Source organism: Pseudomonas sp. (genome assembly GCF_030147005.1).
GTDB lineage: Bacteria > Pseudomonadota > Gammaproteobacteria > Pseudomonadales > Pseudomonadaceae > Aquipseudomonas.
Window position 1 is genome coordinate 1 of the sequence record NZ_JASLAW010000028.1, and the last position, 50,268, is coordinate 50,268.

General features: G+C 59.5%; 47 protein-coding genes and 1 pseudogene. 33 read left to right on the forward strand and 15 right to left on the reverse strand.

Features of this window, described 5'->3' with window-relative positions; genetic code table 11:
- The 3 genes and pseudogenes from Q1V60_RS02060 to Q1V60_RS02070 all read left to right on the forward strand — a co-directional run.
- A pseudogene (locus Q1V60_RS02060) lies at positions 1-319 on the forward strand (hypothetical protein); the annotation flags it as partial.
- A 78-nt stretch (positions 320-397) separates the two neighbouring features.
- Positions 398-613 (forward strand): hypothetical protein, encoded by a 216-nt coding sequence (locus tag Q1V60_RS02065; protein ID WP_300627014.1) that lies wholly within the window; start codon positions 398-400, stop codon positions 611-613.
- A 62-nt stretch (positions 614-675) separates the two neighbouring features.
- Complete coding sequence (locus Q1V60_RS02070; RefSeq protein ID WP_300627016.1) at positions 676-1,251, forward strand: hypothetical protein; 576 nt, start codon at positions 676-678, stop codon at positions 1,249-1,251.
- A gap of 47 nt (positions 1,252-1,298) precedes the next feature.
- Here the strand turns inward: Q1V60_RS02070 and Q1V60_RS02075 are convergent, their stop codons facing one another.
- Positions 1,299-1,610 carry a DUF1654 domain-containing protein gene (locus tag Q1V60_RS02075; RefSeq protein ID WP_300627018.1) on the reverse strand — a complete coding sequence of 104 codons (312 nt, stop codon included), beginning with the start codon at positions 1,608-1,610 and terminating at the stop codon, positions 1,299-1,301.
- Positions 1,611-2,329: 719 nt separating this feature from the next.
- Here Q1V60_RS02075 and Q1V60_RS02080 point away from each other — a divergent pair.
- The 10 genes from Q1V60_RS02080 (at position 2,330) to Q1V60_RS02125 (ending at position 7,877) form a co-directional block, all read left to right on the forward strand.
- Positions 2,330-2,473 (forward strand): hypothetical protein, encoded by a 144-nt coding sequence (locus tag Q1V60_RS02080; protein ID WP_300627020.1) that lies wholly within the window; start codon positions 2,330-2,332, stop codon positions 2,471-2,473.
- A 63-nt stretch (positions 2,474-2,536) separates the two neighbouring features.
- Positions 2,537-2,839, forward strand: a complete 303-nt coding sequence (locus Q1V60_RS02085) for a hypothetical protein (RefSeq protein WP_128191778.1) — start codon at positions 2,537-2,539, stop codon at positions 2,837-2,839.
- Positions 2,840-3,353: 514 nt separating this feature from the next.
- On the forward strand, positions 3,354-3,791 hold the full coding sequence (locus tag Q1V60_RS02090) for a hypothetical protein (protein ID WP_300627023.1): 438 nt from the start codon (positions 3,354-3,356) through the stop codon (positions 3,789-3,791).
- Positions 3,788-3,979, forward strand: a complete 192-nt coding sequence (locus tag Q1V60_RS02095) for a hypothetical protein (protein WP_300627025.1) — start codon at positions 3,788-3,790, stop codon at positions 3,977-3,979. The genes Q1V60_RS02090 and Q1V60_RS02095 overlap by 4 nt, the downstream gene beginning before the upstream one ends.
- Complete coding sequence (locus tag Q1V60_RS02100; RefSeq protein WP_300627026.1) at positions 3,976-4,170, forward strand: hypothetical protein; 195 nt, start codon at positions 3,976-3,978, stop codon at positions 4,168-4,170. Before Q1V60_RS02095 ends, Q1V60_RS02100 begins: the two co-directional genes overlap by 4 nt.
- Positions 4,171-4,337: 167 nt before the next feature.
- Positions 4,338-5,144, forward strand: a complete 807-nt coding sequence (gene bet, locus Q1V60_RS02105; protein WP_300627086.1) for a phage recombination protein Bet — start codon at positions 4,338-4,340, stop codon at positions 5,142-5,144.
- Positions 5,141-6,769 carry a YqaJ viral recombinase family protein gene (locus tag Q1V60_RS02110; RefSeq protein WP_300627027.1) on the forward strand — a complete coding sequence of 543 codons (1,629 nt, stop codon included), beginning with the start codon at positions 5,141-5,143 and terminating at the stop codon, positions 6,767-6,769. Before bet ends, Q1V60_RS02110 begins: the two co-directional genes overlap by 4 nt.
- Positions 6,766-7,008, forward strand: coding sequence for a hypothetical protein (locus Q1V60_RS02115; RefSeq protein ID WP_300627028.1), 243 nt, complete (start codon positions 6,766-6,768; stop codon positions 7,006-7,008). The genes Q1V60_RS02110 and Q1V60_RS02115 overlap by 4 nt, the downstream gene beginning before the upstream one ends.
- The gene (locus Q1V60_RS02120; protein ID WP_300627029.1) at positions 7,005-7,475 is read left to right on the forward strand and encodes a hypothetical protein; all 471 of its coding nucleotides are present in this window, start codon (positions 7,005-7,007) and stop codon (positions 7,473-7,475) included. The genes Q1V60_RS02115 and Q1V60_RS02120 overlap by 4 nt, the downstream gene beginning before the upstream one ends.
- A 69-nt stretch (positions 7,476-7,544) precedes the next feature.
- Complete coding sequence (locus Q1V60_RS02125; RefSeq protein WP_300627031.1) at positions 7,545-7,877, forward strand: hypothetical protein; 333 nt, start codon at positions 7,545-7,547, stop codon at positions 7,875-7,877.
- On the opposite strand, the gene Q1V60_RS02130 is transcribed toward Q1V60_RS02125, so the two are convergent.
- Positions 7,870-8,304: a hypothetical protein gene (locus tag Q1V60_RS02130; protein ID WP_300627032.1), complete on the reverse strand. Its 435-nt coding sequence runs from the start codon at positions 8,302-8,304 to the stop codon at positions 7,870-7,872. The two genes, Q1V60_RS02125 and Q1V60_RS02130, sit on opposite strands and share 8 nt — an antisense overlap.
- 466 nt (positions 8,305-8,770) lie before the next feature.
- Between Q1V60_RS02130 and Q1V60_RS02135 the strand changes: the two genes are divergently transcribed.
- Positions 8,771-9,478, forward strand: coding sequence for a hypothetical protein (locus Q1V60_RS02135; protein WP_300627034.1), 708 nt, complete (start codon positions 8,771-8,773; stop codon positions 9,476-9,478).
- Positions 9,479-9,559: 81 nt separating this feature from the next.
- Here Q1V60_RS02135 and Q1V60_RS02140 read toward each other — a convergent pair whose 3' ends face one another.
- The gene (locus tag Q1V60_RS02140) at positions 9,560-10,078 is read right to left on the reverse strand and encodes a hypothetical protein (protein WP_300627036.1); all 519 of its coding nucleotides are present in this window, start codon (positions 10,076-10,078) and stop codon (positions 9,560-9,562) included.
- Positions 10,079-10,125: 47 nt separating this feature from the next.
- On the opposite strand from Q1V60_RS02140, the gene Q1V60_RS02145 reads away from it, so the two are divergent.
- Positions 10,126-12,195, forward strand: coding sequence for a DNA cytosine methyltransferase (locus Q1V60_RS02145; protein ID WP_300627037.1), 2,070 nt, complete (start codon positions 10,126-10,128; stop codon positions 12,193-12,195).
- Between the two features lie 62 nt (positions 12,196-12,257).
- Here Q1V60_RS02145 and Q1V60_RS02150 read toward each other — a convergent pair whose 3' ends face one another.
- On the reverse strand, positions 12,258-12,650 hold the full coding sequence (locus Q1V60_RS02150) for a hypothetical protein (RefSeq protein ID WP_300627038.1): 393 nt from the start codon (positions 12,648-12,650) through the stop codon (positions 12,258-12,260).
- A 159-nt stretch (positions 12,651-12,809) separates the two neighbouring features.
- On the opposite strand from Q1V60_RS02150, the gene Q1V60_RS02155 reads away from it, so the two are divergent.
- From Q1V60_RS02155 to Q1V60_RS02175, 5 genes are all read left to right on the forward strand, one after another.
- Positions 12,810-13,010: a hypothetical protein gene (locus Q1V60_RS02155; protein ID WP_300627040.1), complete on the forward strand. Its 201-nt coding sequence runs from the start codon at positions 12,810-12,812 to the stop codon at positions 13,008-13,010.
- Between the two features lie 70 nt (positions 13,011-13,080).
- The gene (locus tag Q1V60_RS02160; RefSeq protein ID WP_300627042.1) at positions 13,081-13,482 is read left to right on the forward strand and encodes an HNH endonuclease; all 402 of its coding nucleotides are present in this window, start codon (positions 13,081-13,083) and stop codon (positions 13,480-13,482) included.
- A gap of 49 nt (positions 13,483-13,531) precedes the next feature.
- Complete coding sequence (locus tag Q1V60_RS02165) at positions 13,532-14,671, forward strand: site-specific DNA-methyltransferase (RefSeq protein WP_300627044.1); 1,140 nt, start codon at positions 13,532-13,534, stop codon at positions 14,669-14,671.
- A gap of 43 nt (positions 14,672-14,714) precedes the next feature.
- Positions 14,715-14,966, forward strand: coding sequence for a hypothetical protein (locus Q1V60_RS02170; RefSeq protein ID WP_300627046.1), 252 nt, complete (start codon positions 14,715-14,717; stop codon positions 14,964-14,966).
- Entirely contained in the window at positions 14,963-15,688 is a 726-nt protein-coding gene (locus Q1V60_RS02175) for a hypothetical protein (RefSeq protein WP_300627048.1), read from the forward strand. Before Q1V60_RS02170 ends, Q1V60_RS02175 begins: the two co-directional genes overlap by 4 nt.
- A 35-nt stretch (positions 15,689-15,723) precedes the next feature.
- On the opposite strand, the gene Q1V60_RS02180 is transcribed toward Q1V60_RS02175, so the two are convergent.
- Complete coding sequence (locus Q1V60_RS02180; RefSeq protein WP_300627050.1) at positions 15,724-15,915, reverse strand: hypothetical protein; 192 nt, start codon at positions 15,913-15,915, stop codon at positions 15,724-15,726.
- Between the two features lie 166 nt (positions 15,916-16,081).
- Here Q1V60_RS02180 and Q1V60_RS02185 point away from each other — a divergent pair, with 166 nt between their 5' ends.
- From Q1V60_RS02185 to Q1V60_RS02210, 6 genes are all read left to right on the forward strand, one after another.
- Positions 16,082-16,300 carry a hypothetical protein gene (locus Q1V60_RS02185; protein WP_300627052.1) on the forward strand — a complete coding sequence of 73 codons (219 nt, stop codon included), beginning with the start codon at positions 16,082-16,084 and terminating at the stop codon, positions 16,298-16,300.
- Positions 16,301-16,302: 2 nt separating this feature from the next.
- Positions 16,303-16,512 (forward strand): DUF4224 domain-containing protein, encoded by a 210-nt coding sequence (locus Q1V60_RS02190; RefSeq protein ID WP_300627053.1) that lies wholly within the window; start codon positions 16,303-16,305, stop codon positions 16,510-16,512.
- Positions 16,513-17,547, forward strand: coding sequence for a tyrosine-type recombinase/integrase (locus Q1V60_RS02195; RefSeq protein ID WP_300627054.1), 1,035 nt, complete (start codon positions 16,513-16,515; stop codon positions 17,545-17,547).
- Between the two features lie 487 nt (positions 17,548-18,034).
- Complete coding sequence (locus Q1V60_RS02200; protein WP_300627055.1) at positions 18,035-18,550, forward strand: hypothetical protein; 516 nt, start codon at positions 18,035-18,037, stop codon at positions 18,548-18,550.
- Positions 18,551-18,784: 234 nt separating this feature from the next.
- Positions 18,785-20,413 (forward strand): methyl-accepting chemotaxis protein, encoded by a 1,629-nt coding sequence (locus Q1V60_RS02205; RefSeq protein ID WP_300627056.1) that lies wholly within the window; start codon positions 18,785-18,787, stop codon positions 20,411-20,413.
- Between the two features lie 250 nt (positions 20,414-20,663).
- Positions 20,664-25,787 (forward strand): DUF6543 domain-containing protein, encoded by a 5,124-nt coding sequence (locus Q1V60_RS02210; RefSeq protein WP_300627057.1) that lies wholly within the window; start codon positions 20,664-20,666, stop codon positions 25,785-25,787.
- 84 nt (positions 25,788-25,871) lie between these two features.
- Here Q1V60_RS02210 and Q1V60_RS02215 read toward each other — a convergent pair whose 3' ends face one another.
- From Q1V60_RS02215 to Q1V60_RS02225, 3 genes are all read right to left on the reverse strand, one after another.
- Positions 25,872-31,058: a DUF6543 domain-containing protein gene (locus tag Q1V60_RS02215; RefSeq protein WP_300627059.1), complete on the reverse strand. Its 5,187-nt coding sequence runs from the start codon at positions 31,056-31,058 to the stop codon at positions 25,872-25,874.
- 159 nt (positions 31,059-31,217) lie between these two features.
- Positions 31,218-33,242, reverse strand: coding sequence for a M3 family metallopeptidase (locus Q1V60_RS02220; RefSeq protein WP_300627061.1), 2,025 nt, complete (start codon positions 33,240-33,242; stop codon positions 31,218-31,220).
- A 451-nt stretch (positions 33,243-33,693) separates the two neighbouring features.
- Positions 33,694-34,152 (reverse strand): Hsp20 family protein, encoded by a 459-nt coding sequence (locus tag Q1V60_RS02225; RefSeq protein WP_124386804.1) that lies wholly within the window; start codon positions 34,150-34,152, stop codon positions 33,694-33,696.
- 226 nt (positions 34,153-34,378) lie between these two features.
- On the opposite strand from Q1V60_RS02225, the gene Q1V60_RS02230 reads away from it, so the two are divergent.
- Positions 34,379-34,804 carry a hypothetical protein gene (locus tag Q1V60_RS02230; RefSeq protein ID WP_300627065.1) on the forward strand — a complete coding sequence of 142 codons (426 nt, stop codon included), beginning with the start codon at positions 34,379-34,381 and terminating at the stop codon, positions 34,802-34,804.
- An 87-nt stretch (positions 34,805-34,891) separates the two neighbouring features.
- Here the strand turns inward: Q1V60_RS02230 and treS are convergent, their stop codons facing one another.
- Both treS and Q1V60_RS02240 read right to left on the reverse strand, forming a co-directional pair.
- The gene (gene treS, locus Q1V60_RS02235) at positions 34,892-36,955 is read right to left on the reverse strand and encodes a maltose alpha-D-glucosyltransferase (protein ID WP_300627067.1); all 2,064 of its coding nucleotides are present in this window, start codon (positions 36,953-36,955) and stop codon (positions 34,892-34,894) included.
- A 183-nt stretch (positions 36,956-37,138) separates the two neighbouring features.
- Entirely contained in the window at positions 37,139-37,909 is a 771-nt protein-coding gene (locus Q1V60_RS02240; protein WP_300627088.1) for an AraC family transcriptional regulator, read from the reverse strand.
- A gap of 187 nt (positions 37,910-38,096) precedes the next feature.
- Here Q1V60_RS02240 and Q1V60_RS02245 point away from each other — a divergent pair, with 187 nt between their 5' ends.
- From Q1V60_RS02245 to Q1V60_RS02265, 5 genes are all read left to right on the forward strand, one after another.
- A complete protein-coding gene (locus Q1V60_RS02245; protein ID WP_300627068.1) occupies positions 38,097-39,722 on the forward strand; it encodes an APC family permease in 1,626 nt (541 codons plus the stop codon).
- Between the two features lie 11 nt (positions 39,723-39,733).
- A complete protein-coding gene (locus tag Q1V60_RS02250; protein WP_300627069.1) occupies positions 39,734-40,660 on the forward strand; it encodes a 4-hydroxyproline epimerase in 927 nt (308 codons plus the stop codon).
- Positions 40,661-40,697: 37 nt separating this feature from the next.
- A complete protein-coding gene (locus tag Q1V60_RS02255) occupies positions 40,698-41,645 on the forward strand; it encodes a dihydrodipicolinate synthase family protein (protein ID WP_300627071.1) in 948 nt (315 codons plus the stop codon).
- Positions 41,646-41,792: 147 nt separating this feature from the next.
- Entirely contained in the window at positions 41,793-43,364 is a 1,572-nt protein-coding gene (locus Q1V60_RS02260; protein ID WP_300627073.1) for an aldehyde dehydrogenase (NADP(+)), read from the forward strand.
- A 3-nt stretch (positions 43,365-43,367) separates the two neighbouring features.
- Positions 43,368-44,615 carry an FAD-dependent oxidoreductase gene (locus Q1V60_RS02265; protein ID WP_300627075.1) on the forward strand — a complete coding sequence of 416 codons (1,248 nt, stop codon included), beginning with the start codon at positions 43,368-43,370 and terminating at the stop codon, positions 44,613-44,615.
- Positions 44,616-44,621: 6 nt separating this feature from the next.
- Here Q1V60_RS02265 and Q1V60_RS02270 read toward each other — a convergent pair whose 3' ends face one another.
- From Q1V60_RS02270 to Q1V60_RS02280, 3 genes are all read right to left on the reverse strand, one after another.
- A complete protein-coding gene (locus tag Q1V60_RS02270) occupies positions 44,622-45,539 on the reverse strand; it encodes an ADP-ribosylglycohydrolase family protein (protein ID WP_300627077.1) in 918 nt (305 codons plus the stop codon).
- A 31-nt stretch (positions 45,540-45,570) separates the two neighbouring features.
- Positions 45,571-46,554, reverse strand: coding sequence for a GlxA family transcriptional regulator (locus tag Q1V60_RS02275; protein WP_300627090.1), 984 nt, complete (start codon positions 46,552-46,554; stop codon positions 45,571-45,573).
- 363 nt (positions 46,555-46,917) lie between these two features.
- Positions 46,918-47,526 carry a LysE family translocator gene (locus Q1V60_RS02280; RefSeq protein WP_300627079.1) on the reverse strand — a complete coding sequence of 203 codons (609 nt, stop codon included), beginning with the start codon at positions 47,524-47,526 and terminating at the stop codon, positions 46,918-46,920.
- Between the two features lie 236 nt (positions 47,527-47,762).
- Here Q1V60_RS02280 and Q1V60_RS02285 point away from each other — a divergent pair, with 236 nt between their 5' ends.
- Positions 47,763-48,020 carry a hypothetical protein gene (locus tag Q1V60_RS02285; RefSeq protein ID WP_300627081.1) on the forward strand — a complete coding sequence of 86 codons (258 nt, stop codon included), beginning with the start codon at positions 47,763-47,765 and terminating at the stop codon, positions 48,018-48,020.
- 527 nt (positions 48,021-48,547) lie between these two features.
- Here the strand turns inward: Q1V60_RS02285 and Q1V60_RS02290 are convergent.
- Both Q1V60_RS02290 and Q1V60_RS02295 read right to left on the reverse strand, forming a co-directional pair.
- The gene (locus Q1V60_RS02290; RefSeq protein ID WP_300627082.1) at positions 48,548-48,745 is read right to left on the reverse strand and encodes a hypothetical protein; all 198 of its coding nucleotides are present in this window, start codon (positions 48,743-48,745) and stop codon (positions 48,548-48,550) included.
- Positions 48,746-49,017: 272 nt separating this feature from the next.
- Positions 49,018-50,268: IS256-like element ISPsy17 family transposase (locus Q1V60_RS02295; RefSeq protein ID WP_300627084.1), on the reverse strand; the 1,251-nt coding region annotated here is incomplete at its 5' end.

The following is a 50,268-nucleotide window of genomic DNA, read 5'->3' on the forward strand; positions in this document are numbered from 1 at the left end:
GCTTGATCTTCGCAGAGAATCATTTCTTGCTGAGCAAGCAATCAGGGATCAAGCATGGGAAGCAAAATTTTCCGGCTTTTTATCCACCCAGGCTGAGCGGGACAAGCGCTTGGATGAGTCGGTTTCCGGAATTCGAGCCGACCTTACGCGACTTGGTAGCCTCAAGCTAAATATTTGGGGCGCGATGCTCACGGCTGTAGGCGTAGGTCTGGCAGTTGCCGCGCTAAGCGTAAGCTTTTACCAGACCGGAAAAGCTGAAAAACCACCAACAGAAATTTTGAAGCCAGCGGCTCCGCCGACAGCTAAATCCGGATCTTAAGAGAGTCCGGCCCGGCGCCGGACTTCTTGTTTCTGGACTCCTTGCTACACTTTCGGCTTCACCTTCTGGAGCCGCTCAATGCCTGCGCCCTACTCCCTCCCCGATATGCTCGAACGCATCTACGAGAACCAGCTCGCCCTTGAGGCTGCACTGATGGAGCTGACACTGTTCGTAGAGAGTCAAGGCAACGCCGAGACCGGCGATAACGTACGCGGCGCCTTGGAGACCATCGGCGAGAACGCCGGGCACATCAAGCAGGGCTTGGCCAGGCTGAGAGCCAGGGAACAGGACTGACCACCAATGGTGGGTGTACGCCACGAATGGTAGAGTGCGGGCTCAATTACGGGAGGGATCCAATGAAAGGATTTGGGACGTTCGCGCTGATCGTAGGCGTCTGCTGGCTGATCTTCGCACTGAGCATGGACGTGTCCGTGTCGACCGGCGCTGGCGGCCGAGTCAACAACATGGGCCTGATGGCCGACCGACAGATCCACACCATTGTTGGCGGATTGATAGCGCTCGCCGGCCTTTTCATGGTTTTGCTGGGTGGTAAAGGCTCCGCTGCGGCCGCCCAGGTAGAGAAAGATACTCGTCCCTGCCCTATGTGTGCCGAGAGCATCAAAGCTGCTGCGATCAAGTGTAAGCACTGCGGCGCGGATGTTGAGTCGGTAGCCGCCCCGCGCCTAAAAAATGGATGGGTTGCATCAACTGCCTGTCGTGACGAAGAAGAACAGCAGAGAACCATTGAGGCAATTGCCAGCACCGGACTTCCAGTTGTTTCGATGATAGGCCTGGCTGTAGGCGCTGGCCCATTTGAAACCAAGGAAGAGGCCAAACGGGCTCTGATCACGATGCGCGACGGCCCCAGGCTATTCAGCGAGATCGTCTACAGAGACTCGGTGAGCGGCAAGTATCCACCGATTACAGACTGACCAATCATCCATAATGAGCCCGCCAAGCGCGGGCTTTTTCATGCCTGTTAGAAAGGCGCTGGCTCCTCTTGAGGCTCAAACTCAGCCTCTCCCTTCCCTGCCACCTCGGCTTCCTGCTGCTCCCATCTCACCGTCACGCTCCCGTCATCATTGAGCGTCAACTCAAGCTCGTCCGTCTCGGCGATCACGCTCAGCACCTCTTCCCACTCACGATCCCCATCTGTGTCAAGGCGATGAATCGTCACCCAGCGCTGCGCCTGCGCCACGGGGTGGTTGATCATCGATGAGACGCGCAGCCCGAGCCGCGCCATACCGCTTACTTCCTGTCGTGCTGCCGGTGCCGCCTGCTTCTTCGCCATGAAATTCCCTCCCGGTAATCACTGTATATCCGTACAGGCCAGACAGAATAATATCCCACGCTTCCCGAAAACGTAACCGAGAACTGCCGTGTTAATTCGCAAAAATAAATCACTTTACGTGTTGACGAAATAAACACGATGCGTGATAGTTGACCCATCGCAGCGACGCACAGCCACTGCGAACCGCTCTTTAACAGTCTGACGTGACCACCGCGACGTACCCAGGCCATTACCTGGGTCGGAAGAAGCTAAATCGCCGCCCATGCAGCCTCTGGATAGCTGCCGTACTCCCTCATGTGAGTACGCGAAACCACGCAAGCCAGCCAGGAAGAACACCGGACACGAAATGTGTGACCTGGCCAGAGATATGAATCGGGCGATGCGCGTGGTGGAGACAACAGATTTCCTCGATGACCTTGGCGACAGGGTCAACCGGAAAATCGGACGGAGTAGACGAAATGCCAACGAAGCGCGGAAGCGAAATTCAAATAGGTGACGTGATCTACCTAGGCCTGGGAGATCGCACTGGCAGGGTCGCCGACTTCAAGGCGCACCCAAGGCTTGCTGAGCTGCACCCAGGCTTGACGGCCAGGGTCGCGGTAACTGATCGAGGCTCAATCACGATCATCGACCAGCAGCCGATCAGGGTGCCGGAGTGAAGCTTTCACTGGCAGGCCTTCGCAAGAGGGCCTGACGGGAAATCAAAGGAGAGCATGGCAATGAGCAAAGATCAGCATAAAGAGCATCAATTCATGTGCCGTCAGGCGGCTATCGCGGCACGGCGAGGCGGCTTTAAAAGCTTGAGGCGAGACGCCGTGAAGGCTGCGCTTCTGCATCGACGAATGGCGCAAAAATCAGCATGACGGACCTTTTCACTGATGCCCATCCATGGCGGTGGGCATTGGGAAAACAACCGGAGCATGACCATGAACAAAGAAGAGATTTACGACAGCCAGATCAGCCCGCTCATGCAGCAGGTTATTGCGATCAGCAAGGAACACGGCATCGCGATGATGGCGAGCTTTTCCATTGGTCACGATGGCGAGGGGCCGAACGGCGAAGACTGCTCGAATTTGACGTGCAACACGTTGCTGCCTGATGGAGCTGGCGAGCCATACCCAGTTTTTGCACAGGCGAACGCATTGATCCGCCGCAACGGCCGGCCTGCTCCACTGATGTTCACCACAGATCATGGCGACGGCACCAAGACCATGACAGCGGTCATCTGAACAACCAGCGCCACGACAGCCTGTCGTTAACTGCCCGAGGCCCTGGTACTCCCCAGCACCAGGCCGCATCGGGGTGTGATCTGAAAGCCCGCAAGTGAGGGCGCCAGAGAACGGAACGGAGCTTGCGAGCAGGTAGCGCTCTGGCCAGATCACACCCCGATGCGGACGGAACTGCGGCCTATAACCGCCCACCTGCATCACCGCAACAAGCAGATGAATGCCCGGGCTGACGGGCGAGTGTAAGACCTGAGGGATCGCGGGAATCGTGGCCGGTAGAGTGAGTAAGCGCCCAGATGGCCACGGCGAGTCCAAGAATAAGCGGCTGAAACCTTCGCCCCGGTGAAACTCCGGTGTCACTAAGGCCGCTAATAGTCGTGCCGGGATCAGCTCCGGTCATCTGCCCCCTTCCCCACCTCTATTACGTCAGCACTCCTCCCCCGCGCCCATCGGCAACCAGCGGGAGGCATGAGTGTTGACGAATACAGGTAAACAACCCGCCACTTTGGAGGCGACCATGAACGCAGCATTGAAGATATGCCAGGAGCGTTTCGACGCTCAGTTGCCTCCAGAGGTCAGCGAGGGCGAAGAGGTGACCGAGTGGCTTGAACGTTCGGCGGAGCGCCTGGTGTGCGGCGTCGATATCAAATGGAAGCGCCGCCACGGTCAGCCGCAGGTGGTGACATTCGACCGGTTTTGCACTGTCCTGCAGGGCCACCTGAACCAGCGCCAGATTGACGGTCTGGACCAGCGTGATTCGTTTGCCCGCCTACTGCTGTCGGCAATGCTCGGCAGCCAGAGCGATGCCAGGGCCCACGCCGCAGACCTGCTGGGCCAGCAGCACCCGATTGAGGCGGTCGAGAAGATCGCTGTAGCGCTGCTGCGGCCGTATGCCGAAGACGCTGTAGCAGCGGAACGGGAAGAGCGCGAAGACGACGTGGATACGGACCTATGAGCCCGCACATCCTGATCGACGAAGCGCTGGAGGCGCTTGTGCATCCCAGCAGCGAGCCCGGCGCCCAGCGCATAGTCCTGACAATGATCACCAACATGCTCACCGGCAGCGTGATCACCATCGAAGAGTTCAACCACTACTGCAAGCGCCTGCTCAAAATCTGTCGGCAGCGCGAGGAGGCAGCATGACCACCGCACCGGTTAAATCCTTGGTCGACGAGCAGCTCGAAGACATCGAGCGTCGCATCGCCATCCGGGGCTTCGGCCTCCCCTTCAACGAGCTGATCGGTCGAAAGCGTGAGGATCTAGTACGGGACTTGCCCCAGCGCCTGGCACCAACCATGAAGGGTGGCAGGATCGCTGTGAGGGTTCGGCCGTGACTACCCACCAGCGGACCAGGCGCCTACTCATCTGGCGCGGCTCATTCTCTGCCCTCTCCCTCTGCACTTTCCTGATGTTGCTCAGCGCCCTCGCCGACCGGATCGCCCAATAACCAACACTTCAATCGCTGCGAGCATCGCGGCAAGGAATCCCCATGTCCGCAGTAATGAAGCAGGACGACAACACACCTGCGATGTCGGAGGCCGCGCTCGTTGAAGTGCTGACCAGCAGCCTCTACCCCGGCGCAGAAAAGAACTCGGTTGTGATGGTCCTGGCCTACTGCCAGGCTGCGCATCTGGACCCGATGTTGAAGCCGGTGCACATCGTTCCGATCTGGAACTCGAAGACGAAAAAGATGCAGGACACGGTGATGCCCGGCATCGGCCTGTACCGCATTCAGGCGGCGCGCACCGGCCAATACGCCGGAATCAGTGAGCCGGAATATGGCCCTCCAGTGACTGCGAAGTTGAGCGGTGTAGAAGTCACGTATCCCGAATGGTGCCGCGTTACGGTCAAACGGCAGATGAGCAACGGCCTGGTGGCCGAATACACAGCCAACGAGCGCTGGCTCGAAAACTACGCAACAGCCAGCAAGGACACTGCGGCACCCAACGCCATGTGGAAGCGTCGAGCATTTGCCCAACTCGCCAAATGCGCCGAGGCACAAGCTCTGCGCAAAGCATTCCCTGAAGTTGGATCGGCGCCAACGGCCGACGAGATGGAAGGCAAGGCATTCGAGGAGCCGACGCGCGATGTCAGCCCACGACAGCAAGCCCAGCCTGAGCCGGAAGCGCTGCCCACCTACCCCGACGACCTGCTGACCGAGAACATCGCGAAGTGGCAGCCACTAATCGACTCGAACCGCACCAGTCCTGAACACCTCATTGCGACCATCAGCAGCAAATACACGCTGAGCCCGGCGCAGATTGAAAAAATCACCAACCTCAAAGCCCTCGATGGAGACGCAGCATGAAAATTCACAACGTAGCTCAAGGCTCCGCCGAGTGGCTTGCCCTCCGCGCTCAGTACCGCACCGCTTCAGAAGCACCAGCAATGATGGGCGCCTCAAAGTACCAATCCCGCACCGACCTGCTGATCGCCAAAAAGACGGGCATCACGCCGGACGTCACACCTTCTCAGCAGTATGTCTTCGACAAGGGACACGCAACCGAAGCCCTGGCGCGCCCACTGACCGAGGCATTGATCGGCGAAGAGCTTTATCCGATCGTCGCTACCGAGGGCAATCTGCTCGCCTCCATGGACGGCGCCACAATGCTCGGCGAGACGCTGTTCGAGCACAAGCTTTGGAATGAGTCGGTCGTGGCTCAGGTAAAGGCCGGCGACCTAGCCCCGCACTACTACTGGCAACTTGAGCAGCAACTGCTGGTGAGCGGCGCCGAGCGAGTGATCTTTGTTTGCTCGGATGGCACGCCGGAAAACTTCGTGCACATGGAGTACCGGCCCGTCGCTGGGCGCGCGGCCCAGTTGATCGAGGGTTGGAAACAGTTCGAGGCAGACCTGGCCAACTTCGAAATGGCCGATGCTCCTTCAATCATAGTCGGCAAGGCGCCTGATGAGCTGCCAGCCCTGCGTATCGAGCTGACCGGCATGGTCACCGCCAGCAACCTGAAGGTGTTCGAAGACTCGGCGCTGGCTGTCATCGACTCGGTGAAAACCACGCTCTCCACGGACCAGGACTTCGCCGACGCAAAGAAGGCGGTCAAATGGTGTGGCGATGTCGAGGAAGCTGTCGCTGTCGCCAAGAAGCAAGCCCTGTCGCAGACCCAAAGCATCGACGAGCTGTTTTCGTCGCTGGATCGCATCAGTGCGCATGCCCGCGAGACCCGCCTGAAGGTAGACAAGCTGGTGAAGGCTCAAGAGCTGCTGGTGAAGACCAACATCAAGCAAAAGGCCGAGCTCGCCCTGGCGGATCACATCGCCGCAATCAACAAGACCCTTGGCAAAGTCACGCTTCCTCATGTCGTTTCGGACTTCGCCGGCGCCATGAAGAACAAGCGCACCATCGCCAGCCTTCAGGACGCAGTTGATACCGAACTGGCCCGGGCAAAGATCGACGCAAGTCAGGCAGCGGACAGCATTCGCCTCAATCTCACCAGCTTGGCTGAACTCGCCGTTGATCATGCCTTCCTGTTCAGCGACGTGCAGCAATTGGTGACCAAAGCCAATGACGACCTAGTGACGCTGATCAAATTCCGTATCTCGGAACACCAAAAGGCGGAGAAGGAAAAGGCCGACGCGAAACGCATCGCCGAAGAGCAAGAAGCCCAGCGCCTAGCCGCCATCAAGCCAGAGCCAGTTGTGGAGAAAGTGGCGACACCTGAGCCTGTCCGCACCGCTCCGGTACAGGCGGCGGCACCCGTCGGCCAGGCCACAAGGGCTGTGGCGAGCCACAACGTGGAACAGGTAGCGCTGCACGCCAGCGTGACGGACTTCGAGGCCTTGGTGAAAGCCGTGGCTTATGGCCAGGCGCCGATCACTGTTCTGTTGGTCAACTGGGACGCGCTCGACACAATGGTCGCAGCGCAGGGATCAACCTTCAGCATGGCCGGGGTGACGCTCGGCAAGGCGGCAGCATGATCAGCAACCTCAGATCAGACATCGAGTTCCGGCGCGAGAAAGCGCTGGAGCTTTCCAGTCAAGTCCGGCGGCACCTGGCCGCCGGCGGTAAGCTCACCATCGGCGATAGTCCGCCGATGAATCCAGACCCGGCGAGGCGTTCGGAATTAATCGACCCGACAACCATGCTCAAGCGCCGCAAGCCGCCCATCACCCGGGCCGAGCGTGAAGCGCTGGGCAAACTGGCGGAGGCATTATGAGCAAGCGCAAGCCGCATAACCTGCAGGCACGAATCGCCCGGTCGTGCCGCTCACTACTGGCATCCAACCACGTCGCAGTAGTGAACATCGATCCCAGCGGCCGCCAGGGCATGATCAACTACAAGTCGCTGAAGAGCATCGCGCCGGGGAAGATTGGGCAGGCCGTCTGCGGCATTCCCCACCGCTGGACGATCTACCTAAGCGCGCTTTGCATCGACGCCCGCGGCGACCGGTACAGCAAGTCGGTTGAGGTGGCGCCCGATGGCGTCTACCTCTCCGACCATCTGGAAGATGTGATCGAGCATTGCTACAAGAAGCTGCGCGATGAGGCAAATCAAAGGCAGATGGTGGCTTCAGGTTGGATTGCTATCCCGGAAGCGATGTCGCTCGACGAGGCGCACGCCGCACGGATCTTCGAAGCCGCCGGCGCCTGGCACCAAGTGCAGGTCGATTCATGCGCCGCATAGCCCGCACCCAGCAACGCAAACGTCAAACCTGGCTCGCACTGCCGGCCAGCGGGATAGAAGAGGTAGGCCATGGCAGCAGTACCGCAGGACCAGCGCTCGGCCAAAACTTCCAAGAAGCGCGTGGCGAATGCCGAAGAGGAATTGAGGCTCAGGGTTCGCCCAGGGGCGCGCAAGGCTCTGGCCGACCTTATGGAGTGGTCAGGCATTACTGAGCAGGGCGAGGCGATGACGCTGATGATCCACCATCTGCACGCAATGGGCGCTGCGAAATGCCAGCCTCTGCTGAATCCGCCGCGCCACGAAATCGAGATATCGCAAAACGTGGCGCGGGAATTCCGCAATAAAAGCCTGCTCGCCATCCAGAAAGACCCGGGCGACGAGATTATCGAGCCAACTATTTAACCGATGCAGGAGGTGTTGCATTGACAACAGGATCTGCGACATCTGCCGGCTGCCCAGTCTCAACGTCACGAATTTCATACCTCCACCATGTCAACGATGATATTCCGTAAAGTCCATAGGTACGGCCGCCCACCAGATCAACAGTCATTTCAATCGGAGCAGTTTGCTGTTGCGCGGTAATAAACTTACGAACTTGAATCTTATGCCTGCCTGCACCCAGGCGGTACTCGCTCTGGCGGCTCAACCAATAAAGGGTTTGATCGTCGTCGATCTTAAATATTGTTAATGATTTGTCGAACTGTTGGATCGTAGCGATTTGGGTGCTTGATTTTCCTTCTGCACTTTTGTGCTCGTAATGAATACATCCGGTCAGCGTGAAGCTGAACATAATCATCGCTATAAAACGCCAAAAAATATCGTGTCGCATCAGTGTCCCTCCTAGGCTCAAATCCAAGGTGCGGATTGATACCTTATCCTTTTCCAAAATTCCACCCTACTCGCTGCATCCGGTAACCGGAGGGCGGCGCCTACCTGAGGTAAACGCAACGCCCGTACTTCATAGTGCAATCCACAAGATCGACAAGAAGCCTGATGGTTGCCTTGGCCTCACCACTTATCAGAAAAATAAAGCATGGCGCATCCAATGGTTATTGCGACTACCGGCTTAATTAGTTCCCCTCCAGCGCCTTGGCATGCAGCGAACCGATATAGGTTCGAGATCAATGAAAGCACCCCAACGCACAGCAAGATGATTGAAATCCAACGCTGAACCCGAAATCTTGTTTTATTGCTCCCGATCCACAAACTGAAACCCTCCCCGAGCCCTCAAAACTTAACAATACAGTGTGCGGTCTGTCCGGTCACGGAGGGCGGCGCCTGACTGGAGATTTATCATGACCTTCATTGCCCGGGTAAACCCTAAGTACTTTGCCGCCATCCATCATTGCGCCGCCAAAGGCGACGTCCGTTACTACCTGAACGCTGTGCATATTGAGCGGCACCCCTCTGGTGGTGTGCTGATCGTCGCAACCAATGGGCACTTCATGGGGGCGATGCACGATCCTGACGGTTGGATTGACCCAGCCCGCGAATCGGTTTTGCTCGGCAGCGCTTCGAAGCGCTTGCTGTCAGCCTGCACAGCTCGACGAGGCGCAGATCATGAGCCCCCCGCACAGCTTTGGATTGCTGAAAAATTCTCGCTGGTATCGAGCCAGGTAGAAACCACCGAGGAGCCTGAGCTTTTCGGAGAAACATCGCACCTTACCGAGAAAACGGAACTGGTCGACGGCGTATTCCCAAGCTGGAGAAAGGTCATGCCGTCTAAGCGGCGGACACAGGTTGAACCGTTCCCGTGCCTAAACGGTGAGTACCTGGAGGTGTTCAATAAGATTGGGGTTCTGCTTTCAGGCCAGAAACAGTTCGGCGGTGGCGGCATCAGGCTTGAGGCAAGCGAAGGAAAGGGCTCAGTAGTGGTGCGATTCAACCACCATGAACTCGTTGATCGATTCCTGGGGATCGTCATGCCAATGCACGCGGACCCAGTTGAAAGCCTTCTACCTGAATGGGCTGCGCCGAAAGACGAAGATCAAAAGGCCGCCTGATCCGGCTCCATGCCGGTCACCCGTAATACCCCATATCACTGAACAGCGCCAGCCGGCGAGGATCCAGGGCGGACGACTGACTCACGCTGCCGGCTTTTCATTTTCCCTATAGAGTTGTTCGACCCGTTTGAGCGTCCTCATCACCTCTAGACGTTCTTTGACGACAGGGATTCGTTCGTAATCCTTATCAAAATCCCGACCTATGCAAATTGATTCCGCAACTTGCAGCCCAATGACGCTGCTCGTTCTAAGAGTCATCAGAACAAATAGGTCTTCGCCAACTGAGTCGTCGACAGGTATCCCCGAAACCATCATCGCCTCCTGTCGCCAGTCCTCAACACGTTTGGCGCTCTTAAATTGATGCGCATGGTGTACATCATCTGCGGCACGCTCGAGCTCTTCAAACATCGTTATGAGCCTGTCGATAAGTTGGCGAAGCCTTGACTGCTGCAATTTTATTCTTTGAGCCCTAGCCCGTTTTGTATGCCACAACGGAATGCCCGCAGCCGCAAAGATTGCAATAACCGAAAAAACTGCCTGAACCCAAGATGCCAATCCTGGGTGATGCTCGATCCAGTACGACACACACTCCCAGCTCATAACCCACTCCCCTGTAGATCCCGGAACTATACCGGTGAGGAACCCCTATGTCCGCACAACAGAAGAAACACCCCTTCGATTTCAAAACCCAATACGGACTCGGCTTCAACCCTCAGGACGATGAGATCGTTGTCGACTTCTTCTGTGGTGGCGGCGGCGCCGGCACCGGCTTGGAAATGGGCCTGGGCCGCACGGTGAACGTGGCGAAGAACCACAGCCCACAAGCGATCAGCATGCACACCGTGAACCACCCCGGCGCCCAGCACTTCACCACCGACGTGTTTGAGGGTGATCCGGACACCGAGTGCGGCGGCAAGGCCGTAGGTTGGTTCCACATGTCGCCGGACTGCACGCACCACTCCCAGGCAGCCGGCGGCCAACCGCGCAAGCGAGAGATCCGTAACCTATCGTGGATCGGCCTCAAGTGGGCAGGCATGAAGCGGCCGCGAGTGATCAGCCTGGAGAACGTTAAGCAGATCCTGCAGTGGGGTCGCCTGATCGCCAAGCGTGACAAGGCCACCGGCCGCGTGGTGAAACTCGGCGGCGAAGTTGCAGCACCTGGCGAGGTTGTGCCGGTGGGCCAGCAGTTCCTGATCCCTGACCCGAAACAGCGTGGCCGTACCTGGCGCCGATTCGTGGCGCTGCTTGAAGCCATGGGCTATGTCGTTGAATGGAAGGTGATCAGGGCGTGTGACTTCGGCGCGCCAACCAGTCGGGAGCGCCTGTTCATGATCGCCCGCTGCGACGGGCAGCCGATCGTTTGGCCGGAGCCAACCCACGCCAAGAACCCCACTAAGGGCCAGCAGAAGTGGAAGACCGCCGCCGACTGCATCGACTTCACCGACTTGGGCAAAAGCATTTTCGGTCGCAAGAAGGACCTGGCCCCGGCCACCCTGCGCCGCGTTGCCAAGGGCATGAAGAAGTTCGTCATCGACAGCGCGGCGCCATTCATTGTGCCGATCGCCAACTGGTCCGGGGAAACAGTGCAGTCTGCTGACGAGCCGCTGCGCACCGTCACCTCCTACCCGAAGGGCGGGGCCTTCTCGGTGGTCAGTCCGATCATCGCCCCGGCAACGCACCAGGGCAGCGATCGCATCAATGACCCGCTCGAGCCGCTGCCGACGGTGACCTGCGCGAATCGCGGTGAACTGACGCTGATCAGCCCCGTGATGGTTACCGCTGCTCACGGTGAAGGGAAGCCAGGAGGCGTTCAGCGTTGGGGAGACGGTTGCAAATCCTCTGCTGACCCGCTGGGAACCGTAACAGCAAGCGGCGGGCACTCTATCGCATCCGCGCATCTGGTGAAGTTTCGATTCAACGACGCGGGCAAGGCGCTGGACGAACCACTGCCGACCATTACCAGCGGCGGCAACTATCAGCGCCCGGCCGGTGCCGCACACGCCATGGGCATATCCACGGTGTTCATGGCGCAAATGAATGGCGGCTTCAACGCCACCGACGCCAAGAGCATCGAAGACCCGATGACTACGGTGACCAACACCGGCAGCCAGCAACAGCTGGTGGCGGCGAACCTGGTGCACCTGCGCGGCAACTGCGATGCGCGCGACCTCAACGACCCGTTGCCCACCGTCAGCGCCGGCGGCCAGCACCACGGGTTGGTCAGCGCATTCATGGAGCGGGCATTCGGCGCCAGCGTGGGCCAGGGCCTGGAAGACCCGGCGCCGACCATCACCGCCGGTGGCGGCGGCAAGAGTTCGCTGGTGTCGCTCACCCTCTCGCCAGAGCATGAAGCCGGTGCCCTGCGAGTCGCTGCCTTCCTGATCAGCTACTACGGTACCGAGAACATCAGCGCTTGCGATGCGCCAGCACCGACAATCACCACCAAGGACCGCCTGGCCATGGTGACCGTTATGGTCAAGGGCACGCCCTACGTGATCGTCGACATCTGCCTGCGGATGCTGAAACCGTCCGAGCTGTACAAGGCCCAGGGTTTCCCGGCCGACTACATCATCAGCCACGGTGCCGACGGCAAGCCGTTCACCAAGACCCAGCAGGTTCACATGTGCGGCAACAGCGTCAGTCCGCCGCCCATGGCAGCGCTGGCGCGGGCCAACGACCCATGGCGCGCCGAGCAACGCCAAGCACACGCCGCATAACTCCCCCACTCCACCGCCTGGGCATGGCCCGGCAAGGACTCTCCGTGCCTAACAAAGTAGTGCTATCTAGTTTTCTCAGAAGATCGTCCAATCTCTTCTCGAGTAGGCATGGTCCAGTCGGAGGGCCGCCTGTCGTAGACAGACTCCTTCTTCGGATAGCCATCGATTCCAAAGCCGATCAGATAAATTGCAAACGCAACACCGGCCAAAACTGCCCTCCATGTAGGCGAGGCGTCTTTGGAGAGCCCTCCAGGTCCGATCGCAACCCAACCACCACGAAGATAAGCGAACACAGCTTGACCAAACCAGGCTTGCAGCATCAGCACGGTCCAGAAATTTCTCCAGTCCCCCACGAATCTTGAAGTCGCGCTCACCAGCGAGGCGGCAACCATCAACAGTAGTATCAAGTACCGGTAGCGTTTCAATAATCCCAGAACGCCATTTTCGATTTCCATTCAGTTAATTCCATTACCTATCAGGAGGAGCCAGCGGGATGACGGTTGTGAATGCCCATGATCTGGTAACGAGGGAGAATGCCGCAGTACCAACATTTTTCAAGCTGATGTAAAAAGTACAGCTGCCATTTCAGAAATTCACTGGATTCCGACCAACACATGCAGATCATTCGTACTGGAACAGTTTTGACTGGCGAATACGCCGGTTGGACGATAGAAATTCAGGATGACCGCGCAGGTGAAACCGGAGGTTATTACCTGTTCCTGGTCCAAAACGAATCAAATGGTTTCGATTCTTGGTTTGAAATCATAGAGCAGCTGCAGCAACAAATTTCAGAACTCGACGTTCGCTGGAATTAGCGCCTCACTCTTTCGTTCCACCCCTCCCCCTCCCCCTTCAAAGTCAGCCGCTATAGCGGCAAGGAACCCTATGCGCCTGAAGAAAGCTGAGCGCGAGCAAGTGCGCTTGAAGTACGGCGGGCACTGCGCATACTGCGGGGTGCTGCTGGGTGACCGGTGGCACGCCGACCATCTGGCACCGGTGGTACGTGAGCTGCTGTCCAAGCAGACCGCCTCCGGCACCTGGAAGCTGGTCTCCGGCAAGCCGCTACGCCCTGAGCATGACGTGCTGGAGAACATGATGCCGGCGTGCGCGCCCTGCAACATCAGCAAGGGTGGCCAAACCCTGGAAGGCTGGCGGACCTGGATCGCCGGTCACATCAACTCCCTCAACAGCTACCACCCCATATACCGCTTGGCCAAGTCCTACGGACTGATCGCCGAGACCGGCGCGCCGGTGGTGTTCCACTTCGAAAAGGAGCAGCAGCCATGATCGCCATCCTCTGGTCCGCCTACGTCTTCATCTACAAGGGGTCGAGGCCATGAAACAGCATCGCGTTTTGATCGGCGACTGCATTGAGTCGATGCGGACGCTGCCGGATAAATCGGTTCACATGTGCGTGACCAGCCCACCCTACTACGGCCTGAGGGATTACGGTGTCGAAGGCCAGATTGGTCTTGAGGAAACACCAGCAGAGTTCATCGCTCGGCTGGTTGAGGTGTTCCGAGAAGTGCGCCGAGTACTTCGCGACGACGGCACGGCCTGGGTAAATATGGGTGACAGCTACGCCGGCAGTTGGGGTGCGCACGGCCGTGATGATATGGGCGTCGGAGTATCGACACTCAGCCAGCGGCAGGTGATGGCAAGCCAGCGTAAAGCCAAAGCGACAACCCACGCGGAGTACAAGCCGAAAGACCTGATGGGCATGCCTTGGCGACTGGCCTTCGCTCTGCAGGACGATGGCTGGTACCTGCGGCAGGACATCATTTGGCACAAGCCAAACCCCATGCCGGAATCAACACGCGACCGCTGCACAAAGGCCCACGAATACATTTTCTTGCTCAGCAAGTCTCGCCGGTACCACTGCGATATGACGGCGATCCGCGAGCCTGCGATATACGGCGCAGCACCCAGCGGGGTCGGTTTCGGCCATGGCTTCGATGCAGTTACCAAGCCGAGAGCAACGGTACCGACCGGCTGGGACACATCAATCGGCGACGGTGGGCACGGTGCTTTCCACAAAGACGGCGCAGAGCGAGCACGGAGGGACAGCTTCAAGCGTGAAGGTTCGAAGCGAGAGCAAGCCATACCGGGCCAAGCAGTCGGCACGCATCGACCCGACCGCGAGGAAAGTTCATGGGATGTAGCCACCCGAAATAAGCGCAGCGTCTGGACCGTTGCAACGCACGCATTCAAGGAAGCCCACTTCGCCACGTTCCCGCCTGATCTGATCCGCCCGTGCATCCTTGCCGGTGCGCCACTCGGCGGCACCGTGCTTGACCCTTTCGGCGGCGCCGGTACCACTGCGGTGGTCGCCATGCAGGAGGGCCGCAAATCCATCCTGTGCGAGCTGAACCCGGAATATGCCGCAATGGCTGAACGCCGGATCGCTTCAGCCTGGCTCGACGGCGCGGCGCAGATGGATGTCTTCCGCGACACAGTGCAACACCCAGCAGCCTAACCCCAATCCCCCTACATGCCTGCCGGTAAGCGGCGGGCGAGGTATGCGCGTGAATATCTATCGACACACCTTCGTAGCCGTCTGCCCGTCCGACGGCGAAACGATCATCTACCGCCTTGAGTTGCGGTCTCCCGCGATGATCCACGTTGAGCACATTCGGGCAGCCACGGCCTTGATCAAAAAGGGTTGGCACGAACAGATCGCCGACCGGCTGGCTGAAGCCCTGGGCGGCGATCAAACCATCATCGCCACGCACCAGGGCGTTGAGATTGAAACAGTGAGGCTTAGCGAATGATTGCGTACCATGGCACGCCAGTCGGAGGCACCCGTCAGGACGGCGCCCGGTTCCTTGCAGGCCGGCATGCCCTGGTGCCGTTCCCACGCCAGGACGACATGGGGATCGTGGCTGATGTGTGCCAGTCGTTCGTGTTCGACAACGGCGCGTTTTCGGTTTGGAAGAAAGGCGGCAAGCTGGATGTTGATGGCTACACCTCCTGGGTTGAGCAATGGCACCGGCACCCAGGCTTCGACTGGGCACTCATTCCGGATGTAATTGACGGAGACGAGGCGGCCAACGATGCGCTTATGGAAGCCTGGCCCACAGGGTTGCGCGGCGTGCCGGTATGGCACCTGCACGAATCGCTGGAAAGGCTGCAGCGCCTCGCCGCCGGTTGGTCGACAGTGGCCATCGGCAGTTCGGGCCAATGGGCACACCCTGGAACGGCGGCCTGGTGGAAGCGGATGGGTGCAGCGATGGATGCAGTCTGCGACGACAAAGGCCGACCAGCGTGCCGCCTCCACGGCCTCAGGATGCTCGATCCTGCGATATTCCAGCATCTGCCATTTGCATCAGCCGACAGCACGAACGCCGCGGTGAACGGTGGAAGCATCAGCCGATTCGGCATGTACGCACCACCAACTGCCGGCCAGCGCGCCAACGTCATCGCCGACCGCATTGAGTCGCACAACAGTTCCCCGATCTGGCAGCGAGAAACCCAGGCCGAAATGGCGCTGTAATCCTAATCCCCATACATGCCTGCCGCTGAACGACGTTAGCGCAACTGACTGTCGACCCAGCGCTCAGCAGCAGCCATGGCCTCGCCAAGCGCGGCTGGATAGTCCGTCCATGGCCCGGAAAGCTCAGCAGCAACCTCGCCGAGCCCATGAATTGACGCTGATTCAATGATCCATGCTGAAACCGGAGCGGCGTCGTTCGGGCGCCGCCAATCGAACTTGAGAAACATAGTGTGGCCCCGATAAGCGTGGGCAATTGGCATATCGAAATTATGTGCCACACGCCTCCCTGACGCCTGTACGAAGTTGAACGCTATTTGTAGTTCTTCTCCGCTTCGTTTGCCATAGAGGCACATAGCCATCCTTCACCGCCGCTCAGAGCGGCAAGGACACCCCATGTTCGCTATGAAACTCACCCTGATACTGCTGGGCGCTTTGCTGTACCTGGTAGGAACACCCGGCTGGTTCTTTTGGGCCGGGCCCGAGTTGCTGTCCACCGGCACCACCGAGACACTGATCTACGCCCTCTTCGGTACCTGCGCCTGGCTGCTGATCTCCTTTGGCCTGGCAATCCACATTATCAAGACAGCGCGGCCCACAGCGGGCGGGAGGTAGGTATGGAAATTCATTTTCTGTCGCATGAGGAAGTTTGCACACTCACAGGCGCAAAAACGAAAGCCGGCCAAGTGCTAGTGCTAAAGCGGAACGGGATCCGCCACACCATTAAGCGCAGCGGCTGGCCTTGTGTCATCGCTAACGCCCTAACCGGCGAGCCGGTCGCAGCATCAGCAGAAAAACCAAAATGGCAGCCACGCCTGGTGAGTTAAATGGGAAGGAAGCCAACAAACCCTGATAGCGTCACACGCCTCAGGAAGCGCAAGCAGCGCAGCGGGACAATCTATTACTACTACGACCTCGGGGGCACGCCCAGAAAAGAGATCGCCCTGGGCAGCGATTATGGAATGGCTATCGTTGAGTACGCGAAGCTCGAGAAGAGCCGCGCGTCCTCGGCCCTGGTACAGGACGTACTCACCTTTGCCTACGTCGCAAACATCTACATGCTCGAGGTGGTGCCCACCAAGGGATTAGCCACCCAAAAGGATAACGCCAGAGAGTTGAAGCAGTTGCTGAAGTTCTTCGACGATCCGCCGGCACCGCTGGAAGCGATCGAGCCACAGCACGTTGTCCAATACCTGCGGCAGCGCGGCAAAACAGCGCCGGTACGCGCCAATCGCGAGAAAGCTTTGCTCAGCGCTATCTGGAACTTCGCCCGGAGCAGTGGTTACACGTCGCTGGCCAACCCGTGCGCCGGCGTTAAGGGGCACAAAGAGTCAGGCCGCGATCAATATATTGAGGACGAGATGTTCGCCCTGGTGTACCAGCACGCCGAACAGCCCCTACGGGATGCGCTTGATCTGTTCTATCTGACCGGCCAACGGATCGCGGACACGCTAAAAATGGATGAGCGAGACATCCGTGACAATCGGCTGGCCGTGAAGCAAGGCAAGACGAATGCAAAAAGGAGGATTGAAATAACGGGCGAGCTGAAGGTTGTTATCGATCGAATCATGGCCAGGAAGGACGGGCACAAGATACGGACAAGTAGGCTCATCGTTATGGATAACGGACAGCCTATGACCAGCAGCATGTTGCGAGGGAGGTTTGACGCGGCCCGTGAGGCGGCCGGCGTAGAGAAAGGAGACTTTCAGATGCGCGATCTGCGCGCCAAAGCCGGTACCGACAAGGCAGAATCCAGCGGTGACATCCTGCAGGCTCGCGACCAACTCGGGCACACAACCGTCGTCATGACGGAGAACTACATCCGTAAGAGGATCGGCAAAAAGGTCACGCCCACCAAGTGAATTCTGCACCGCAAAAGTTTTAACCCCCTTGAAAACAAAGGGCTGCAAGCGAGGTAAAAACTACTCGTAGCGGTGCAGAATAGACGCTAACTTGTTGTATTTAAAAGAATACCTTGCGGACTTAAAATCCCCCGCTCGTAAGGGCGTCCCGGTTCGATTCCGGGTTCGGGCACCATCGATATCAAGGGCTTGCCAGGGAAACCTGAGCAGGCCCTTACTTTTTTTGCTGCGCAATTCTGTGGCCTGTTCCGCAATCCCCTCCCCCGCGTCCTGCCGAAACACACTTCCCAAATCCAGCGCCAACCAGGTTAGTTTGATGGCTGGAGAGCCTGACCAGGTGCAGAAGACTTTCAGGCATCTACGACTTCGTTGCGGCTATGAACATGCCCAACACAATGGCGAACTCCGTGGGTGAGCCTCAGCCCTTGGTTGCATGCAATGGCGAGGCCTATAATCAAGAATTCAGGGTAGAACTCAGGAAGCCAAATTGAAAAAGAATTCATATGGATATTTGCTGCCAGTGATTTTTGGAGGTTTGCTCATCGTTTCCTTGATCTTTACCTGGCATCATTACGTTTACTCCAAAACCTTCTTCAAACCAGACTTACAACGCAGCTACCTCATCGCCTCATCAGTGCTGGCGATCATAATCTCGCTGGGCATATTCATTTTCAAAACACACCTTACGCCCAATGACACCGCCAAAAATATAAAAGTTATTATCAGCATTCCGGCTGCATCTTTTATGGTATGCATGGCTATATTAAGCATTCCATTTTCACTTTCGGTTTACCTCGCCAATGGCGTCCAAAGCAGCTATACGGCGACCTATAATGAATCCTTTGGCGGCAGAAGAAGCTGTGCCGGGATTGAGTTCTTCGAACCAGAGTTGAACAAAGAAATTAAAGTCTGCCACCCAAACGTTGCCAACTACAGCGGACAGGTAAAAGTTTATAAAATCAGCACCGATAACGGCATCGTCATAACGCACACAATTATTTAATGGTTTTTTAGAATGACAGTTTATAACTATAGAGGGCTACACGACTAGAGCGAGGAAAGATTCACTTTTCAGAGATAATAATTAAATAAATCTGTCACCTTTTTACCGGAAAGCAGGCCAGTACCTGGGGGAGATACCTGGCAAGACGGTTACGGCGCATGTGTTGCATCCGATGGACGGGCTGTTGCCGCTCAATCTGCTGCCGATAAAGTGGGCTCACGATGAGGTATCACCATGATCCTGCGAAAACTCAATATCGCCCCACGCTCTGCACTTAGTTTTGGTTTTTTTTGCTTGATGATCATCGGGTTGGGGGTGGTAGCTCTCATCCAGGCATCAAGCTTGAACGACGCTGAGAAGTTTGTAGAGAACAACGTAGTGCCCAGCATTTCGATACTCGCCAAGATGGACCGCGAGTTTTTAAGCATTCGAAATAATAATTCGAGGTTGCGTAACCCTATTGAGCCTGCTGAGCGCAGAGCTCAAGCGCTCGTAGAGGTACAGAAATCGCGCGGAAGTTTTGAAGAACTTATTCAGAAACTCCAACCGCTCATCGTGACTGATAAGGGCAAACAGCTGATCGTGGAGTTGGCGAAAGATTACAGCACCTACGAGGGCGTCCAGGATCAATACCTGGTCCTTACAAGCGCCGGAAAATTCGAGGATGCCGTCAAGCTGTCCAGCGAGGTCATGAAATCTGGGGCGGATGGCGTAAACACCGTTCTCCAGAACCTGATCGAACTCAATAACAATAAAGCAATGAACGCCGGCAAAGAGGCGACGCGTATTTATGACCAAAGCAAACTGATCGTCGGCGGTTTCATTCTGACGAGTACGCTGGCTGCGATCATTTTGGCCTTTATGTATACCCGAAGCCTCACCACCCCGGTGAATCGGTCTTTGGCCATCGCTGAGCGGATCGCGAAAAACGACCTTAGCGAAGTGATCGATGTGCAAGGCACCGATGAGGTAGCGCGGCTGATGCAGGCTTTGAAAGCGATGCAGGCTAACTTGCGTACAACGCTCCTTTCCATATCCGACTCATCCAACCAACTGGCATCCACCTCCGAGCAAATGCATGCCGTAACTGAAAACGCGAATACCGGCATGCAGCAACAGAGCCACGAAGTGGAAATGGCCGCTACGGCTGTTACCGAGATGAGCGCAGCAGTTGAAGAAGTCGCTCGAAATGCCTCGGCCGCATCCGAGGCCGCTACACGGTCCAATTCGGCGGCTATAGCCGGCCGCGCACGGGTGGATGAAACCGTCGAAGCGATTAGCCTGATGGTCTCAAGCGTGGGAGACGCGTCCAATGAGGTGCAAGGGCTCGCAGTGATGGCTACCGACATCAGCAAGGTGCTGGACGTCATCAGGGCCATCGCCGAACAGACTAATTTGCTCGCCCTCAACGCTGCGATCGAAGCCGCCCGGGCAGGAGAAGCCGGCCGCGGGTTCGCGGTGGTCGCAGATGAAGTTCGAGCGCTCGCGCATAGAACCCAAACGTCTACCAGCGAGATCGAACAGATGATCACGTCCATTCAAAAAGGCACTGGAGCCGCTGTTTCTGCGATGAGCAATACCAACACCCAAGCGCAAAAAACACTCGATACCGCGCGTGGTGCTGGGTCGGCATTGGTGGAAATTACCGAAACCATCGACGACATCACAGAGCGCAACGTGCTGATTGCCACCGCCTCCGAGGAGCAAGCTCAAGTGGCCCGGGAAGTGGATCGAAGCCTGGTCAGTATCCGCGATTTGTCGAGCCAGGCGGCTGACGGATCCAACCAGACTGCGCTCGCCACTTCGGAACTTTCGAAGCTAGCGGTTGAACTGAACCGCATGGTCAATCAGTTTCGGCTATAGCTAAAAACCCTGAAGCCTATTTCTTCAGGTATCCGGCCTCGATCAATTCTCTACGGATCAGATACGAGTCACCGTGTATAACCCCACTCATGCCTCTCGCCCGAGGGGCAGTACTTAGTTGTTTTTCAGTTCTGATTACTGGGTTCAACCCGCGTACTTACGCGGGTTTTCCACCTATATTTCGCGCTTTTAATCCCCCGAGCCGCTTACATAATCAAAGGACCAAAGATCATTTAAAGGTCACCCGTTCATGGCAACTCCGACACGTGCTCCGGCCGAAAATCCCGGTACCCATCACCTGTTCATCAAAGAAAAAATCCCGCCGTGGTTGAGCAACACTTCCCTGCCACGCGTCGCGGCACTCACCTCGCTCAACCCCGAACGTGCGGGCCACCACAAGGAGCCCACCACGGCACAACGCAGCGCCCTGAAACAGGCACTCGGTGCGCACTGGACGGCGCAAAACGCCCTCGATAAAAAACTCGGCCACCTGAACGACATTCGCGCCTTTGCCGAACCTTTGCTGAAAAAGGCCCTGAAGGCCTATGGCGATATCGATGTGCGTCAGACCTTCCTGCGGCTGTACGCGCCCGCCGACCTGCCGTGGTGGGTAGTCGAAGGAAAATCCGGAGTCAAAAGCCGCACCGTTTCCCTGCTCGACGCCGCCCTGCATAACTTTTCGGCCTCGGAAACGATCAGCGACTACGCCTTTTTATCGGCTGCAGACAAGAGCGGACAACAAGACATACTCACGTTTATCCACGGCCAGACACACGAGAAACTCACCGCCGACACGTTCAAAAAGTTGTGTCGAACCCTGGATATCGGCGCCCGCTATCAACAACAGGTACGTGCCACGCTGGGTTTCGATGACGCTCACCTCGCCGCTTCACTGCGCCACAAGGTAATCACCCAGCAAAAGGCCGCCCTCAACAGCGCTGCTCACTTGGCGTTGATCAATCATCACATTGCCGCGGATGCCTACGCATTCATTCAACGGTTACTGCGCGACGCGCCAGGTTTGCGGCTGGGTGGTTTAACCCTGCAGTTGCATACCCTGGATATCCTGGAGACGAGGCTCATGGGCGTGCTGGTGATTGCGCCGCAAGACGCGTTGCCGTTCGGCGACGGCCGGGTGCTGGTGTATATCCCCGACGACCCCGAACACCCCCTCAAGGAATACCCCGCATTCGGCGCCTTTGCGACCGAGTTCGCGCAACGGCTGCGCGCTACCGCAGATCCGGACGACACGGTTCCGGGGAGCTACCCGCAGTTCATCAGCCAGTTCATCGCCCATGACCAGCGCGGTCGGTTTCTTGCCGTGCTCAAGCAACGTTTGTATGAATGGCGCCGGGAGCCCAGGCCTGCGGTGGAAGGCCCGACATGGACACAGAAGCCCGTCGACGCGCCCAACCTGCAATGGCGCCTGCAAGCCGTGGAAGACGATACGCAAAGCCGCTCCTGCACGCCGGTGTGCGACGACATCTGGCAATACCTGTACCGGGTGAAATTCAACAAGATCGTCAATGATTCCCGGGAAATTGCCATCAGCACCGCGTATGCCGACCGCATGGCGCGCTGGGCCTGGTGGGACAACCTGGAAAAAATGCTCTCCGATGTGTTCAATGCCGCGTTGCTGGTGGCTACCCCGTTTGTACCGGTGCTGGGCGAACTGATGCTGGCCTACACCGCTTATCAACTGGCCAACGACGTCTTTGAAGGCATCGTCGACTGGGCGCAAGGCAATCGTATCGAGGCTCAGGAACACTTGCTGTCGGCGGTGCAAAACGTGGTGCAGGGACTGCTGTTCGAGCGCGGCGGGAAAATTGTCGAGGTCGCCAAGGTGAAGTTGTCGGCCTTTGTCGACGGCTTGAAACCGGTGGTGCTGGCCAATGGCGAAACCCGCCTGTGGAACCCCGACCCCACGCCTTACCAACATCAGAACCTGGAGCTGCCTGCGGACGTGACGCCCGATGAAGCGGGCCGCCACCACCATCAAGGCAAACAGATCGTGCAGGTCGAAGACCAGCAGTACCAGATCGAGCAGGATCGGATCACGGACGAACATTATCTGGTCCATCCCGAACGCGCCGACGCTTACCGGCCACAGGCCAGGCTCAACGGCAGCGGCGCCTGTGTGCTGGAACACGAAACGCCACGTAGCTGGGACGACGCCCGCCTGATGCGACGCCTGGGCCCACAGACCCGGGGCCTGAGTGACAGCGAGCTGGAACAGATCCGCGTCATCAGCGCGGTTGACCACGGCGCCGTGCGCCACATGTATGTCAACAATGAACCCGCTCCCCCGCTGTTGACCGACACCTTGAACCGCTTCAAGAGCGCCAAACGTCTGAAGGCCGATATCGACAACATACGCAACGGCCGACCGCTGGACCCGGCATCCTATTGGTTCGAGCAGATGGTCACCGAGCTCAAAGGCTGGCCAAAGGACAAGGCCCTGCAGGTTTACCTGAACGCTGACCGCACCGGCGTGGTTCATCGCTACGGCAGCCGTTCGGCCCAAGGCGACGATGTGCTGAGCCTGAGCACCGGGGAGGTGATGTCGGGCCAGCTCCCGGAAAAAGTTCTGGCCTTTCTCGATCAACCACAAATCGACACCCTGCTCGGCGGCAGCGTCAGCAGTGAGCAACAGCCACAGGCGTTGCGCGACCGGCTGGCCAGCTACGTTGAACTGCATACCGAAGCGGTCATCCAGAACATGGACTGGAAGCAGCAACTGACCAACGACCCCGACGTGCTGTTGCTGCGCACCCAATACCCCGACCTGCCGCTGAGCATCGCCCGGCAATTGCTGCGCCACGCCCGGCAGCGTGAGTTGAAGGTGATGAGCGACGAGAAGCGGCTGCCGCTGGAAGTGAAAAATAACCTGCGCGAAGTGGATTTCGAAGTCACCACCACGCACCTGTTTGAACAGTTGCACCACGACCTGACGCTATCGCCAAAAGCCGAACGTCTGATCCTCAACACCCTGCTGCTTTACAGCGATGCCATGGCCGGCCTGCGCATAGAAGTGCGTGAAGGTACGCTGTTCAACGATGTTCGCAGCGCCACCGGCGTGTCGGACGCGCCCACTGTGCGCGTGCTGGTGCGCGATAAAAATGCGCAGTACCGCGTGTTCGATCTGGAAGGCAATAAGCTGCACGGCCCCTCGGACTTCTACACCGCAACCCTGCGCTGCCTGCCCTCAGCTGCATCGTTCAGCGACGCTGCAAGCCTGCGCCGTTGGGTGATCGACAAGGCCGTCGAGCCTGCCACCCGGCGTGAGGTCCTGGCTGACCCGCCCATTCCTCAACAGGCTGCGACCGAAACCGTGACCCTGCTGAGGGGTGGTTTCATGAGCCGCCTGGGCAGCGCCGGGCCCGCTGAAAGTACCTTCGAAAGCTTGCAGCGGCGGATCAAGACCGTGTTGCCCGACATGACTGGCGAGGGCGCGCGGCGTTTTGCCCGCGCGTCGCAAACCGCCGAAGGGCGGCAAGTGCTGGAGGCCATCGAAACCGAAGGCAAAGCGCTTTCCAAGGCCCTGGACACTTACGTAAGAGCACGCTCGCGCTGGCCCAAAGGCAGTCGCCTCGAAGCCGTCACCCGGCGCCAACGAACCGCGTATGCCGACAAACTGCTGGAAACCTGGCGCGCCGGCTATACCCGCCAGCACGACCCGTTCAGCGCCCGACGCGGCGCGGTGCACTTGAGGTTGTCCGAACTGCCAAGGCCGGATTCGCTGCCCGACCTGCCGGTCCCCCTGAAGCACGTCACCCGTCTGTACATGAACGACTGTGATTTCTCCTCTGACCGCACCTCTTTTCTGAAGCACTTCCCCAACCTGCTGCGATTGCACCTGGAAGGCAATCTACTGGAAACCCTGCCGCCCGCTATCACGCAGATGCGTTCACTGGAGGAGCTGAACCTGTCCAACAACCGCATCGTTCTCGACGCGGACGCGGTCAGCCGCTTGCGCACGATGTCGCGTCTGCGCCGGGTCACGCTGGCCGACAACCCATTGGGCTTGCCGCCGGATATCAGCCTGATGCCCGACCTGCACATCCTGCAACTGGGCAATACCAGGATCAGCGAATGGCCGGTCGGGCTGTTTGCCCAGGCACGCGATGAGAATTTCATTCTGGAACTGCACGGCAACCCCATCACCCATTTGCCGGATGTGCCCATGGGCTCGGAGCACGCCGAGGTGATCGCCCTCACCCGCCTCGACCGCACACGCCTGAGCGCCGATTACCGCGACCTCTTCGAGGTGTATCGAGAGTCTGTGGGGCTGGACCCCATGCGCACCTACGAGCCCATGGGCGACAGCGATTTCTGGGTTGAAGACCTGGGTGAAACCACTGGCAATGTCTACCGAACCCACTGGGATGACCTGGAAAATGAGCCCGGCTCCCAAGGCTTCTTTGAAGTGATCCACGCGCTGGAACCGCCTGACTTTTTTCAAGACCCCGCCGATCTGCTCGCCTATGAAAACAACCTCACTTACTTGCGCACGCAAGTCAGGACCATGCTGTCGACCATGGTTGAAGACGCCGAGCTGCGCCAAAAACTGTTCACGATTGCGAACTTTCCAGGCCTGTGCCCGGATGCGGGCAGGCAGATCTTCAACCAGATGGGCATTGAAGTGGAAGTCACTCGCGCGCGACGCTACAGCAGAAACCTTGCCGAGCGCGAAGCGCGACTGGTGAGACTGGCCAGGGGTGGCGCACGCCTGAAGCTGCTGAACAACGTTGCGCGCGCCGACATCGCCCATCGCATCAAACCCACCGAAGAAGGCGGACTGGGTTTGCGTTTCAACTCGCAGATGGAAGGCGGTGTGCCGGGCACCGTTGATGAAGTGGAGGTTTACCTGGCTTACCAGACGCGCCTGGCCCGTCAACTGGATTTGCCCTGGGTCAGTGAGTACATGCTGTACCGCGACACCGCCAACGTCGACGATGCCTCCATCAAGCAAGCGCACGACGCCGTCCTCGAACTCAGCGAAGGTGACGGGCTGGTGGACCAGATGCTGCTCGAACCCTACTGGGAAAGCTTTCTCAAGGAGCGCTATGCCGAGGAATACGCACAAAAAGGGCAGGACATCGACGAGCGCTTTCTGTTGCTTGACCAGTTGCAGAGCAAACAACTGGCCTTCTCACAGGCGCAACACCTTGGAGAGGCCGCGTTGGCGGATAAACACGCGTCACTGAAAACCCTCGCCGATCAGCTGGACCTGCCCCAGGAGCAAGTGCTGAACGGCCAGCCCATGAGCGATGAGCTGTACAACCGGGTGCTTAACCGGCTGGGTGATCAGCGCCAGCAGTGGCTGCGCGAGAAAACCCATGCCTCGCTGGGGGTGATCGACCACGCCGCATAGACAGCAATGGCGAAAAGGCCGGGGCGGATAAGCCAAGGCCTTTAGCTCAATGCGACATAAGCCCTGAGCAACAGCGCCCCTCGATCAACGCTCGTCACCGGGTTGCTCGACAGGTATCTCTTTTCGACGCCCCAACTGTGTAATCAGGTAGGCGACGGAGTCGGCGTTGTTGAGCACGGTGAGTACCCGTTTAAGGGGGTCAGTGCGAAATACCTGCCGGGCATCGTTGAGGGTTTGGGCACCTGTGACTGTGAGTAGCCTGGTGAGTAAAGGCTCCGTCGAGGTGCCCATGGCCGGGTCTGTCTTGAGGCCCGTAGCGATGTCGACAACCTGGAACAACTCGCGGACCGGAGTATTGAGCGACAGCTTCAGAAGGTGGCGGTTTTCCAGCGCAGTTCTAGTGTTATTGCCTTTCGGGGTACGGGGATCGATCAGGTCGGCAAAGGGATGGGTGGACAGGACATAGGCCAAATCCAGTGTCGCGCAGACATGATGAGTGAGTTCGTGAATGAGCGTGGTCGCCCGAGCGTGCACATTGACATAGAAGGGTTTTATCAACAGCTGAGTGTATTGCAGGCCTGGGCTGAAAAAGGCCTCAGTCAGATACAGCAGTTGATGGGGGTCGGGGATGATCGTAAAGGCCATCACCTTGTACGTGCCCGCGAGTGTCGGCACACGTGAGCGACCAATCACAAATCGCGTTGAGTTCGGGGAGCTCAGCGACGGGTCCATCAGCGCGCTGCACACCTTGTCCACGACCTCCTGCATCTTGTTCAGGTGCTCGATTTCAAGCTTATGCAAGCCAAAAAACACCTTGATTCGACTGACGACCTCAGGCGCGCCGAGAGGCGAGCGTGCGAGCAGGCGCAAATTTTCCTGGGCATTGCGGGTATAGAACGTCGCCAATGCCAGCGCTTCGGTGATCATCAACGACTCTTGAGCGTAAAGCGCTCGAATTTCGCGCATGCCGCTGGCCAATATATTCATGGAAGGCCGCGCAAAGGGCTCGGAGTAGAAGCGATTGGTCAGCCGTGCCAGAGCTCGTCGGCCCGTCAACAAGGGGTCGCTGCTGCTGATCATCCACTGCTGTCGGGTGTTGCGGTGTATCTGAGGGCCGACTTCACCAGCGCCGGTGATACGCCACCCTCCTCCCTGCTCGATGACCTGAAACACCTTGCCGGCCACGGCCGCGTAGGTGTCGTTCCGAGAGGTCCGGTAAAGGTGATGCGCGGTGTCCGGAGTCAGGCTGGCCAGGGTCGGTTCGAGGGTTTCAAAACGTTGAAGTTGGGTGCGCGACCTTGCGGTAATGTCGAGCGCGGGCCACGACACCACGGAAGTCGTTGCCGTGGGAGGCGCCGGGCTCGGCTCCGGTGCTGCCGCCAGGGAGCGACGCAGGCCAGCCAACCGGGCGACCCCGCCGATAAAGTGCCCCAATGCGTCGTGCCACTGGTGGCTTTGCAGCTCCTCGGCGGAAGCGCTGAACAGTTGATAGCTTTGCCAGACCACCAGGGGATACGCCAGTTTGCCGGCAAAAAACGTAATGGCTTCTTGCACGCCCTCCGAGAACACCGCTTTTACCGTCGCCCAGGTGGCTTGTGCGTCGGCTTTTTTCTGGCAACCCAGCAGGGTTACCAGCAGCTCGGCGTTGTCGTTGTACAACTGCTTGAACAGGGGCGCGTCAATCGGGACGTGGGCAAGCTGCACGCCCGTGCTGCCTGGCGGTTGTCCCAAAAGGCTAGTGATCGCCGCTTGGTCTTGTGTCCCGACCACCTGTAAAACCCAACGGTGCAAGGCTCCCGATGACGTCAGCTCAGTGAGCAGTTCGGCCTCGTCGGCATATTCCTTGAGCGTATGCTCCGGGCTATAGGGCGCGTAGAGAACGTGCAGCGTCTCGTCGCCCGAGCCGTAGCCGATCAGATAGGCGCCAGGCACTTTGAGTGTTTTCTTGCCGGCACCGACTACCAGTTCCAGAGGGCAGATCACCGCGTTGGTGCCTTCCACGCTCGTGCGAGCGGTGGCATCCGGCATATCCATGATCTGTTGAATCAACCCGAACGCCGCAGGTGAAAGCTGGCCTTGCAACGTCTGGGTGTGAGCGTATTGCATCAGTTGCCAGGGCAGTTGCTTGGCCCATCGCGTATAGCGCTGGGTGAAGGTCGGGCTGGCGGAGCCAAGTATCGATCTGACGTAAGCTTGATAAGCCGCGCTGATGTTCAGCGCCTGTATACGGGTTGTCAGCGTCTGTGCATCCATCGTGGCCGGCAATGGCGTGGCGCCGGTGCTGGCGAACAAAGGCACCTCATCCTGCCAGTACGACTGATGACTCAGGGCATAGTCCAGCAGCGTCTGGTTACGCGCCGGCAGGCTGCCTTGTGCCGGGAGCCCGACTTCGATTTCATCAGGGGTGACAGGATTTTGCTCATCCAGGTCCTTGAGCAAGCCGCCGAGCTTCTTGCGCGTAAACTCGACCAGCGAGTCGACCTCGTGCAGGTAATCCTGATTGTCGATGACGTTGTTTCGGTACTGCTCCAGCAGTTCGATATAGAGCTGCTGATCGACCGCGCCGGCCTGGCCAAACCATTGCAGGCCATGCTGCACAATCATGCTCTGAACCATGTCCCTGGCGCGTTGCAGATTGGTGGGCGCCAGGTTCTGCGTGATCTGAACCTGCCAGAGGTTACGCAACTGCTGGACCGACAACTGCATCGACAGCATGGCCTCCAGTTCACGCTCTTTTTGCTGCGCAACGCTCTGCTGCAGGTGCTCGACAAGGTTGGCTTCGATCAGCTCCAACGAGCTGAGCACATAGGTCGGGTGCGCATGCCAGTCCGGTTGCGGCAGATGTTCCAGGAACACCAATCGTTCGTCCGGGGCTGCGAGGCGTCGATTCACCTGCGCTTTCAAGGCGTTCAATGAGTGGAAGCTCTCCAAGCCCAACGCCGGGGTCCAGAGCAGGCTGCGACCCGAATATAAAGGGTCAAGCCCGCCGCGTTCGGTCACCACAAAACAGTGAGTGAGCACATGCGGGGTATCTTCTTCTGCCGGGGTGACACTCAGGCAAAAGGCGTCGGGACGGAACCCGTTGACACTGCGGCGCAGATCCCTGGCGTACATGCCCATTACCGCCAACAGCACCTCGTAATCGAGGGGCAACAACGCGTCGTTCCAAAGCCTGACTTGCACCTCCCCCGTCAAGCCCATCTCCATGGCCTTTCTCAACAAGGGCAGCATATTGGGGTACAGGTTGTGGGTTCTGCGCAGGTACGGCGTAAAGTCGGCGATGGCGTTCTCGATCAGGTCACTGAACGTGGTGACATCCAGGTCCGAGGTCTTGGTCGCAGGTTTGTCAGGCGCCGTTGCGTAGATGTGTGTGTCCGGCGAGTCCGTGAGTGCGGCCACTTCGCCACACACACGGGCCAGGAAATACTCGACCATGCTGATGGATGACAAAAGTCGAGGTTTCCCGCCGGCAGCCGAGGGGCTGCTGTAACGATGCACCGCCAGACATGAAGCATGCAGGTGTCGCTGCTTGGGCGTGCGCAGTCGGGTGTTGAGATAGGTGGTGGCTGAGCGCTCCAGCGAGGGGCGCGACGCTATACCTCGTTCGATTTCGGCAATCACGTTGTCGAGCGAATGCAGGGCAAGGCGCTTCGCCAAAAGCGTGGGCGGGATCTCGGGCTTTGTCGCGGACGCTGTCCAGGTGCTCGCCAACTGGGTGCTCCAGCGTCCCATCGGGTCGAGGGCCGACAATTGTGGATCAATCATGGCGCGCACATCCAGCACATGATCGACCAGCGCGTCGAGGTTCATCGTGCCGCCGCTCAGCCGGTACTGTTCAAGCGCGTATTCAAGGTTTTGGCCTTGCTTTTCGATGATGCCCTCCATGATGGTGCGGAAAACTCCCCCCGTGACGGGCATGTGGGTGACAGTGCGGGCCTGCAAATCGGCTTCGCTATAGCGTTGCGCCATGGACAAATGCTTCCTCCAGGCATCTGGATACTGGCGGGGGTTGAGGCTGTCGAGAAGGTGGTTTTTCAGGGCGTCCAGCTCGGTAAATACTTGCAGGCTGTGGTGGCCGCTGCTGTAGAGCAGACAGGCCGAGTCGTTTGCAGCTTGGTTGCCTCTGATGATCAACGCGCCGGCCAGCTCCGCAGAAGATTGGTCAGGCCCTTCCAGCATTGCTTTTTCAACCTGTATCAACCCAGGAGACGCTGTCGCGACGGGTTCGGTCTTGAGCGGCAAGGCCTGGAGTTGCAGACGTTGCTCGCCAGTGATTTTGGATTGCTGTTGTTGGTCCAGTAACACCGTGATAAAGGCCTGGCTCATGGCGTGGGTGAAAAGCTGCAGACGGGTAAGCCCCACAGACGTCGACACCGCCCAAAACGCCTCGGCCTGTTGCTTGACGTAGGTTTTCAACCCCTGGGCCAGCCCCTGGACGGACAGCTCCCAACGCAACTGCTCATCAGCCTGCTGACTGGATTGCGGCGGATCGGCGATGTGCTCGGGGTTGACATAGCGTCGGGTTTCACCCGCCGGCCAACCGTTGGTGATGAAATACCTGAGTAGGGTTTCGTTCAGAGAGCGCGTCGCAACGTGCCGGGGCGCGGGTGTGTCTGTGCCGCTTGAATGGCCGGACGTATCGACGACATAACTCTGTACCTGGATCGTTCGCGGGTCGACGCCGGCAAAAGATTCGGCCAGTTCAGTTGCCAGGTACTTATCCAGCAGCGCCGTGAAAACAGGCAGTTTGAGCAGTTGCTCACGCATCAGGCGGGCGTTTTCCAGCAGATTATTGGAGAGGGTATTTTGTTGTGCCTCAAACACCCCTCCGGCCACGGTGTGCAGGGTCAAGGACGGGACCGACGCAGGCGTCAGCAGGGCTCGCTGCGAGACGGACAGGTAATCCAGCAATGCAGGGCGCTGTCCCGGATCCTTCAGCCAGGTGCCCAGCCGCGCCTTGAGTGCTTGATCGTCTTGCAGCTTTTCCAGGCCGCCTGCGGGGGTGTAAAGAAAAACCCCACCTTCAGGCGCGGGGCTCATGACGAATGCGCCCGCCAGCTCAATCGCCTGCTGGCCGGGCACGCTCAACCGAACGGTCTGAACGTGCATCGGCGCTTTCTGCGCCCGCCGCAAATCGTCGGTCGGCAGATAGAGGGTGTCTAACCAGTCCAGGTCCTTGAGGGTAAAGTTGCGTGCGCGCTGGCGTTCGCTCAGTTGCGTGCGATCGGTCCGGGGTTCAGTGAAAAAATACGCTTGGCTGTCAGTGGCCATTGATTGCTCTCCTTGCTGGCGTGGCCGTCGGTAAACAGCCACGAACGAACGGGGAGCAACACTCTGTCATCGCCGACTTAAGGCCCGGCATTACATATGCATCAGCGTCTCATGCCCAACGGTCTGCCCTGGGCGATGAGCCCTTCAACCTGCGGCTCGTCATGCGCCGCTGGAATGCCCGGCACATGGATCGCCCTCACCCCGGAATAGCTCCAGCGCTTTCATCAGCGTACGGGTGTCTCCCGGCGTAAGAAACGTTTCACGAAATGCCCGTCCGGTATCCGCATTGAACAGACCATCACGCTCGAATCGTTCAAATGCCTGTTTGGCCAACACACGGGCCCAGACGTAAGAATAGGTTTTGGCCCCATAGCCGCCGACCCATTGTTCATGGCTATTGAGCGGGCGCACGCCCTGGGGCCACTGCAAATAGCCGATCTCGGCGTTGGCACTGATAAAAACCTCATGGGGTGTACGGCCGTCGCCATAGGTACGGTGAAGTTCAAAGTCAACGAGGCTGGTGAGCAGCACCCTGGCGGTTTCCTGGCTGGTCTGGGTGTGAATGAAGCGGTTTATTCTGTTGGCCATGTCCTCAGGCAGCGGTTGGCCGGTCTGGAAATGGCCCGATACCGAGACCAGGAACGACGCAGCAAAGCAGAACTGCTCCAGCACCTGGCTGACGAATTCCGCGGCGTCCGTGCTGAGCTGCTCAATTCCCGAGATCGACCGGTACGGAGCGGCCGTCAACACGTGCTGCAGGCAGTGACCGAACTCGTGCAACAGGACGCGCAATTGCAGATGATCGAGCAGGCACGGTTGAGTCTTTGCAGGGCGCGGCAACTGCAGTTTCAGCACGGCGATGGGCCGTCGTGGTCGCCCCTCGGCAGTAATCCGGTGATTGCGCAGGGTAGCCGTAGCGCCGTGCCCTGCCCCGCCTTCGCGGTGATAAGGGTCAATGAATAAATATCCGATCGGCTCGCCATACTCGCTTACTGCAAATACCCGCACGTCCGGGTGCCAGGCATCGACCGTGGTCTGTTCGATCAGGTCCACGCCGAACAGTGTCTGGATGAACGTGCACAGGCGTTGCAAAACCGTTTCCAGCGGAAAGTACTCGCGCACGACCTCCTGGGAGACGCCGGCCAGATCCTGGCGAATTTTTTCCGCGAAATAGTCGTGGTCCCAAGGCTCCAGAGCGTCAATACCGTGTTGCGCGGCGTAATGCTGACGTTGTTGCAGCTCACGGGAAAACGTCGTGCGCGCCAGGTCAAGCTGCCGGTGCAAAAAGGCGGTGACCTGCTCCGGCGTTTGAGCCATCTGCTCCACGAGCGCCAGCTGTGCAAAATCGGAATAGCCCAGCAGCTGCGCCTTTTGATGACGACTGTCGAGCAACAGCGTCAGGACCGGTTCATTGTCGAATGTCAGGTCATCTGGGCCGGAGCCTGCGGCGCGGCTGTAGTAAGCCAGCATCACTTCTTCGCGCAAGGCTCGATGATCGGCATGGGTCATGACCTCACGAAAGGACTGCTCGCAAAGGCTCAACAACCAGCCCTCCAGGCCTGCGGCATGAGCGGCGGCTCGCATGCGTGCCTGGGTGGCGTGAGTCAGTCCGCTCAGCAGCGACTTATCGGTGATGTGCTTGCGCCAGGCGCGGTTGGAATCGGCCACGCGGTCGAGGAACTCTTGGCTCCACTGGCCGATTTCCAGGTTCAACGCGTTGAGTTGCAACTGCTTGTCGGGGCACAGCTCGACGCCGGCCAAGTGGAAATTGCACAGTATTTTGTGCAGTACGCACTGGCGTTGCTCGTCGTAAAGGGCCGCGATCGGGCTATTGGCCAACTGCCGGTAGAGCTGATACAGGTCGTTGTTCGACGCCAACTCCGCTTTGTACTGCAGCGCCAGCTCGCGACTGTGCAGCGATTGCTGCTGCCAGGTCGGGCCTTGGTCAGTGGAGCTCAGCAGCTCGATGATAGACAGGACTTCATCCAGGCGTGCCTGCACTTCATCCATGGCCAGCACCAGGTCATCCCAGGTTGGGAAGGCGGCCTGACTGGCGATAATCGTGGCCACTGCACTGCGACTTTCGCTGATGACCTGTTCAATGGCGGGCACCAGGTGGTGTGCGTGAATGTCGCAGAACGGCGGCAGATCATACGGCAGCAGCAGCGGATTGTTTTCGGGCATGGGCGTTTCCTTCACAGGCGACAGGGGAAACAACCAGCCTAGAGAAGGAATAAGTGCTCAAGCGCTAGATAAATACGCAAAGATCCAGAAGGGAACCTGAGCAGGCCCTTATCATTTTTACTGCGTACTTGCCGCGCCCAGGCTGCGGCGCATCACGCGCCGCTGCATGGGTGGTCAACGCATGGGTCAGCAAGCGCCGGGCGGAATGCCGTCCTTGTTGAAATCCTTCAGTCGCTCACGCTCTTCCTCGGTAGAGTGCGCCGGCGTTTGCTGTTCGGGTGCTTCGCGTTTTTCTTCGGCCATGGCTGTGTCCTCTCAGGTAGTAACATTTTCGGCAACCTGCGGCGTCGGCAGTTCAAAATGGATGAGCCGGCAGGCAGTGACCTCGTCGGTAAGGTGCTGCGCCTACAAAAAAGGCGCTCCGTAGAGCGCCTTCTTACCGCCGATTGCGTTACTGCAAACTTACCTGACGCAGCTCAGGCTTCGCCTCGCCACCGATCGTGATGCGTTTGGGTTTGGCCTCTTCAGGCACTTCGCGCAGCAGGTCGATGCTCAGCAACCCATTGGTCAAGGATGCGCCACGCACTTCGATGTGGTCCGCCAGGCGGAACGACAGCCGGAAAGCACGTTGAGCGATACCTTGGTGCAGGTAAGCGACCTTCTCGTCGGTTTCGCGTTTTCCGCCGGAAACCGTCAATACGCCCCTTTCGACCTGGATATCCAAGTCCTCCTCAGTCAAACCAGCCACTGCGATGACAATCCGGTAGGCGTCATCGCCGTGCTTTTCCACGTTATGAGGCGGATAGGAGTTCGGAGCCTCGCTGCGAAGCGCCGACTCGAACAGGTCGTTGAAGCGATCAAAGCCCACCGATTGACGGAACAGTGGGGCCAACGAAAGGGTAGTAGCCATTTTAAAATCTCCTGAGTTTCTCCAAGTGATTTAGTACGCGACCCGTATTCGGCATCGCGTGATCAAAAATTTATGGACGCTGAAAAAGAATTCAAGGGCGCTGAAAAAAAATTTTCGGGTGATATCGCTATTGCGAGAACTGCGGGGTTACCGCTTGTGCTCTAATCTGAACGCCAGGCGTGCTTTAACCCGTGAGCGCCTGAGACAGCCCTTGAGGTACAAAAAAATGAAAATGACTCTCCCTGCCCTTGCATTGGGCATCCTGATCTCCCAAGGGGCCTCGGCTGCCGGCGATGGCACAGCCGCTCTGGGCGGCGGCGTAGGCGGCGTGCTGGGCAATGTGGTGGGCCAACAGCTTGGTGGCTCGACGGGCGCGGCCGTCGGCGCGGGTGTAGGTGGCGCAGCCGGCGGTGCGGTAGGCGCGCGAAAAGGCAATCGAGCGGAAGCGGCGCTGGGCGGCGGGGTTGGGGCTGCTGGCGGTTCCGTCATCGGTAATCACCTGGGCGGCAGCACCGGTTCGGCCATCGGCGCAGGCCTGGGTGGCGCAGCCGGTGGCGCGGTAGGCAACAACCTGGCCGATGATGGGGATAATCACCGCTCCGGCCAGAAACACAAAGGCAACAAGCATAAACACAAGAACAAGCACCGCTGATCATCTGACGCTGCCCTGACTGCAAACTTGCCGGGTTGAACGACATTGACCGTCGTTCAACCCGGCTCGTCAGCGCCCGCCCTCGGTTCACATCGGCGTACTGCTCACCACCCGCAATGCCAGCCCCTCGTAGGCATCCAGCGTAATCGTGAACGTCCCCTCCTCCGTCAGATCCCCTTCCACGCGCTCATTGATGATGTCCACCACCGGCCCCGGTGCGATGTTGGGCAACTGCAGGGTTTCAGTAATCGGCGTGGCGCCGAAGTTCAGCGCGGTGATCTGCGTACCTTTGCCGGCCGGCAACTCGTGAACCATGATCAGCAGACCCGGGTGCTCGACGTCCGGGATCAGAATCTGGCGACTCGCCGCAATATCGTAGGCGCGGCGCACGCCTAGAATCTTCTGCAATTGCGATGCAAATGAGTCCGGGTCCTGCAACTGGCTGTTCAAACTGCCGTACAGGCTTCTGGAACGCGGCATCTGGCCCGCCGACAGCTCTGCCTCGGGGTTGAGGTCGACCAGGTCGTAGGCGCCGCGATGAATCCAGCGCGTGTCGCCGTCGGCCATCAAATGCTCGACCTCTTCGGCCGCCAACGGCAACGCGCCCACCAGGTCCCAACCGGACAAGGCAAACACCCCCGGTTGCATGGCGTTGTACATCACCAACAGCAGATGGATCTGGCGGATCTGCTGAACATCGGCCGCGGTGATCGCATCCAGGTCGCGAATGCCGAGGGCGGCGGTGATGATGCTGGCGGTGGTGCAAGACACGCCGTTGGTGACGAACTTGAGGTTATACGGCGCGTGCTCGCCGGTCAGGCGTTCGTACATCTGCTCGCGGATGTGTTCGCGCAGGATGTTGCCGGGGAAGGTCTGGCCCTGGAACAGAAAGCTGTCATGGGCATGCAGCGTCCAGAAATGCACCAGCTCCAGCGTCAGTTCGTCGTGGTTTTGCAGGGCGTGGATCAGCGAGCCAGGATCGATGCCGAGGCTGTGCATCTGGCGCAGCATCAGGCGCAGGAACTCGGCGTCGCCCATCAGCAGCGCATGCTGGTAAGCCGGCCGGGTGATGAAGTCATAGGACAGATCCGCGCCGCCATGGGACATGGACGCGATGTCATCCAGGGTGAGGTTGAGTTCCTGGAAACTGAAACCGCCGGCCTTGCGAATCGCTCCGCCAAGCAACTGGTTGCCGGTGACCGACAGCGGATGGCTTTCCGACCAGGCGCTGCCATCGAGCTTGCGCTCCACGCCGAGGAAGCCGTTGGCGTCCAGGCGCAGGATCTTGGCGCCCATCACATCAATGGCGTGCAGCGCATCGCCGATGATCATCTGCTGGGCGGCGAATGACGGATCGAGCCAGTTCAGCGACGGTTGCCCTTCCTTGAAGTAATGCAGGTACACCCAGCGTCGCGGCTTGCCGTCGACACCCAGAACCACGGGCGTGGCGCTCCAATCGGTTTCCTTTACGCCGGGCTCGAAGAAGATCACGCGCTGCAGTTGGCCGACGATGTAGTGCTTGTCGCGCAGCGCATCCACCTGCTGTGGGCTGAGGTTCTGCGCGTCGCGGCCCTCGACGACTTCCGGCAGCAACGGCCAGTCTTCTTCACGGATTTCCACCATGTGGAACAGGCCGGGGTAGTCCTCATAGGCCATTTCCGCCAGACGAAAATCCGCACCCTTGCCGGTATGCGATGGGATCACGTCATCGATGATCACCGCATTGTGCGCGGCGGCCATGCGCGTCAACGCCTGCAACTGCGCCTCGGTGCCCAATTGCGGGTCGATGTCGAAGCTGATGCGGTCGAAGTTGCCGTCGATGGTGGGCGTGTGCCGAGTGCCGGACAAACCGCCGGACTTTTTCAGCGGCCCGTTGTGAATGCCCTGAATACCGATTTTCGACAACGCATGCCACAAGGTTTCGTCCCCCAGCGCCTCCAGCACCGTGCCGTCTTCGCGGGTCACGATCGACGCCGGATACGCCGTGAACCATACCGATGACAAGGCTGAAGCGTCACGCGGCCGGGTTTGCGCGTAGGGTTGCTGCCACATTCGCCCCTGCCCCGAATAGAGCTTGGCCCGCTGACGCGCCGCGTGCAGCATGGACTGTTGCACCAGCCAATTCACATGATCGTTGTCCGCCGCCGTCATAAGCCTGATACCTGTGGTCGTTAAAGGTTACTCGTAAGCATAGGAGCGACGACCGAGGCGATTCGTTGCATCGGGATGCAGATCCAACGGTAGGAGCGAGCTTGCTCGCGAAAAACGTCAACGGTAACGCGTGCTTCCTGAACGAACGCGGCGCCTGTCAGTTTTTCGCAAGCAAGCCCGCGCCTACAAAAAGCTTTGGGTGGCCTGCCGATACTGCCTGGGCGTAAACCCCGTCGACGCCTTGAACTGCCGGGTAAACGCACTGTGGTCGGTGTACCCGCACTGCAGCGCCACGTCGGTAATCGGCAGTTCGGTATGCAGCAAGCGATGGGCATGCTCCAGCCGTACCTTCTGGATCATTTGCCGGGGGGTGAGGTGGAACACACGCTTGCAGTAGCGTTCCAGTTGCGCCACGGAAATCCCGGCGATGCGCGTCAGCTCACCCAGGGTGACACGCCGGTTGAAGTGCGCGCGGATGTGCTCGTCCACCGCCGCCAGGCGCTGATAGGCGGGGTGGGTTTCGCTGGCCGATTGCAAGTCGACCGAGATGCCGGCCAGGCCGATGATCACGCCGCTATCGTTATACAGCGGCCATTTGTGGGTAAGGCACCAGCCGGGTTCACGGCTGCCGTACAGATGCAGCTCAAGCTGGTCTTCCAGCACGAAACCCTGTTGCAGCACACGCCGGTCCTGCTCGGTATAACCCGGCCCCAGTTGTGCGGGGAACACCTCGGCGCTGGTCTTGCCCAGCAGCGGTTGCAGTTGCCGCAGGCCGCAGCGCTGCACCAGCGTGCGGTTGGCGAGGACGTAGCGGGCGTCGATGTCCTTGATGAAAATCGCGGCGTTGGGGATCACATCCAGCAACGGCAACAACTGTGCTGCGCCCGTCAGCAATTGCTCGATGCTGTGGGGCCGATCGCCCTGGAAGAGACTCGCAAACACGTTCTGCACCATGACCTTCATCGCCCGTTTCTGACCCCGACGCCAAGCAGGTTGCCCCAAGCCCGAGACGCTGTCGAGCGCGAGAAACTGTGCTGAATTCGTCATCCATCCCAGCGCAAAACATCAATCGCCGCCCGTTTATCGGGTTCACGATAGCGCCACTGCATGCCTATCCAATAACTCACAAGAAGGCGCCGCTATGTCAGGCCAAGGCAAGTTCAAGAAACAGCTGTCACTGATGGACCTCACCTTTATCGGGCTGGGGGCCATCTTCGGTTCGGGTTGGTTGTTCGCCGCCAGTCATGTCTCTGCAATCGCCGGTCCCGCCGGGATTATCTCCTGGCTCATCGGCGGGTTCGCGGTGCTGCTGTTGGGCATCGTGTACTGCGAACTCGGCGCCGCCCTGCCCCGTGCCGGTGGCGTGGTGCGTTACCCGGTGTATTCCCATGGCCCGTTGCTGGGCTACCTGATGGGTTTCATCACGCTGATCGCATTTTCCAGCCTGGTGGCGATTGAAGTGGTCGCCTCGCGCCAATACGCGGCGGCGTGGTTTCCCGGCTTGACCAAGGCCGGCTCCAGCGACCCGACCACCCTGGGCTGGCTGGTGCAATTTGCGCTGCTGTGTCTGTTCTTCATCCTCAATTATCGCAGCGTGAAGACCTTCGCCATCGCCAATAACCTGGTGAGCGTGTTCAAGTTCATCGTGCCGTTGCTGGTGATTGGTGTGTTGTTCACCTTCTTCAAGCCGGCCAACTTCCAGATGCATGGCTTTGCGCCGTTCGGGCTGTCGGGCATCGAGATGGCAGTGTCGGCCGGCGGGGTGATCTTTGCCTACCTGGGGCTGACGCCGATCATTTCGGTGGCCAGTGAGGTGAAGAACCCGCAACGCACGATTCCGATTGCGTTGATCCTCTCGGTACTGCTGTCGACCGCGATCTACGTGCTGTTGCAAACCGCCTTCCTGGGTGGCGTACCCACGGAGATGCTCGCCAATGGCTGGGCCGGGATCAGCAAGGAACTGGCTCTGCCGTATCGCGATATCGCCCTGGCACTCGGCGTGGGCTGGCTGGCCTACCTGGTGGTGGCCGATGCGGTGATCTCGCCGAGCGGCTGCGGCAATATCTACATGAACGCTACCCCGCGCGTGGTGTATGGCTGGGCGCAGACCGGCACCTTCTTCAAGATTTTCACCCGCATTGACGAGAAGTCCGGCATTCCGCGCCCGGCCTTGTGGCTGACCTTTGGCCTGTCGGTGTTCTGGACCCTGCCGTTCCCGTCCTGGGAAGCGCTGATCAATGTGGTTTCCGCCGCGCTGATTCTGAGTTACGCCGTGGCCCCGGTCACCGTGGCAGCGCTGCGCCGCAATGCACCGCAGCTGGCGCGCCCGTTCCGGGTCAAGGGCATGGCGGTACTGGGCCCGCTGTCGTTCATCATCGCCGCGCTGATTGTGTACTGGTCGGGCTGGAGCACCGTGTCCTGGCTGCTCGGCCTGCAGATCCTGATGTTCGTGGTGTACCTGCTGTGCGCACGCTGGGTGCCCACCGCGCACCTGAATCTCAAGCAACAAGTGCGCTCGTCGGCCTGGCTGATCGGGTTCTACGCGGTGACCATCCTGCTCTCCAAGCTCGGCAGTTTTGGCGGCACCGGCCTCATCAGCCACCCGTTCGACACTGTCGCGGTGGCGGTCTGCGCCCTGGGTATTTACTACTGGGGCGCCGCCACCGGCGTACCGGCCCACCTGGTGCGCCTGGACAGCGAAGAGGACGAAAGCGAAGCCGTCACTGACGATCACCACAGCACCCCGCTCTCTGCCGCCACTCATTGATGGAGCCTTGCATGAAACGCCTGCACGTAATCGACTCCCACACCGGCGGCGAACCCACGCGCCTGGTCATCAACGGCTTTCCCGCACTGACGGGCGCCACGATCGCCGATCAACTCGACGACCTGCGCACCCACCACGATCAATGGCGCCGCGCCTGCCTGCTGGAACCACGGGGCAACGATGTTCTGGTGGGCGCGCTGTATTGCGCGCCGGTCACCCCAGGCGCCACCTGTGGTGTGATCTTCTTCAACAACGCCGGCTACCTCGGCATGTGCGGCCACGGCACCATCGGCCTGGTTGCCTCGTTGCACTACCTGGGGCTGATCGAGCCGGGCGTGCACACCCTCGACACGCCGGTCGGCCCGGTGGCGGCCACGCTGCACGCCGACGGCACGGTGACCTTGCGCAACGTGCCCGCCTATCGCTATCGCCGACAGGTCGCGGTGGAAGTGCCCGGCCATGGTGCGGTGGTGGGGGATATCGCCTGGGGCGGCAACTGGTTTTTCCTGGTGTCCGAGCACGGCCAGGTGTTGCAGATGAACAACGTAGACGCCCTCACCGACTATACCTGGGCCATGCTCAGGGCCCTTGAAGCCCAGGGCATCCACGGCGAAGACGGCGCGCTGATCGACCACATCGAACTGTTCGCCGATGACGCCCATGCCGACAGCCGCAACTTCGTGATGTGCCCCGGCAAGGCCTATGACCGCTCCCCCTGCGGCACCGGTACCAGCGCCAAGCTCGCCTGCCTGGCTGCCGACGGCAAACTCGGCCCCGGTGAGCCATGGGTACAAGCCAGCATCACCGGCAGCCAATTCCAGGCCCGCTATGAATGGGACGGCGAACGCGTGCGCCCATTTATCACCGGCCGCGCCCACATGACCGCCGACAGCACCTTGCTGATCGACGAGCAAGACCCGTTTGCCTGGGGCATCTGAGCCCTTCTTCATACTCAAGTACCAAGGAGTCAGCACCATGAGCGACAACATCTTCACCGGCTGCATGCCCGCCCTGATGACGCCGTGCACCGCCGCGCGCAAACCGGACTTCGATGCCCTGGTGGCCAAGGGGCGCGAGCTGATCGATATCGGCATGAGCGCCGTCGTCTATTGCGGTTCCATGGGCGATTGGCCGCTGCTCACCGAAGCCGAGCGCCAGGAAGGCGTGGCGCGCCTGGTGGCCGCCGGTGTACCGACCATCGTCGGCACCGGGGCAGTCAACAGCCGTGAAGCCGTGGCCCACGCCGCGCATGCCGCCAAGGTCGGCGCGCATGGCTTGATGGTGATTCCGCGCGTGCTGTCCCGTGGCGCGTCCGTCACCGCACAAAAGGCCCACTTCGCGGCGATCCTCAACGCGGCGCCCAACCTGCCGGCGGTGATCTACAACAGCCCGTATTACGGCTTTGCCACCCGCGCCGATCTGTTCTTCGAACTGCGCCGCGAGCACCCCAACCTGATCGGCTTCAAGGAATTCGGCGGCGGCGCCGACCTGCGCTATGCGGCGGAACACATCACCTCCCAGGACGATGACGTGACCCTGATGGTGGGTGTCGATACCCAAGTGGTGCACGGCTTCGTCAATTGCAACGCGACCGGCGCCATCACCGGCATCGGCAATGCGCTGCCACGGGAAGTGCTGCAACTGGTGGCGCTGAGCAAACAAGCCGCCAAGGGCGATGCCGGGGCCCGTCGCCAGGCGCACGAACTGGAAGCCGCGCTGGCGGTATTGTCCTCGTTCGACGAAGGCTGCGACCTGGTGCTGTATTACAAGCACTTGATGGTACTCAACGGTGACCAGGGCTACGCCCTGCACTTCAACGAAACCGATGTACTCAGCGACGCTCAACGCCGTTATGCCGAGCAACAGTACGCGCTGTTCCGCCAGTGGTACGCCAACTGGTCGGCCGAGCAGAACGTCGATTGATTTTCTGTGGCGAGGGAGCTTGCTCGCGCTGACTGCGCGGCAGTCTCCGGCTTTTCTGGGGGCGTTTTGCACCCCAGCGCAAGCAAGGTTGCTCGCCACAGAAAACTCGACACCTACACCCACCTCTGTGTTTTCCAGGATGAACCCATGACTCTGACGGGCAAGATGCTGATCGGTCAGCAAACCCTTTCCGGTACTCGCGAGGCGGTCCGGGCCATCAACCCCGCCACCGACACGCCACTGGAACCGGCCTATGCCGGCAGCGATAGGCAACAGGTCGAGCAGGCCTGCGCACTGGCGTGGTCGGCTTTTGATGCTTATCGCGAAACCTCCCTGGCCGCCCGCGCCACGTTTCTCGAAACCATCGCAGACAACATCGAAGCCCTCGGCGATGCACTGATCGAACGCGCCGTCGCAGAAACCGGCCTGCCCCGTGCCCGTATCCAGGGTGAACGCGGCCGCACCTGCGGGCAGTTGCGCACCTTTGCCCGCACCGTACGCCTGGGCGAATGGCTGGACGTGCGGGTAGACACCGCGCAACCCCAGCGCCAACCCCTGCCCCGTGCAGACCTGCGCCAACGCCACATTCCGCTGGGCCCGGTGGCGGTATTCGGCGCCAGCAATTTCCCCCTGGCTTTTTCCGTGGCGGGCGGCGACACCGCGTCGGCACTCGCCGCCGGCTGCCCGGTGATCGTCAAGGCCCACGGCGCCCACCCCGGCACCAGTGAGTGGGTGGGCCGCGCTATCGCGAAGGCGGTGCAACGCTGTGGCTTGCCGGACGGCGTATTTTCTCTGCTTTACGACACAGGGTATGAAGTGGGGACGGCGCTGGTGACCGACCCACGCATCATGGCGGTGGGCTTTACCGGTTCGCGCCGTGGCGGCGTCGCAGTGTGCCAAGCGGCGCAAGCGCGCCCGGAGCCGATTCCGGTGTATGCGGAAATGAGTTCGATCAACCCGGTGTACCTGTTTGCAGCCGCGCTGCAAGCACGTGGCGACGCGCTGGCCGAGGACTTTGTCGCCTCACTGACCCAGGGCGCCGGCCAGTTCTGCACCAACCCTGGCCTGGTGATCGCCGTGCAAAGCGCCGCCCTGGACCGCTTCATCAACACCGCCAGCGACGCGCTGCGGCGCAGCCCGGCCCAGACCATGCTCAGCCCCGGCATCTTCAACGCCTTCGAAAGCGGCGTAGGCAGTTTGGCCAAGCATGCGCGGATCGCCGCGAAGGGCATGTCGGCGAGCGGACCGAACCAGGGCCAGGCCCACCTGTTCGTCACCCAGGCCCAGGCTTTTCTCGACAACCCACATTTACAGGCCGAAGTATTCGGCGCGGCCTCGCTGGTGGTGGAATGCAGCGATGCCGAGCAGGTACGACGGGTGTCTGAACACTTGGAAGGTCAACTCACTGCCACCTTGCATCTGGATGAACCTGACTTGCCACAGGCACACGCCTTGTTGCCGGTGCTGGAGCGCAAGGCCGGCCGCCTGCTGGTCAACGGCTGGCCGACCGGCGTGGAAGTGTGCGACGCCATGGTGCATGGCGGGCCGTTCCCGGCAACCTCCGATGCGCGCAGCACCTCGGTGGGTACGGCGGCGATCCTGCGGTTTTTGCGCCCGGTGTGCTATCAGGATTTCCCGGACGGCTTGCTGCCCACCGCCTTGCAGCACGGCAACCCTTTGCTGTTGCGCCGCTTGCTCGACGGCCGGAGAGAGGCATAAACGATGGCCAAGCCTTGTTCAGCGGATATCGTCGTGATCGGCGCCGGCATCATCGGTGTCGCCTGCGCCCTGCAACTGGCGCGACAAGGGCGGCAGGTGCTGCTGATCGACGCTCAGGCGCCCGGCATGGGCGCCTCCTATGGCAACGCCGGGCACCTGGCGACCGAGCAGGTGTTTCCCATCGCCGATCTGTCGATCCTCAAGCGCTTGCCGGCCATGCTGCTCGATCCCATGGGCCCGCTGCGCCTGGACTGGGCGTACCTGCCCCGCGCCCTGCCCTGGTTCATGCGCTTGCTGCTGAACCTGCGGCCGTCGCGCTACCAGCGCACCGTCGCCGGCATTCGTGCTTTGAATGAGGCCAGCCTCGGCGCGTGGCAGCGGCTGTTGCACACTATCGGGCAACCGCAGTTATTGCGCGAAGACGGTTCGCTGCTGGTCTACGAGCGCGCCGAATCCCGTGCGGCACTGGATGCCTTGCAACAACGGATGCAGCAGCAAGGCGTGCCCGTGGCGTTCTGGTCGGCTGAAGCGGTGCGCACGGCGGCGCCGCAATTGAGCGAAGCGATACAGGGCGGTTTGTTTTTTCCGGGCACCGGGCATTTTCTCGACCCGTACGCCGTGGTCGGCGAGTTGGTAAATGCGGCCAAGGCCTTGGGTGTGAAGTTCCTGCAACAGCGCGTCGTGGACGGGCGCGTGGAGCATGGCGGCGTGTCATTGATAACGGATCACAGCGTAGTGATGGCGCGCCAGGTCCTGATCGCATGCGGCGCCCACTCGGCCCGTCTCACCAGCGCACTGACCGGCACGCGAGTGCCGCTGGACACCGAGCGCGGCTATCACCTGATGCTGCCCCACGAACACCAGCGCCTGCCATTTGCCGTCACGTCGCTGGAGCGCAAATTCATCATGACGCCCATGGCCGACGGCCTGCGCCTGGCCGGCACCGTTGAATTCGCCGGCCTGCAACGCCCGGCGAATATGCAGCGCGCGTGGCAGCTGCACCGCTTGAGCAAGGGTTTGTTCCGCCAGCCACTGAATGCCGATGACGCCACGCCGTGGATGGGCTTTCGGCCTTCCCTGCCGGACTCACTGCCGATCATCGACCGGGTGTGCGACGGCAAAGTCCTGCTTGCGTTCGGTCATCAGCATCTGGGATTGACCCAGGCGGCGGTGACGGCGGAAAAAATCGCTCAGTTGGCAAGCGGTGAAGCAGTGCCTGGGTTGCAGGCGTATCGACTGGACCGGTTCTGATAACCCTTAAGACGATGGATTCGAGGAGGCCGTGAATAATGCATCGGCGGTCTCTTGAATGTCGTCGCGCTGGCAGAGCTTGTCCAGCCAACCGATGGGAATAGCATGAACGCCATAATACGCACCGGCCAACTGCCCCACGATAGCGGCGGTCGTATCGGCATCGTCCCCCAGGTTGGCCGCTGCGAGTACCGCTTCGGCAAAACCGGAGGTGTGCTCGAAACACCAGAACGCCGCTTCCAGTGAGGCGACCGCATACCCCGAGCCTACGATGTCTGCCTGTGCCTTGTCGCGGTATTCACCACGGGCGATCGCCATGACCTTCGGCGCAGATAGCGCGGTATCCACCAAGCGCAACACTTCATGCTTCGGCGCACCGCGCAAGGCGTTGCCGATGGCCTCGGCCAGCAACAGGCAGCATTCGACAGCTTCCTGGGCAGCGTGCGTGGTGCGCGAACTGAGCGCGCTGAATCGGCGGATGTTTTCCAGGTCTGGAAAGTACAACAGCACCACAGGCGCGAGCCGCATCATCGAACCATTGCCGGCCGAGTACGGGTTTGTAGAGCCGGAAAACGCCTCGCCATTGCTCTCAAAGGACGCCAGCGCTTCACGAACCGTCATGCCAATGTCGAAGCATTCACCGGTTGAGCTCAAATAGCCCCACTTCCACCAGTTCAGGTAACGCCCCATCTGATCCGCCGCATCAAAACCGCCCTTGCGCAGCAGGCTTTCGGCCAGGCAAAGCGCCATGGAAGTGTCGTCGGTCCATTGGCCCGGCTGGAGATTGAACGGCCCGCCGCCGACCATATCGGTGACGGGCGAAAAGGTGCCCCGAGGCATGAATTCGACTGTGGTGCCTACCGCGTCGCCACAGGCCAGCCCAAGCAGACTGCCGCGATAACGATCCAAAAGCGTGATGTCCATCGATCCTCCGTGAGAAAACATTGAAACCCCACTACTTGACCAAGCGCTTTTCTTTAGAGGGGCGATAGCCGAAGTATGCGCTGTAACACTTGCTGAAATGACTCGGCGACACGAAACCGCAGGCCACCAGCACGTCCACCTGCGACAGCTCGGTGTGCTGCAACAGGCGCCGCGCTTCGGTCACGCGCAACTCCATGTAATAGCGCTGCGGCGTGGTGCCCAGTTGCTCCTTGAACAGGCGCTCCAACTGGCGGCGCGAACGGCCGGCGTAGACGGCGAGCTGGTCGAGTTCCAGGGGTTCTTCCAGGTTGGCGTCCATCAACTTGACCACTTCGCGCAGCGGTGCGCTGACGCAGACGTTTTCGGTCGGTTTGATACGTCGGTAGCGCGATTCTTCGAACGCAAGAATGTCTTCGATGCCTTCGACCAAGGCTTTGCCGTGCAGGCTCTTGATCCAGTCCAGGGCCATATGAAAGGCGCCCGACGGGCTGGAGGCGGTAAGGCGGTCGCGGTCGATCACAAAGGGCTCGCTGGTCACCTGCGCGGCCTTGGACACCTCCGCCAACGCCGGGCGATGTTCCGGGTGGATGGCGCAGCGGTAGCCCTGCAACAATCCGGCGCGGCCGAGAAACCACGAACCGTTCCACAACCCGGCAAGGCCGATGCCCTGTTCGGCCGCGGCGCGCAGGATGTGGATGAAGTCTTCACTGGCCTTGAGTTCGGTGCGAAATCCACCACAGATCACCAGCAAGTCCATGTCCGGCAACACGGCCAATTCCAGGCGCGCATCGGGGCGGATGACCAGGCCCAGATCGCTGATGACCTCTTTCTCGTCCCAACCGAAGGTGCGTGTCGCGAACAGCTCGGGACGCAGCAGGTTGGCGGTGACCAGCGTGTCGAGGGTTTGGGTGAATGCCGGCAGCGAAAAGTGTTCGAGCAGCAGGAAGCCGATGCGGGTGACCGCCGACGGCTGCTGGGGATTGTCATTGAGGTAGCGCAGGTTCTTGCCCTTCATGCCACCGCTGAACTGGCGTCTTTCCATCGAGGGTTGGCCCACTCTTATTGTTGATGCAATGGGCGCTATCTTAGGGGCAAACGCGGTACCTGTCTCACTCCATGCCGCTGATCTTTAAAAACCGGTGGCGCGTGAAAACCTGCGGCCTGGCTACCGCCGCGCAATCTGATACGGTTTTTTGAGCGCTATCTGCCTCTGTACCGAAAACTGTCCGAAGCGGACAATGACGCCATCCCGACATTTCTGTCGTCCCCCTTCCCTTCGGAGGCCTTATGACCAAGATGGCTATTTTCCTGTTCGGTTTTCTGGTGTTGACCATCGGTATCGGCTTGCTGGCGACCATCTCGCCGGTTTGATGGGCCGTCACCCCACAAAGAACATCGGATACAGCGACAGCACCAACAACGCCGCCATTGTCCAATTGAACACCCGCAACCAGCGCGGCTCGCGTAATACGCTACGCAAGCCGCTGCCGCAGCCGACCCACACGCACACACTCGGCAAGTTGACCACCGCAAACACCAGCGCAATCACCAGCACGTTAGTCACGTAACCCTCGGCCGGCGTGTACGTCGTGATCGCGCCCAGCGCCATGATCCACGCCTTGGGGTTGACCCACTGGAAGGCCGCCGCGCCGAGAAAGGTCATCGGCTTGCTCTGTTCGTCATTGCTCTCGGCCATACCGCCGGCGTTGGCAATCTTCCAGGCCAGGTACAGCAGATAAGCAGCCCCGACATAACGCAACAAGGTGTATGCCCATGGGAACAGCTTGAACACTTCGCCCAGGCCCAGCCCCACGCAAATCACCAGCACCATAAAACCAATACTGATACCCAGTGCATGGGGTATCGAACGGCGGAAGCCGAAGTTCACACCAGAGGCCAGCAACATGGTGTTGTTGGGCCCCGGCGTGATCGAAGACACAAAAGCGAACAGCACAAAGGCTGACAGAAGGCTGGTGGACATGAACATGGCGCTGGATCCAGGCGGGGTTGATATGCCTGCGACAGTAGAGGGTTGTGCGGCTTATCGCCCCGTACAGCTGGTGCCGGATCGAGGAATACACTTTGTCGACATGGGTTTCACAAAGCTTTCACAGATGAGGGCCTAAGGTTAACCCAGCTCCTACATGAACACCTTTTAGCCCGCTCCCCCATCGCGGGCTTTTCTTTGCCTATGAATCAGTGGTTTCAAGACCACGGACCAGGATGCACACCTTGATAGACGATCTGGACGGCCCCCGCACCGCGCAACAGGAACTGTTTTACGACCTTGAGGACGCCAGCGCTGTAGTCGGCTGGTCGGTGGTTGAGCTGACGGCCATGGCCGCCGCCGGCAACGCAGGTGATCAAGCGGCGCGGCTGATGAAGGTGTGCGCACTTTTAGCTGTCCAGCAGAAACGTCTGGAAGCCTATGCAAAAGAAGTCAAAGAGCAGCGAATCAGCAGAAGCGAGGCGGCTGACTGAGGCCAGCCGCAGGTTGGCGCAGGGTTAAGAGCTCAGCGGCTTTGCGCTGAACTGTGCTTATCGCCGGCATGTTGTTTTTTTACACGCTTGCGCGTTCTGAGTTCGTATTGGTGATGAAAAAACCAGGCCACTAGGAGCAGCCCTGTAACACCGAAAACCAGGGTCAACAGCTCTAGTGCGGTACCTTCATGTGAAAACATTTTTCGTTCCTCGTCCTGAAGCCGTGTGACCGAAAAACAGTCACACCGAAATTGTTTGTAATAATTCAAACATTTTCAGGGTAGTCGGCTAAACCACCGATGACAACCCTCGTCGGGCCAGAACCCTTGATCCAGACACGTCACTCGTCGAAAAAACCGACCATTCAAGACCCAAGAAAACTTGTAGCGAGGGAGCTTGCTCCCGCCGGACGACGCAGCACCCCAACTCTTTAAACCAGTCCGACCCTGCGGGATAAGCGCTTAAGTGAGCCCCGCACCGCAAAAAAAACCCGGCGCCAGGCCGGGTTTACGAGCTTGAATCAATCACTAGTTGTCCGGATGCTCACTCGCCACCGAATCGGCCGCATCCACATCAGACATATCCTCTTCCAGCGGCGCCTCGTCATCCGGCGGCAGTGGAACTTTGTCCTCATCACGCTTCGGATCGTGGCCTGTTTCGTTATCGGTACTGCGGGTGACTGCCTGCTGGGACAGGTTACCTGGGGCATTTTCATTGATGTGCATGCTGGCTCTCCGTTCTTACGCTCGGGATATCCGCGCTTACTATTCAGAGGCGTCAAGGGATGCAGAGTGCCGGGTGATAGACGAATGGTGTTCTTGTGAGAGGGGCTGTGAACGGGGCGGGCGGCGAAAAGGTGCAGGTCGATAATCAACGCCGTCAGAATGTAGTGGTCAGAAGCTGAAAGCGAGGTTGATAGCGATCGGTCAGAATGATGGGAGTATCAGTTTTTTTGTGTTCGGGCTGGTTAGGGCCTGCCGTCAGGCAGGCCGTTGTTTTACCAGCTCGGTCTGGTAAATCGGTCTCCGTACAGGATCGCAAATTGATTCATTGCCACTTTCCAGTCGTGTGCCGCATGGCCCCAATTGGCTGTGATGTTGCGCAACCCCAGCCAGATCAGCTTCGTTGCCGCCTCATCAGTCGGGAAGTGCCCTCGAGTTTTAATAATCTTCCGTAGCTGAGCGTTGATACTTTCGATGGCATTGGTCGTATAGACCACTTTTCGGATGCCCGCCGGGAAAACAAAAAACGGTATAACCCTATCCCAGGCGCGCCGCCATGCAGCAACTACAGTCGGATACTGCTTGCCCCAAGGCCCCGCTTCAAAGGCGTTAAGCTCTTGCTCGGCCACATCGGCATTGATTGCCTGGTAGATCGGCTTGAGCGCTTTGGCCAATGCCCGACGCTTATCCCAAGCGGCATAGTCCAAGCTGTTGCGGATCAGATGCACGATGCAGGTTTGCAGCGTCGTGGCAGGAAAAACCGCTCCCAAGGCCTCCGGTATCCCTTTGAGGCCATCCGTGACGGCGATCAGAACATCTTCTACCCCACGGGTTTTAAGGTCGTTGAAGACCTTCATCCAAAACTTGGCCCCCTCGGTGTTCTCGATCCAGATCCCCAGAATCTCGCGCGTGCCATCAGGTAATACGCCCAGCGCCAGATAAATAGCCTTGTTGCGCACTAACCCCTCGTCCCGGATCTTGACCCGTAGCGCATCAAAGAAGATGACCGGATACATAGGTTCCAAGGGACGTTGTTGCCAGGTGCCGACTTCTTCCATGACTGCATCGGTGACTGAGCTGATGAAGTCAGGGGACACGTCGGTTCCATACTGCTCGGACAGAAAAGCGCGGATCTCACGCACCGTCATGCCCCGGGCGTACATGGCAATTATTTTGTCGTCGAAGCCTGTAAAGCGGCGTTCGTGCTTGGGGATCAGGATCGGGGCAAAACTACCATCGCGGTCTCTGGGGATATCCAGACGAAGCGGGCCGTCGCCGGTCAGAACCGTTTTGCTACTCTTGCCGTTGCGCTGATTGGTTGACTCCTCAGGGCGCTCCGCGCCCTGAGGATAACCAAGGTGGTGACCAAGCTCGGCGCCTAGCGCACGTTCGATCAGCGCCTTCTTGAACGCCATGGAGGCGTCTTGAATGGCTTCGGCACTCATCGGGCCTTTAACAAACTGCTCGATCAGTTCTTGGGGGATCGAGGGTAACTCCCTCGCTGCTGCATTGGCGGGCTTCTTTTT

Bases quoted from the DNA above. Each gene is read 5' to 3' on its own strand.
- Q1V60_RS02185 (WP_300627052.1), top strand. From the start codon at position 16,082: ATGTTCGCTATGAAACTCACCCTGATACTGCTGGGCGCTTTGCTGTAC.
- Q1V60_RS02220 (WP_300627061.1), bottom strand. From the start codon at position 33,242: ATGCCCGAAAACAATCCGCTGCTGCTGCCGTATGATCTGCCGCCGTTC.
- bet (WP_300627086.1), top strand. From the start codon at position 4,338: ATGAAGCAGGACGACAACACACCTGCGATGTCGGAGGCCGCGCTCGTT.
- treS (WP_300627067.1), bottom strand. From the start codon at position 36,955: ATGACGGCGGCGGACAACGATCATGTGAATTGGCTGGTGCAACAGTCC.
- Q1V60_RS02065 (WP_300627014.1), top strand. From the start codon at position 398: ATGCCTGCGCCCTACTCCCTCCCCGATATGCTCGAACGCATCTACGAG.
- Q1V60_RS02075 (WP_300627018.1), bottom strand. From the start codon at position 1,610: ATGGCGAAGAAGCAGGCGGCACCGGCAGCACGACAGGAAGTAAGCGGT.
- Q1V60_RS02150 (WP_300627038.1), bottom strand. From the start codon at position 12,650: ATGGAAATCGAAAATGGCGTTCTGGGATTATTGAAACGCTACCGGTAC.
- Q1V60_RS02115 (WP_300627028.1), top strand. From the start codon at position 6,766: ATGATCAGCAACCTCAGATCAGACATCGAGTTCCGGCGCGAGAAAGCG.
- Q1V60_RS02265 (WP_300627075.1), top strand. From the start codon at position 43,368: ATGGCCAAGCCTTGTTCAGCGGATATCGTCGTGATCGGCGCCGGCATC.
- Q1V60_RS02190 (WP_300627053.1), top strand. From the start codon at position 16,303: ATGGAAATTCATTTTCTGTCGCATGAGGAAGTTTGCACACTCACAGGC.
- Q1V60_RS02250 (WP_300627069.1), top strand. From the start codon at position 39,734: ATGAAACGCCTGCACGTAATCGACTCCCACACCGGCGGCGAACCCACG.
- Q1V60_RS02145 (WP_300627037.1), top strand. From the start codon at position 10,126: ATGTCCGCACAACAGAAGAAACACCCCTTCGATTTCAAAACCCAATAC.
- Q1V60_RS02285 (WP_300627081.1), top strand. From the start codon at position 47,763: ATGCACACCTTGATAGACGATCTGGACGGCCCCCGCACCGCGCAACAG.
- Q1V60_RS02245 (WP_300627068.1), top strand. From the start codon at position 38,097: ATGTCAGGCCAAGGCAAGTTCAAGAAACAGCTGTCACTGATGGACCTC.
- Q1V60_RS02230 (WP_300627065.1), top strand. From the start codon at position 34,379: ATGAAAATGACTCTCCCTGCCCTTGCATTGGGCATCCTGATCTCCCAA.
- Q1V60_RS02120 (WP_300627029.1), top strand. From the start codon at position 7,005: ATGAGCAAGCGCAAGCCGCATAACCTGCAGGCACGAATCGCCCGGTCG.
- Q1V60_RS02260 (WP_300627073.1), top strand. From the start codon at position 41,793: ATGACTCTGACGGGCAAGATGCTGATCGGTCAGCAAACCCTTTCCGGT.
- Q1V60_RS02125 (WP_300627031.1), top strand. From the start codon at position 7,545: ATGGCAGCAGTACCGCAGGACCAGCGCTCGGCCAAAACTTCCAAGAAG.
- Q1V60_RS02170 (WP_300627046.1), top strand. From the start codon at position 14,715: ATGCGCGTGAATATCTATCGACACACCTTCGTAGCCGTCTGCCCGTCC.
- Q1V60_RS02140 (WP_300627036.1), bottom strand. From the start codon at position 10,078: ATGAGCTGGGAGTGTGTGTCGTACTGGATCGAGCATCACCCAGGATTG.
- Q1V60_RS02100 (WP_300627026.1), top strand. From the start codon at position 3,976: ATGACCACCGCACCGGTTAAATCCTTGGTCGACGAGCAGCTCGAAGAC.
- Q1V60_RS02160 (WP_300627042.1), top strand. From the start codon at position 13,081: ATGCGCCTGAAGAAAGCTGAGCGCGAGCAAGTGCGCTTGAAGTACGGC.
- Q1V60_RS02095 (WP_300627025.1), top strand. From the start codon at position 3,788: ATGAGCCCGCACATCCTGATCGACGAAGCGCTGGAGGCGCTTGTGCAT.
- Q1V60_RS02270 (WP_300627077.1), bottom strand. From the start codon at position 45,539: ATGGACATCACGCTTTTGGATCGTTATCGCGGCAGTCTGCTTGGGCTG.
- Q1V60_RS02070 (WP_300627016.1), top strand. From the start codon at position 676: ATGAAAGGATTTGGGACGTTCGCGCTGATCGTAGGCGTCTGCTGGCTG.
- Q1V60_RS02290 (WP_300627082.1), bottom strand. From the start codon at position 48,745: ATGCACATCAATGAAAATGCCCCAGGTAACCTGTCCCAGCAGGCAGTC.
- Q1V60_RS02085 (WP_128191778.1), top strand. From the start codon at position 2,537: ATGAACAAAGAAGAGATTTACGACAGCCAGATCAGCCCGCTCATGCAG.
- Q1V60_RS02275 (WP_300627090.1), bottom strand. From the start codon at position 46,554: ATGAAGGGCAAGAACCTGCGCTACCTCAATGACAATCCCCAGCAGCCG.
- Q1V60_RS02205 (WP_300627056.1), top strand. From the start codon at position 18,785: ATGATCCTGCGAAAACTCAATATCGCCCCACGCTCTGCACTTAGTTTT.
- Q1V60_RS02215 (WP_300627059.1), bottom strand. From the start codon at position 31,058: ATGGCCACTGACAGCCAAGCGTATTTTTTCACTGAACCCCGGACCGAT.
- Q1V60_RS02110 (WP_300627027.1), top strand. From the start codon at position 5,141: ATGAAAATTCACAACGTAGCTCAAGGCTCCGCCGAGTGGCTTGCCCTC.
- Q1V60_RS02210 (WP_300627057.1), top strand. From the start codon at position 20,664: ATGGCAACTCCGACACGTGCTCCGGCCGAAAATCCCGGTACCCATCAC.
- Q1V60_RS02135 (WP_300627034.1), top strand. From the start codon at position 8,771: ATGACCTTCATTGCCCGGGTAAACCCTAAGTACTTTGCCGCCATCCAT.
- Q1V60_RS02165 (WP_300627044.1), top strand. From the start codon at position 13,532: ATGAAACAGCATCGCGTTTTGATCGGCGACTGCATTGAGTCGATGCGG.
- Q1V60_RS02280 (WP_300627079.1), bottom strand. From the start codon at position 47,526: ATGTTCATGTCCACCAGCCTTCTGTCAGCCTTTGTGCTGTTCGCTTTT.
- Q1V60_RS02175 (WP_300627048.1), top strand. From the start codon at position 14,963: ATGATTGCGTACCATGGCACGCCAGTCGGAGGCACCCGTCAGGACGGC.
- Q1V60_RS02255 (WP_300627071.1), top strand. From the start codon at position 40,698: ATGAGCGACAACATCTTCACCGGCTGCATGCCCGCCCTGATGACGCCG.
- Q1V60_RS02225 (WP_124386804.1), bottom strand. From the start codon at position 34,152: ATGGCTACTACCCTTTCGTTGGCCCCACTGTTCCGTCAATCGGTGGGC.
- Q1V60_RS02180 (WP_300627050.1), bottom strand. From the start codon at position 15,915: ATGTTTCTCAAGTTCGATTGGCGGCGCCCGAACGACGCCGCTCCGGTT.
- Q1V60_RS02090 (WP_300627023.1), top strand. From the start codon at position 3,354: ATGAACGCAGCATTGAAGATATGCCAGGAGCGTTTCGACGCTCAGTTG.
- Q1V60_RS02195 (WP_300627054.1), top strand. From the start codon at position 16,513: ATGGGAAGGAAGCCAACAAACCCTGATAGCGTCACACGCCTCAGGAAG.
- Q1V60_RS02155 (WP_300627040.1), top strand. From the start codon at position 12,810: ATGCAGATCATTCGTACTGGAACAGTTTTGACTGGCGAATACGCCGGT.
- Q1V60_RS02130 (WP_300627032.1), bottom strand. From the start codon at position 8,304: ATGCGACACGATATTTTTTGGCGTTTTATAGCGATGATTATGTTCAGC.
- Q1V60_RS02080 (WP_300627020.1), top strand. From the start codon at position 2,330: ATGAGCAAAGATCAGCATAAAGAGCATCAATTCATGTGCCGTCAGGCG.
- Q1V60_RS02240 (WP_300627088.1), bottom strand. From the start codon at position 37,909: ATGGTGCAGAACGTGTTTGCGAGTCTCTTCCAGGGCGATCGGCCCCAC.